At 48.7% G+C, this 50,828-nt stretch carries 44 protein-coding genes (1 of these 44 only partly in view); 22 read left to right on the top strand and 22 right to left on the bottom strand.

Going from position 1 to position 50,828, the window contains the following annotated elements; genetic code table 11:
- Positions 1-100 precede the first annotated feature (100 nt).
- The 3 genes from O3C58_03580 to O3C58_03570 all read right to left on the bottom strand — a co-directional run bounded on the left by O3C58_03580 (position 101) and on the right by O3C58_03570 (position 4,880).
- Positions 101-1,165, bottom strand: coding sequence for a glycosyltransferase family 9 protein (locus O3C58_03580; protein MDA0690943.1), 1,065 nt, complete (start codon positions 1,163-1,165; stop codon positions 101-103).
- A 122-nt stretch (positions 1,166-1,287) separates the two neighbouring features.
- Positions 1,288-2,424 carry a glycosyltransferase family 4 protein gene (locus O3C58_03575; protein ID MDA0690942.1) on the bottom strand — a complete coding sequence of 379 codons (1,137 nt, stop codon included), beginning with the start codon at positions 2,422-2,424 and terminating at the stop codon, positions 1,288-1,290.
- Positions 2,421-4,880: a glycosyltransferase family 39 protein gene (locus tag O3C58_03570; GenBank protein MDA0690941.1), complete on the bottom strand. Its 2,460-nt coding sequence runs from the start codon at positions 4,878-4,880 to the stop codon at positions 2,421-2,423. The genes O3C58_03575 and O3C58_03570 overlap by 4 nt, the downstream gene beginning before the upstream one ends.
- A gap of 434 nt (positions 4,881-5,314) precedes the next feature.
- On the opposite strand from O3C58_03570, the gene O3C58_03565 reads away from it, so the two are divergent.
- Positions 5,315-7,024 (top strand): glycosyltransferase family 39 protein, encoded by a 1,710-nt coding sequence (locus tag O3C58_03565; GenBank protein ID MDA0690940.1) that lies wholly within the window; start codon positions 5,315-5,317, stop codon positions 7,022-7,024.
- Positions 7,025-7,030: 6 nt separating this feature from the next.
- On the opposite strand, the gene O3C58_03560 is transcribed toward O3C58_03565, so the two are convergent.
- Both O3C58_03560 and O3C58_03555 read right to left on the bottom strand, forming a co-directional pair.
- Positions 7,031-8,509: a glycosyltransferase family 39 protein gene (locus O3C58_03560; protein MDA0690939.1), complete on the bottom strand. Its 1,479-nt coding sequence runs from the start codon at positions 8,507-8,509 to the stop codon at positions 7,031-7,033.
- A gap of 45 nt (positions 8,510-8,554) precedes the next feature.
- On the bottom strand, positions 8,555-8,827 hold the full coding sequence (locus O3C58_03555; GenBank protein MDA0690938.1) for a hypothetical protein: 273 nt from the start codon (positions 8,825-8,827) through the stop codon (positions 8,555-8,557).
- Positions 8,828-8,966: 139 nt separating this feature from the next.
- Between O3C58_03555 and O3C58_03550 the strand changes: the two genes are divergently transcribed.
- The 3 genes from O3C58_03550 to O3C58_03540 all read left to right on the top strand — a co-directional run bounded on the left by O3C58_03550 (position 8,967) and on the right by O3C58_03540 (position 12,046).
- Positions 8,967-10,781, top strand: coding sequence for a M20/M25/M40 family metallo-hydrolase (locus tag O3C58_03550; protein MDA0690937.1), 1,815 nt, complete (start codon positions 8,967-8,969; stop codon positions 10,779-10,781).
- 275 nt (positions 10,782-11,056) lie between these two features.
- Positions 11,057-11,815: an HD domain-containing protein gene (locus O3C58_03545; GenBank protein MDA0690936.1), complete on the top strand. Its 759-nt coding sequence runs from the start codon at positions 11,057-11,059 to the stop codon at positions 11,813-11,815.
- 27 nt (positions 11,816-11,842) lie between these two features.
- On the top strand, positions 11,843-12,046 hold the full coding sequence (locus O3C58_03540; GenBank protein MDA0690935.1) for a hypothetical protein: 204 nt from the start codon (positions 11,843-11,845) through the stop codon (positions 12,044-12,046).
- Between the two features lie 97 nt (positions 12,047-12,143).
- Here the strand turns inward: O3C58_03540 and O3C58_03535 are convergent, their stop codons facing one another.
- Positions 12,144-12,992: an HDOD domain-containing protein gene (locus tag O3C58_03535; protein MDA0690934.1), complete on the bottom strand. Its 849-nt coding sequence runs from the start codon at positions 12,990-12,992 to the stop codon at positions 12,144-12,146.
- Complete coding sequence (locus O3C58_03530; protein ID MDA0690933.1) at positions 12,973-14,082, bottom strand: sensor domain-containing diguanylate cyclase; 1,110 nt, start codon at positions 14,080-14,082, stop codon at positions 12,973-12,975. The genes O3C58_03535 and O3C58_03530 overlap by 20 nt, the downstream gene beginning before the upstream one ends.
- A 269-nt stretch (positions 14,083-14,351) precedes the next feature.
- Between O3C58_03530 and O3C58_03525 the strand changes: the two genes are divergently transcribed.
- The 11 genes from O3C58_03525 (at position 14,352) to O3C58_03475 (ending at position 26,304) form a co-directional block, all read left to right on the top strand.
- Positions 14,352-16,958 (top strand): tetratricopeptide repeat protein, encoded by a 2,607-nt coding sequence (locus tag O3C58_03525; GenBank protein MDA0690932.1) that lies wholly within the window; start codon positions 14,352-14,354, stop codon positions 16,956-16,958.
- A gap of 57 nt (positions 16,959-17,015) precedes the next feature.
- Entirely contained in the window at positions 17,016-17,459 is a 444-nt protein-coding gene (locus tag O3C58_03520) for a PAS domain-containing protein (GenBank protein ID MDA0690931.1), read from the top strand.
- Between the two features lie 33 nt (positions 17,460-17,492).
- Positions 17,493-18,302, top strand: coding sequence for an ATP-binding protein (locus tag O3C58_03515; GenBank protein MDA0690930.1), 810 nt, complete (start codon positions 17,493-17,495; stop codon positions 18,300-18,302).
- Complete coding sequence (locus O3C58_03510) at positions 18,289-19,662, top strand: sigma-54 dependent transcriptional regulator (protein MDA0690929.1); 1,374 nt, start codon at positions 18,289-18,291, stop codon at positions 19,660-19,662. The genes O3C58_03515 and O3C58_03510 overlap by 14 nt, the downstream gene beginning before the upstream one ends.
- Before the next feature lie 280 nt (positions 19,663-19,942).
- Positions 19,943-20,380: a flagellar basal body rod protein FlgC gene (flgC, locus tag O3C58_03505; protein ID MDA0690928.1), complete on the top strand. Its 438-nt coding sequence runs from the start codon at positions 19,943-19,945 to the stop codon at positions 20,378-20,380.
- Positions 20,381-20,415: 35 nt separating this feature from the next.
- Entirely contained in the window at positions 20,416-22,005 is a 1,590-nt protein-coding gene (gene fliF, locus O3C58_03500; GenBank protein MDA0690927.1) for a flagellar basal-body MS-ring/collar protein FliF, read from the top strand.
- Positions 22,006-22,022: 17 nt separating this feature from the next.
- Positions 22,023-23,033 (top strand): flagellar motor switch protein FliG, encoded by a 1,011-nt coding sequence (gene fliG, locus O3C58_03495; protein ID MDA0690926.1) that lies wholly within the window; start codon positions 22,023-22,025, stop codon positions 23,031-23,033.
- Positions 23,026-23,904, top strand: coding sequence for a FliH/SctL family protein (locus O3C58_03490; protein MDA0690925.1), 879 nt, complete (start codon positions 23,026-23,028; stop codon positions 23,902-23,904). Before fliG ends, O3C58_03490 begins: the two co-directional genes overlap by 8 nt.
- Positions 23,905-23,912: 8 nt before the next feature.
- Positions 23,913-25,235 carry a flagellar protein export ATPase FliI gene (gene fliI / locus O3C58_03485; GenBank protein MDA0690924.1) on the top strand — a complete coding sequence of 441 codons (1,323 nt, stop codon included), beginning with the start codon at positions 23,913-23,915 and terminating at the stop codon, positions 25,233-25,235.
- A 2-nt stretch (positions 25,236-25,237) separates the two neighbouring features.
- On the top strand, positions 25,238-25,672 hold the full coding sequence (gene fliJ / locus O3C58_03480; protein MDA0690923.1) for a flagellar export protein FliJ: 435 nt from the start codon (positions 25,238-25,240) through the stop codon (positions 25,670-25,672).
- Positions 25,669-26,304, top strand: coding sequence for a hypothetical protein (locus O3C58_03475; protein ID MDA0690922.1), 636 nt, complete (start codon positions 25,669-25,671; stop codon positions 26,302-26,304). Before fliJ ends, O3C58_03475 begins: the two co-directional genes overlap by 4 nt.
- A gap of 37 nt (positions 26,305-26,341) precedes the next feature.
- On the opposite strand, the gene O3C58_03470 is transcribed toward O3C58_03475, so the two are convergent.
- The 7 genes from O3C58_03470 to O3C58_03440 all read right to left on the bottom strand — a co-directional run bounded on the left by O3C58_03470 (position 26,342) and on the right by O3C58_03440 (position 35,031).
- Positions 26,342-27,010: a DUF502 domain-containing protein gene (locus tag O3C58_03470; protein MDA0690921.1), complete on the bottom strand. Its 669-nt coding sequence runs from the start codon at positions 27,008-27,010 to the stop codon at positions 26,342-26,344.
- Between the two features lie 197 nt (positions 27,011-27,207).
- Entirely contained in the window at positions 27,208-28,857 is a 1,650-nt protein-coding gene (locus O3C58_03465) for a tetratricopeptide repeat protein (GenBank protein MDA0690920.1), read from the bottom strand.
- Between the two features lie 10 nt (positions 28,858-28,867).
- A complete protein-coding gene (locus O3C58_03460; protein MDA0690919.1) occupies positions 28,868-30,325 on the bottom strand; it encodes an AAA family ATPase in 1,458 nt (485 codons plus the stop codon).
- Positions 30,326-30,333: 8 nt separating this feature from the next.
- Positions 30,334-31,950, bottom strand: coding sequence for a hypothetical protein (locus O3C58_03455; GenBank protein MDA0690918.1), 1,617 nt, complete (start codon positions 31,948-31,950; stop codon positions 30,334-30,336).
- 238 nt (positions 31,951-32,188) lie between these two features.
- A complete protein-coding gene (locus tag O3C58_03450; GenBank protein ID MDA0690917.1) occupies positions 32,189-33,334 on the bottom strand; it encodes a KamA family radical SAM protein in 1,146 nt (381 codons plus the stop codon).
- Between the two features lie 9 nt (positions 33,335-33,343).
- Complete coding sequence (locus tag O3C58_03445; protein MDA0690916.1) at positions 33,344-33,592, bottom strand: glutathione S-transferase N-terminal domain-containing protein; 249 nt, start codon at positions 33,590-33,592, stop codon at positions 33,344-33,346.
- A 29-nt stretch (positions 33,593-33,621) separates the two neighbouring features.
- Complete coding sequence (locus tag O3C58_03440) at positions 33,622-35,031, bottom strand: hypothetical protein (protein ID MDA0690915.1); 1,410 nt, start codon at positions 35,029-35,031, stop codon at positions 33,622-33,624.
- 207 nt (positions 35,032-35,238) lie between these two features.
- Between O3C58_03440 and O3C58_03435 the strand changes: the two genes are divergently transcribed.
- Positions 35,239-35,931 carry an LON peptidase substrate-binding domain-containing protein gene (locus tag O3C58_03435; protein ID MDA0690914.1) on the top strand — a complete coding sequence of 231 codons (693 nt, stop codon included), beginning with the start codon at positions 35,239-35,241 and terminating at the stop codon, positions 35,929-35,931.
- A gap of 112 nt (positions 35,932-36,043) precedes the next feature.
- On the opposite strand, the gene O3C58_03430 is transcribed toward O3C58_03435, so the two are convergent.
- Entirely contained in the window at positions 36,044-36,901 is an 858-nt protein-coding gene (locus O3C58_03430; GenBank protein ID MDA0690913.1) for a CDP-alcohol phosphatidyltransferase family protein, read from the bottom strand.
- Here O3C58_03430 and O3C58_03425 point away from each other — a divergent pair.
- Complete coding sequence (locus O3C58_03425; protein ID MDA0690912.1) at positions 36,896-37,126, top strand: hypothetical protein; 231 nt, start codon at positions 36,896-36,898, stop codon at positions 37,124-37,126. The two genes, O3C58_03430 and O3C58_03425, sit on opposite strands and share 6 nt — an antisense overlap.
- 26 nt (positions 37,127-37,152) lie before the next feature.
- Here the strand turns inward: O3C58_03425 and O3C58_03420 are convergent, their stop codons facing one another.
- Positions 37,153-38,868, bottom strand: coding sequence for a radical SAM protein (locus O3C58_03420; GenBank protein MDA0690911.1), 1,716 nt, complete (start codon positions 38,866-38,868; stop codon positions 37,153-37,155).
- Positions 38,869-38,967: 99 nt separating this feature from the next.
- Here O3C58_03420 and O3C58_03415 point away from each other — a divergent pair, with 99 nt between their 5' ends.
- Positions 38,968-40,068, top strand: a complete 1,101-nt coding sequence (locus O3C58_03415; GenBank protein ID MDA0690910.1) for a hypothetical protein — start codon at positions 38,968-38,970, stop codon at positions 40,066-40,068.
- A 9-nt stretch (positions 40,069-40,077) separates the two neighbouring features.
- Here the strand turns inward: O3C58_03415 and O3C58_03410 are convergent, their stop codons facing one another.
- Positions 40,078-40,632 (bottom strand): arylesterase, encoded by a 555-nt coding sequence (locus O3C58_03410; GenBank protein ID MDA0690909.1) that lies wholly within the window; start codon positions 40,630-40,632, stop codon positions 40,078-40,080.
- A gap of 179 nt (positions 40,633-40,811) precedes the next feature.
- Between O3C58_03410 and O3C58_03405 the strand changes: the two genes are divergently transcribed.
- From O3C58_03405 to O3C58_03390, 4 genes are read left to right on the top strand one after another with little or no spacing between them, the layout of a single operon-like run.
- Entirely contained in the window at positions 40,812-41,516 is a 705-nt protein-coding gene (locus O3C58_03405) for an ABC transporter ATP-binding protein (GenBank protein ID MDA0690908.1), read from the top strand.
- Positions 41,513-44,110, top strand: coding sequence for an FtsX-like permease family protein (locus O3C58_03400; protein MDA0690907.1), 2,598 nt, complete (start codon positions 41,513-41,515; stop codon positions 44,108-44,110). Before O3C58_03405 ends, O3C58_03400 begins: the two co-directional genes overlap by 4 nt.
- Positions 44,103-44,228 (top strand): hypothetical protein, encoded by a 126-nt coding sequence (locus tag O3C58_03395; protein MDA0690906.1) that lies wholly within the window; start codon positions 44,103-44,105, stop codon positions 44,226-44,228. Before O3C58_03400 ends, O3C58_03395 begins: the two co-directional genes overlap by 8 nt.
- 19 nt (positions 44,229-44,247) lie before the next feature.
- Positions 44,248-44,856: a DUF1566 domain-containing protein gene (locus O3C58_03390; protein MDA0690905.1), complete on the top strand. Its 609-nt coding sequence runs from the start codon at positions 44,248-44,250 to the stop codon at positions 44,854-44,856.
- A 67-nt stretch (positions 44,857-44,923) separates the two neighbouring features.
- Here the strand turns inward: O3C58_03390 and phoU are convergent, their stop codons facing one another.
- The 5 genes from phoU to O3C58_03365 form a co-directional block, all read right to left on the bottom strand.
- Positions 44,924-45,622, bottom strand: a complete 699-nt coding sequence (phoU, locus tag O3C58_03385; protein ID MDA0690904.1) for a phosphate signaling complex protein PhoU — start codon at positions 45,620-45,622, stop codon at positions 44,924-44,926.
- 18 nt (positions 45,623-45,640) lie between these two features.
- Positions 45,641-46,387 (bottom strand): phosphate ABC transporter ATP-binding protein PstB, encoded by a 747-nt coding sequence (gene pstB, locus O3C58_03380; protein MDA0690903.1) that lies wholly within the window; start codon positions 46,385-46,387, stop codon positions 45,641-45,643.
- Between the two features lie 135 nt (positions 46,388-46,522).
- Positions 46,523-48,148 carry a phosphate ABC transporter permease PstA gene (gene pstA, locus O3C58_03375; GenBank protein MDA0690902.1) on the bottom strand — a complete coding sequence of 542 codons (1,626 nt, stop codon included), beginning with the start codon at positions 48,146-48,148 and terminating at the stop codon, positions 46,523-46,525.
- Positions 48,148-50,412, bottom strand: coding sequence for an ABC transporter permease subunit (locus tag O3C58_03370; protein ID MDA0690901.1), 2,265 nt, complete (start codon positions 50,410-50,412; stop codon positions 48,148-48,150). The genes pstA and O3C58_03370 overlap by 1 nt, the downstream gene beginning before the upstream one ends.
- Before the next feature lie 4 nt (positions 50,413-50,416).
- Positions 50,417-50,828 carry the 3' portion of a phosphate ABC transporter substrate-binding protein PstS family protein gene (locus O3C58_03365; GenBank protein MDA0690900.1) on the bottom strand. It continues 587 nt past the right edge of the window, so the window shows 412 of its 999 coding nt (coding positions 588-999); the start codon falls outside the window, past its right edge — the gene reads right to left on this strand; its stop codon occupies positions 50,417-50,419.

The raw sequence follows: 50,828 nt of genomic DNA, 5'->3' as shown, positions 1-50,828 counted from the left end.
TCCGTATAACCTTTAAGGGTAGGTCGCCTGTCCTACTAAAACAAAAGACGCTTCTTTGAATTGGCGATTCGGCGCCGTTGTCAATTTTTAGAGATGCCCTTTAGTTTTTTGCCTCCGTGCTACCTTCAAGAATTTGGTCAACCCCGCAAAGCACATCTTCAACCGTGATGATTTGCATGCATTCCGCGTCTCCCTTATAGCATTCCTTTTTGCGGGTCACATGATTGCAGGGACTGCATTCCAGCGATTTATAAATCACGACATCCTTTTCACCGAGCGGTCGCCACACGCGTGGGTGAACCGAACCGTATAAGGCAACGACAGGGGTCCCGAGTGACGAGGAAAGGTGCATGTAGCCGCCATTATGGCAAACTGCAAATTCCGCACCCTCGGTAATGGCGGCCAACTCCTGAAGATCCGCCTGAATAAACGCAAAAGGCGTGTCCTCAATTCTATCGATCACGGCCTGAGCCTGATCTTCTTCCCCCGGCCCGCAGGTGATAACGATTTTGAGCCCATAGTCCGACGATAAACGATCCGCCAAACGGGCAAATTTTTCGTGTTGCCATTGATTGTAGATCTTGCGCGTTCCCGGATGAATGATGCAATAGGGGTCTTCGTTGCGAATCCCCTGTTCCTCAAGGATACGCCGGGCATTCTCCCGACTGGCGTCTGACAGGTGAATGGCGGGAGAGACCTCATCAAAAACAACTCCCAGCTTTTTTATCAAGGCCACTTGATAATCCACAGGAAACTTTGGCTTGAGGTCGTTGAACTCCAGTTTCACATTATAAAAAAACGAACGTTTGGCGTGCTTATGCCCCACTCGAAACGGCGCCTGCGTCAGAAAACACATGATCGCTCCCCGCGTTCCTTCATGCATGTCGATCGCCATGTCGTAACCATTTAAATACAGATCCCGATAAAACCGTATCTGTTGCCAGAGTGAGCCTTTATTAAAACAAAGAACCTCATCCACATCCGGGTGGTTCCGCACCAGATCATAGGATGGCTTCTCGACCAGGACCGTCAAATGCGAATCGGGGAAACACCGCTTCAGCGGACCATAGACGGAAGTGTTATAAATGACATCTCCGATGGACCGCAGTTTGATCAGCAGAATTTTGGGTTTGCGAGGAAGCTTTTCTTTATCAAATTGGAGCACGTATTTTTATTTCCAGAAATTTTTATAAATGAACGACCCGCCGCAAGCGGACGGGGACTCCGACAAAAATTTTCAGTTAAAAGCCGCAGCAAGCTACGGGGTATAAAACCCACTTGTGGAAATCAGTGTTTGGACTCAGCCATTGCCTTTTCCACCAGTTCCAGCAACTTGTTTTCCAACCCCTTGATATCATAATGAGCGATGCACCGCTCCCGTGCTTTTTTTCCTTTGGCAAAGGCTTCCTCTGGATGATCAAAAATGTGATCCACCGCCTCCGCCAGCTGTTGGACATTTCCCGGCTCCACCAGATACCCGCAGTCGCTCAACACGTCCGGGATATCGGAAACGCGGGTGGAAACGATGGGTTTGGCCATCGCCATAGCATCAAAAATTTTTGCCGGCATTTGTCCCACAGTATCGCTGGTCTTCCGCTGAGGAATGACAATAACATCTGCGGCGGCCAGATGTTCGGGAAGCTCCTTGAAAGGAATCATGGGTAGAATGACAAGTTTATTTTCCTCAACCAGTTTTTCATGCCGTCTGCCAAAACCTTCCTCCGCGCCGATGATGACCAGACACGCATCGGGACGGTCGAGTGTATGCATCGCCGCGATCAAATCATCCACCCCTTTATGTGGTCTTGGAGTCCCTAAAAACATCACCACTTTTTTACCCTGCAAACCCAGTTTTTCTTTGGCTCGATGCGTATCGAATTTATCCGGGTCCAGTACAGAAGTGTCACGACAATGATACAGCAAAGTCCCTGAAAACCGATTTTTAAGAAACCCATTGCTCACCGTTATCGCATCCGCAAATTTCACCAACTTCTCCATGAGCCAGGTATGAGGCAGGCCATTTGGATTAGAAAAATTCAAAAACCGCCCCACTTTGCCCCAGAAACCCGTGTGATAAAAAAACCCCACCTCCCAGTCATCAATATCCACCAGCAGTGGTTTTCCCGAAGTCCATTTTTTTAACAATCCGACGCCAAAACTGGTGGGCATCGGCTTGCAGGCAAACACAACATCGCCGTCAATCGCCCGCAGCATTTGGCGGATGGTCGAAATAAAAGCGGGATAGCGTTTCCAGGAGAAAACTTTAATCGGAAGATCCAGATCCTCGAGAGGATACCAGACCGTCCCCCGTTTTGCCGGGCCTATAAGCTCCACCTGATGGTGCCGGGCCAAAGCTCGCGCCAGAAGCGCCGCCCGTCCCAGGGAGTTATTCGAGAGATCAAAACATAAAAAGGATATTTTCACGAAGATCCCTTGGAACTCTGGTTGATCTCCAGCCTGCGAGGAAAAATGTTGAGGGTGCGGATATCTGTAAACAGCGGCCAACCCGCAGTCGGGGTGAGGATGATTGTTTCATCCAGAATGCGCCGGTAAAAAATCTCCCGCGCCTTAAGCGGTCCAACAGTCACCGTTTCTACATGCGGTCGGATACTTTTTCCTGGTTCAAAATCAAGTCTCACTTCGGCATTGCCATCAATGGTCCCAAAAGGAGGCGGCAACTGGTATTGGGCGCGAAGACGCAAACGGTCTCCCTCCCCTTCCAGATGCACATCGCCCTTGCCTTTCATCTCCTTCAGCGCCAATTGTTCAAGAGTCTCAAACTGAATAGTAGCCCTCGGAAACAGCCGCCCGATTTCAAACAGAATCAACTTTCCATTCAAAAACAATTCATACAAATTGATTTGCACATCATGAAAGGTCAACTCGAAATCATCCAAACGTATTTTGTTTGATACCGCGGAATCCGCCGTCAGGGTAATTTTTTTATAGCGTCCAAGATACAAATCCTCCGCATTGTCCGTGGGGACAATGGAAATCCTGGCATTTTCTATCTGCTTGATGCCATAAATCGGATAATGCGGCAGGGCTTCGATGAACCGCTTGCCCACCTGCTGAAGGTCAATGGCTCCTGCAATATCTTTAATCGGAGAAACATCTCTCTTGAAAACCAGCCCCCTCGCTCCATTGGGCAGTGGGTAGGTTTTAAACAGGGAAAACGTTTTACTGAGCGTTGGATCATCAAACAGGCGATCTCTTTTGGGATTGATCTGCCGGTTCCCCGATTCCCCTTCCTGACTGCTGTCTTTGGTGATGAAGTAATCCGTCAATTCGCCCTGATTGCGTTTCACACTCTTTACAGTAACGGGCAACCCTCGAATCAGTGCGGCGTCGCGGAAAGCCCCTCTATGAAACCAGGCGTGATTGGTGAGCGTACGCACGGTGATCATTTTCCCTGGAGGCGGGGCGGACTCTTGAACGATATCGTCGAGGATGGAGTTGATGTGCCAGTTTTCTTTAACGGGAAGACCTTTAAACCCGAAAAACGAACTTCCCAAACCCGGAGTTTTTAAATCTCCCGGCAGAAATCCCGCATAAATATAGGTGAACAGACTGACCACCACCACAAGCCCTAAGGCCCAATTCCGAACCCTGCGTTTGTTTATCTGGATAATAAGAAGGGCCGATAGCACCGATATCGCTGGCAGGCATGGCATCGTGTAGCGCACGCCTTTGTTGTTGATAAACGTGAACACCAAAAAGGGCAAAACAATCCATCCGCATAAAAGCCAGTTGAAATTTTTTCTATTAAACAGAAATGTAATGAACCCCACCACAAACAAAAGAAACAAGGGCAGTCCCATCTGCCGACCTGCCGCTTCCAGATAATAGCCCCAAATGGGAAGGTTCCATATCATATCCCCTTTTAGAACCATGTCAGGCAGTCCAAATTTGGAGATGCCTCGTGACATTTTCACGAGGTTGTGTGCGTACCAGGGAAAACAAACCAATAAAGAAATAAAGGTAAGAGTCAGGATGTTGATTATTTTTTTGGCGGAAATATTGACTGCGGGAAAGGATCGTACCAAAGCGAATACCAGGGCACATTCCAGAATCAGAACCCCTTCTCGTCCTTTTCCGAGAATGAAGATCACCAAAGGCAGGATCATGAGGGCAAAGATCATCCCCAGATAATACGCGGTTTTCTTAAGAACTTTACGCGGCCTGTCGGCCTCCGTATGGAACAGGCCAATCAGGATCGCCGGAAGCAAATAAAAGATAAACGTCCATTTGACCATCAGTCCCACGGCAAACGAACAACTGAACCAAAACGAAAACTTGCGGTTTTCAAAATTTTCCGAGCGCAGGAAAAGATAATAGGAAAGTGCCACCGAAGCCGTGAGCGCGGTGCCTATCGATAACTGCCGGGAAATGTAAGCCAGAAAGGGATAGCAGGCCATTAAAAATGCCGCCAGAAGCCCGGTCGAACGACCGTACAGTCTTTGACCGATTCCATAGGTCGAAAGAATAATAACGGCCATATAAAACGAGTTGACCATCACCGCATTGTCTTCAGAAAACCCCAGCCCGGCAAGAACAGGCAATAACGAAAGATGATAAAACGGCGGATAAAACGATTCGACGCTCAACAAATCCAGCCATACCCGATCTGCCCCTGATATGAACGCGCTCCAATAACCAAACGCGATGCGAAGGTGGGCCGCCGGATCCCAGGATAGCGGCCGCGCGTCCAGGAGAGTCCAGATCTGATTGCATCCGAACGTCCAAAGAATGAAGGTCAGGAGGATAAAATAATGCGATGGAAAACCGGAAGCCCGCTTTTCTTGCCTTGAGGATTCGCCGCCAGCATTATTAGCGGGTTTATTTTCAACAAAAATTTGTTTGTCAGACGGGTTGTCCATAGTGTTCCGTTTTCTTGTTCTCTCTGAAAATTTAAAGGCATCTCTAAAAATTGACTAAATGCTCCTAATCGTCAATTTAAGGAGATGGCTTTGTTTTAGTGGGACAGGCGACCTACCCTTAAATTTAAGGTAGGTCGCCCGTGCCACTGATATATGAAATCCTTGTACAATGTTCAATTTCCTGTAATAAAATAATTTTTAGAGGTGCCCTTAATTCATTAGAGGAAGGCAGGCTCTCTCTTTGACGCACACAAGGAGGACCCCTTGCGGAAAGAGTCACAAATCCATTTCTCGATCCGGTTGAAAGGGATTATAATTCACACGCTTGCATTTTTCATCTTAAAACCTTTTTTAGGGAACGACCCTCTTGGATCGTCTCTAAAGTCACCCAATCGAAGCACTCTGTTCCGATTTTTAATTATTACCTCAAATCCATGCCGACCTTTCTATCTTCATTGCAGACAAAATTTAAGAATACTATTTTCCTGGCGCTATTGACCGGCTTCTGTTTTTTTTCACTTTCCTACCAATTAGGAGAAGTTCCCCCCTACCATACGGACGAAACCTTTTACGTTATCTCCGCGAAAAACATGCTGCAGTCGGGTGATTACCTGACGCCTGTATTTCACGAAAAAAAGCGGTTTGCCAAACCCATTTTGTATTACTGGCAGGTGGCCCTTGCATACAAGGTATTCGGCGTCAGCCTGGTTTCCGCCCGTCTGTGGTCGGTGGTACTCGGAACCTTGTCCGCCGTGCTGGTTTTTCTACTGGGGCGCCGTTTGCTGTCAACCCAGGCGGCCAGGCTGGCCGCCTTGATCCTGCCATCCATATACCTGCATTTTCAAATTTCCCGTTGGGCCACAACGGATATGACGTTAAATTTTTTCATTCTTTGCGCGTTCTATTTTTTCATCAAAGCCTTCCAGGAGGAAGTCCACCGGACGCAAAATTATCTGCTCTTTTATTTTGCAATGGCACTGGGGTTTCTCACCAAAGGCCCCCTAGCCATCCTCATTCCAGCGCTCACGATCACCGCGTTGCTTTTTATTCGGGGAGATTGGAAACGACTCGGCGAAATGCGGCTGCTATCTGGATTGGTGATTTTGTTGATGGTGGACGTTCCGTGGTTTGCCGCCATGTTCGCGTTGCATGGCGACGAATTTGTGAACCACATTCTCGGTTCAGAACTTCGGGACCGTGTTGTTCATCAAACCCCTTTCAGCTTTTATTATCTGGGAGTTTTTGTCCGCTATTACCTGCCATGGTCCCTGTTCCTGATTTTTTCTCTTGCAGTGTTGACCCAAAATTTTAAAACCCGGATTTTGAGTTTTTTTGACAAAGATAACATCGCTCTTTTATTTCTTTTCCTCTGGATTTTGATCCCTCTCATACTGTTCACTGCCTTTAGAATCGAACACAGTCGCTATATGCTCCCGGCTTCTCCGGCAGTGGCTTTGATCCTGGGTCATTATTTCACCCGCCTTGCCAGCTCTGACCGGGGATTCAACCAGCCTCTGTTTAAAATCCCCTTTTATCTCACGCTAATTATTTATTTCCTGCTGACTTTCGCTGTCGCTGGGGGCGTGTTGATATTGCAATCCGAATCCAGCGTTCCGTTCCGAATCATGTTTCTTCCCCTGTTTCTGGCCGTGGGACCTGCCATCCTGCTCCTGATGTTTGTCGCCAGACGCCGGATGGCTTTGATCGTGACCCTGGCTGTTTTTCAAACACTCAGCCTGGCTCTCATTCATGGCGATGCGATTCCGTTTTTCAACCGCTATCCCATGAAAAAATTCGCGCAGGAAATTGCTCATACGGGAAGCGGCGAAGAGGTCATCGGGGTTTATAGGCTTGGCAGTCATCAGTCCCGGATGGAGGTGTTAGCAGGACAATATTCAAAATATATTTTCACCCCGGAAATGTTGCACGATTTTCTCAAGACCGATAAAAAAGTTTATCTGGTCATACGCGAAACCGAATGGCAGGATAACTTTACGAACCTCCCCTTGACCCGGCAATCCACCGACCAGATCTGGAAAAAAAGGCGGGTCGATAAAAAATATCTTACCGGGTTATGGGAAAAAGGCCTCGACTTCAACAAATCCGACCTTCTTGAAACGGTTGTTTTGTTTACCAATCAATGACAAGACTCACCGAATCAGAGGCACCTTCATTTCAGAAAAATCGTAGCGGACGTTTTTCCGGTTATTCAGAGAAGTAAAATAAGCGTATTTTCGGGTGGCGTGAATCAAATAAAATTGTTCGGGATAATCCTGCTGCAGTTTTTTAAACTCGTGTACCGAGGTCAACCAGGTGGAATCCGGCTGGTTTTCCACCCGGCTCATAAGTTTCAGGGGGTCCCCAAGCGGCTCGTCCATGAAACGATCCGAGTAAAACAGCAGGGCATTGCGAGGATTGTGTAGAGTAAGACGGTAATTGCCGAGTGTTTGATCCGCCGGCGTGTTTAAATTTATCACCGCCGCCAGTTGCCGGACATCGACACTGTTGGGGGACAAAGTGACCTTCATCTGCAAAGGAGTGGCGTTCACGAATAGCACCGTTGCCATGACAATGCTGACAATATAAGGCAAGGATTTTTCTCTGACATTTTCATCCAGCCAATCTCCCACGGTCTTGGCGGTCACAATCGCCAGTGCAGGAAATATCATGAACAGGTAACGCAGCGTCTGGTTTCTACTGCTGCTCATCACCAGAAAAGTAAACACGATCCAGATAAACAGCAGTTGAAAGCGAATATCTTTTTCCAGAAAAGATCGCTTGCCAAACTGAAACAAGCCGATGAGGGCAATGGGCAGCCAGGGCCAGTAGTTTTTCAGAAAATCGCGACAATAGCCAAAAAAATCCGAAAATGTAAATTCATCGCCAAACCCCCGGTTAAAAATCAGCAAGCCGAAATGGGTTTGCAAAAAGGAGTCGCCAAACGTGAGCCAGCTCATCAAGTGCCAGCTGAAACCCAGTAGCAGAGCCAAACCCACGCCCATTAAAAAATAGGCGCTGAACATTTCTTTCCAGCGGCCAGCCAGAGCCAGAGTGACCACGGCAATGGCCAGGGGAAACCCTCCGAGAACGCTTTTGGTCAGAATCGCCAGGGCGGACAGGAGTCCAAAAAGCAGATAATACCTTCTGTTTTCCAATCCCCTGGCAAAAAAATACATCGCCCCGGTAACGCAAAAAGCCAGGATGATATCGACCATGCCCCGGCGGGCGGAATCGACAAACATCCCAGGAAAAATCAATACAAAGGCGGAAAAAAAGGCGATCCAATGATTCTTGAAAAGCTGCAGGCACAAGGCATAGGTCAAATAAACAGTGGCCACACCAAATACAGCAGTGAAAAAAACTGCGGCGTATCCCGACACTCCAAAAACCTTGAAGGCCAAAGACGTCATCCAGAAAGGAAAAGGCGGATTGGCCAAATCCGGAACCCCATTGAAGGTCACCACCCACAAATTTCCAGACGCAATCATTTCTTTGGCTTTTTGGGCGTAATAGGTATCGTCGAAATTTGGCAGTCCCACATTCAACTGCCGACCTAAAAAAATCAAGGCCGAAGAATAGAGCAGAAATATGATCTGTAGCGTTTTATTTTTTAAAAAGAAGGAGGTCAAGAGTCTCTCTTGTTTGAGAAGCGTAAGAAATCTGGAAGGAAAATTCTAGAGATAGGAATTCAACCGCTGTTGGTCTTCCTTGCTTTGGTCCGGCAAAAAAAGAAACCCAAAGGTTTCCAGACGCCAAACCAGAACGTCCAATCCTTTCAACATATAAAACCAGTAGACAAGCGCCCCAACGAGGGATTTATGATTCATCCCGCTGCGGCAGAACAGAAAATCCCGCAATTGTTTGCGGGAATGGCGGATGAGTTGCCAATTTCCCCGTTCTTTAAATATCTGTATCAACTTGAACAGATTAATGAACCTGTCTACCATACGGTTTCCGTATTCGTAAAAATAAAAAAGAATGAATCATCCTTTAAAATCCGCTAAATTATGGACCTCAGCGGCTTATAATATATCATCCACCCAAAATAAGTAAAGATACGACCTTCAAAGGATAGGCCAACAAACGATGGACGCCAAAAAACTCTACGAAACAGCCAGCCAAAAAGTTCAGCCAAATTCCGACCTGGTGGACTGGCACCTGGAATTTCTCCGAAAAATGGTGAGCATCGACAGCCGGAGTTTCAACGTCAACGAATTTGCAGGAGACCGGACCACACCCACCGATATGAAAGAAATACTCGCCTGCGCCGAAGACTATTTGCGTCAGATCGGATTCCCCTGGATCAAAATCAATCAGCCGCCGCCTGAGTATCCAGACGCCACCCCGATTTTACTGGCGGAAATTCCGGCATCCCCCGACAAGCCCACTATTTTATTTTACGCGCATCTGGATAAACAACCTTACATGGATGACGGCCGATTCCAGAAATGGGAGGGCGTCCCGCCCACCGAATTGCGTTGGAACGAAAACCGGACCCGGGCTTATGGCCGGGGCGCGGCCGACGACCTGAGCGGGGTGGTGTCCATCGGCATGACCATCGACGCGCTTTTAAAATCGTCGCCGCATGCCCTCCCCTGCAATATCAAGGTGATCTATGAAACCGAGGAAGAATGCGGGTCGCATTCTCTGGCCGCACAGATCCGGCAGAACCAGGAATTTTTTTCGTCCGTCGATTGTGTGGTCATCACCGATGTCATCAACCCCGCCACCGGCATTCCGGCGCTGACCACATCGCTCCGTGGCATCATCCAACTGGAAGCCACACTCACTGGAAAAGACGAACATGGGGACGCGCAAACCGCCTTATATAAACTGCTAGCCACTCTGATCCATGACGACCATGCCCTGGCCGTGGACGCCATTGCCCAATCCGATCACCCCGAGACCGAGGAAGAAACACGCGGTTATGCAAACGTTCCGACATCCATCGAAATGCTTCGTGACGCCGCCGGCCTGTTGCCGGAGACAAGATTGACCGTCCCGGAAAAGAAAGAGGCCCTCATTCTGGCGCAACTGAGAAAATCCTGTGCCAACGTCCGTCCCGGCCACCGACTTGCCGGCTCCATCATCTTTGGCGCGGCAGGAGCGCGACTGACTTTTTCTTCCTGCAAGGATGACGGTGCGCTGAAAAATTCTTTGCAAAGCTTACTGACCCAATGGAATCCGTTTCATTTGAAATTGACCCTCAAGCAACTTTCTTCACAACCGGGAACCGCTGTCTTTGACCTTCTCCTTCAGTCAGCCGACAAAGACCCCCACTCTGGAATGCACGGCGGACCTTTCCCCGTACCCGAACTGCAACTGGCAAAAATGATCGGTAGGCTCGTCCACAACGATGGGTCGCTGCATAAAGATATTGCATCTTGCCTTGAAGCAAACAATGGCAGTATGAAAACCCAGTCCCTGCGGGTAGAGCACGATGGGACGTCCCGTCTTTTTGAAAACCCAACGGCCAAGGCCATCGTAGAAATACGGCTGGCTCCCGGCAATAATGACACCCAGGCGATAGAGCACCTGATAAATCATCTTAAAAAGCAGGTTACTTCCAGGTTCGAGCTGGGTTTAAAAGTCGATAAGGGAGCTTCCCCCTGGATGACGGAATGCAAACATCCCGTTTTCCCCTTGGTGTTGGAGTCGTTGGAAAAAGGATTCGGCCAACCCAGTTGTCTGTACGGTTGCGGAGGGTCTATTCCTTTTGTCGCCAAACTTCTGGACGCGTTGGGCGACGTTCAACCCATTTGCCTGGGGGCCTATGATGCAGACGCCCGTATGCACGAACCGGGTGAAAGCATGTCCCTGGTGGATTTACTGGGCTGTACCCGTTCCATCATTTACCTGATCGCTCACGCGGCAAACGTTTACCCCGCCACTAAAACCTGAGTTTTTCCCCATTTCGGATAAAAACCCTAAGTTTTTCGAAAAAAATACCTGCTTAGGTCTTCAACAAAAAAGGACCCAACCCATTGATCGACAAGGCTAAAACCCTTGCTTTTAAACCAGTTACAGTGCATCTATGGGTCAATTTTAACCAATCAAGCCAATTCCAGCAAGAAACAGCCTAAAATTAGCCTTTTCAATAGCTTGAAAAATTCACAACACATACCTTATAATATAAATCAGGTGAAGGAATATTACTTCCAGTTGAGGCGTGGCGAGTGAAAACTGCTTTAGAAAAAGAGGATGCGAATTTCAGGCCGATTAACACCAAATTCCTGCAGGGCGAATTCCAGGAAAGTTTTGACATTTTTTATAAAACCGAAGCCTTCGGAACCGCTAAGTTTGTCAAATTTGCCAGCGCCTCCCCCGAACATCAGGACAAAGTCCGAAAGTTGATCGAGGAAAAGGAAGGGACCGAGGATTTTTTCATCCAGGCCGACGATATGATGAAGTATTACAGTCAGGCTACGGTTCACCTTAGAAAAATGATTGACGACCCCAACCTATCCCTCAAGGAAAAAACATTAAAAATTTATGATGTGTCGAAAGATATCATGAAGGACTTTTTTGAGTTCAACGCTTCGCCCAAAATCCTTAAATCTTCGGAACAAGTGGTGGAACTGATGGATGAATGTCTGTCCAGCGCTGACGCCGATTTTCATGCCTTATTCACCATTACCTCGAAAGATTATTACACCTACACTCACAGCGTCAACGTCGGCCTGTACTGTCTGGGTTACGGGGTCAAAACCAAAATGGGGTCCAACGACATCCGGGATTTAGGTCTTGGCGGCATGCTCCACGATGTGGGAAAAACCCAAATCGATGCCGGCATCCTCAATAAAAACGGCAAACTGACTTTTGAAGAATTCGAGGCAATTAAAGCCCATGCACCGCTGGGGCAAGAGATCCTGGAAGGCATGAAGTGCCACACAGCTCATGTGATAGAAATGGCGGGCCAGCATCACGAGCAGTAAGGGGGAAACGGCTACCCCAAGGGTCTGGTGGGGGACGAAATTTCTCATTTCGCCAGAATCTGCAAGGTCACGGACGTCTACGATGCTCTGACCACGCGCCGGTCCTATAAAAAAGCGTTGCGCCCCTTTGATGCCCTCACCGTCATGGGCAAAGAAATGCAGGGTGAGTTCGACATGGAAATCCTGGGAAAATTTATAAAATTTATAAAATTTATGGGCCCCGACCTTTAAACCCGCCTCACAATATTTATCAGACAACGCTCCACTTTGCTCGCCTTCTGGTTGCGTCCATCTTCTGTCTCATCTTGATACCCTCAACTATTGAGGATCATCCTTCCTGGGCCTCGACCGCGAGATTCACGTTTTCACGAAATTGAGGCGTCCATTCCTCCAGCTCTGCTTCAGAAAAATTTAACAACGAAAAAAGCGTGTCCATGCCGGCAGGAGCCTCGTTCCCGATACCATCCGTAAAACCCCAGCTATTGGCCAGATTCCTGGCGACACAAACCGTCCCTGCCAGTGGATCCGTGATCTCATCTTCGCCTGACGCATAGTAAAATTTTTGCGCGTTGATTAATTCTTGCGGAAGACAAAAAGCTTCCGCCATCTTGACACCCAGATCCGCATGGGTGAACCCAAGCTCCCTTTTCTCGACCTCAAGCAAAGACATCTGTTCACACTCCGCCTGTCGAACCCACTCCTGCAAGGATTTTGAATGGTAGGCGGCAAGAGAAATTTTTCCAATTCCATGAATCAATCCCGCCGTGAAACAGACATCCGTTTCTATTTTTTTCAAACAGGCTCCCAGGCTTCCAGCCAGGACGGCGGTAACGGTCATGTGTAACCAAAGTTTGGAGTAGTCGAATGCAGGAGGAAAATTATCCTCCTGATAGCGCTCAAGGATCGGGGTCGTCAACACAATATTTCTTATCGCCCCCGGCCCCAGGAGTCCTCCCGCCTGTTGCAGGGATGAAACCTTACCCCCATATCCATAAAGCGGCGTGTTGGCCACTTGCAAAACTCTAAGGGCAATGGCAGGATCGTATTGGATTTTTTGCAGAATCGTGTAGTCCATCGCCGAGGTCTTGCTCAATTCATCCAATAAACTGAGGATCTGTCCGGGAAGCGAAGGCAGCCCCTCCATTACCAGGAATTCATCAGCCTTTGAAGATGTCATCTGCATGTCCCATTACGGTTCTGTTCCTTCCAGATTCTTTTGCCTGGTAAAGCGCCTCATCCGCAACCCGAATCAGATGCGTATGATCGGCAGTCGTCTCTTTATCAAATTCCGCGATCCCGCAACTGATGGTAACGGAATGAACCCTGCCGTCATTTTTGAAACGGCATTTTTCCACTTCCTCACGGATTCTTTCCGCAATGACCCATGCCCCGGCGCCATTGGTTTCGGGAAGAATCAGGACAAACTCCTCCCCTCCGTAACGGGCCGCCACATCGTATGAACGGCACAACCCTTTTATAATTCCGGCGATGCCCCTTAGCACATCGTCTCCCTCCTGATGCCCAAAGGTATCGTTGACGCCTTTAAAATAATCCACATCCATTATCAACAGGGAAAGAGGCGAGTTGTATCGTCGGCATCTGAGAATTTCGCTTTGCAACACCGCTTGAAATTGCTGACGGTTGTTCAATCCCGTGAGCCCGTCGGTGATCGATAACCTCTCAGCTTTTTCATAAGACTGCGCATTACTGATCGAAACCGAAATCACTTCGGACATGTTTAGAAAATAATCCAGGTCCGTCACGTTGAGACGCCCTCTTTCGTTGTCGTTCAAATTGAGGACACCAATGATCTCATTTTCAATCATCAGCGGAATGGTGATAAAGAAGTTGTACTTGAACAAAGGGTTTCTCACCCCCTTGAAGAATCTGGATTTAGCATGATCCTGCTCCAGGATATAAGTTCCTGAATCGATCGCCTCGCTCATAACTTCAGAATCTTTCAGACGCAGGTTGAGTGTCTCTTTCAGGTCAGGATGGTTGTGGCAGGCCAGAGTCAGGATTCTTCTACTTTTGTCAAAAAGAAACAGGGAAAAATAACGTATGAAAAGAATATAAGGCAGTTTATCCGCTAAAACTTTATTGATTTCCTCCAGACTCATTAAACTGATGCTCTTCTGCAAATAAATCAGATGATCCATATGCAAAAGGGATTGCCCCAGCATTTCATTTTGCTTTTTCAGCAAATTGCAGATCACACCCAATTCTTGCTTTTTTAATTTTTCAAACTGGCTTTTTTCTATGAGCACAGGAAGTAAAACAGTTGACGATTAGCGGGTCATAAAATTGTTCCTTTACACAGCTTATGCAAAAACCTTGTCAAAATAATGACGCCGGCTTAATAAAGGACTCCAAACCCTGATTTTTTAATTGCTTCCAGCGGTTCACCGCTCGCTCCCCTATTATTCAATAAAACAATGCGTTTCACAAGAATAGAAAATCTACAATTTTCGAAACTTCAACCCAATATCAAACCCATAAAAAGTTGGACTAGGGTGGTATGGAAATTGCTTTTATAATGAGTAGCCATAATTTGCAACCTGATGCCATGAACTCAAGCAATAATACATTTCGTCGTCTGATTCAAACAACCCTTTTCGCCTTTCTTCTTAGTTTGGCGCTGAGCGCGCCTGCCTTATCAAAAAATCCCCCGCCTGAGTATCAGAAGAACCTCATTGTCAATAAAGTGCACATAGGCCCACACCCCCAATACACGCGCATCCTGGTAGATTTGAGCCAGCCCGGTTCCTATAAGGTAGATGCGGATTTTTTAGGAAAACGAGTTACCCTGACACTAAAAAATGTTCAATTGAATCCTGACCTTCAGACTCGGTCGATCCAGGATCGCAATATAGAAAAAATAGAGATTCACCCTGAACAGCAAAACCTGGAAATTGTTCTGCATCTCAGACGATCCAATACCCGCTTTTTTCATTATCTGGATAGGGCCAAGTCTCAAATCGTCATCGATTTAAACAGCGAGAAAAAACCCATTCTGCAAACTCAAATAGGAGAACGCAAGCCCGGCTCCGAACCCGAGGCCCTCGCCAGGACTGAAGTCCTTTTGCACGGGAAAGAAAAAATCTCCGATGCCAGAAGAAATTCCAAGCCTTCCAAAAGAACCCGGATCGAAGGAATGAACTCAGGAAAGATCAGGCAAACCAATCGTCTGGATATTGAAAACAAGTTAAAGAATGGCTGGGATGAGTATCAATCCGCCTTAAAAGAGTTCCAGGAAAAAGACTATGCCAAGGCCATTGAATCCTTTGAAAAATTTATTCCGACTTTTCCCGACAGCAAATACCTTGCCCATATTTATTATCTTATGGCGGAAGCGCATTTTCAAATCGCTTTCCGGCAACCTCACCCGATCTACGAACAGGCGCTGGCCGCGTACAAAGAGGCCACCAGACGCTTTCCAAAATCCAGGTTTACCGAACACGCCCAGGACAAAATCGCATTTATTTATTCCGAGCTGGGCTACACCCTGGAAGCAAAAACGTTGTATGAGGAAAGTTTAAAAGAAAAACCCGAAAGCCCGTACTCATCCGCACGAAAAAACAACGTAGCACTCATGATGCTGAAAGAAGGCAAACTGGAAGAAGCCTACACCGGTTTCAAGAGGTTGCTGGAGAACAACCCGAAGAATATTGCCGCCCGGTCGGCTATTTTTGAAATCGCCAACAACTTTTATCAACAAAAAAACTATAATCGGGCGCTTGATGTCTATCAAGATGGCGCCGCCCGCTGGCCCACCCAGCTCAATGAGGAACCGGAAACCAATTACAACATGGGAGATATTTATTTCCGGCAAAAACAATACACCCCGGCGCGGGACCATTTATACGACCTGATCAACCTGGCTCCCGACCATGAACATGCTCATAGAGCTCTGAATATGATTGGTGATTCCTATTTACTTGAAGAAAGGCATAATGATGCACTTGCCGTCTTCGACGAATCCGCCAAAAGAAATTCCGGAAGCAGTGAATCCTTATATGGGAAAATCCGGATGGCTGACATTGGAGTCATTAACCCCAAGCTGAAAGTTACGGATATAGTTTACAATACCGATCCTTATTACCAACCTTTCAAAGCCTACGATGAGGTTTTGCAGGAAGCCAATGATGTTGAAATATTGGCTGAGGTCACTTTGAGCCGAGGCATCGCATTTCTTAAAGAACAAAATTATTTATGGGCCATAGAGGAATTCAAAAAACTGTTGCCTCTCGGCCCCGACTCCAGATTTTATAATAAATCCCAGACATATATTCAACAGGCCCTGGTTTATTCCGTCGATAAATACGCCCGGCAGGGAGGCGTCTTGCCGATTCTTTACTCTTACAGTGATTTCTCCAGCTTATCCCTTGGCGAGGTGAAAAATCTGAAAACGGTGATGCAAATTGGGGAAGCGTATCAATCCATCGGCATGTTCCCGCAAGCGCTTCGGTTTTACGAGCGGGTCAAAAAATTGGACGCCAAAAATATTTATCGCGACCGCATCTTCCTCAACCTGGGACAAATTCACCTGGAACAAAGCAACTTTAAAGAAGCGGAACTGGTCGCTCAATCATTTTTAAAAAATTATCCCCAGAGCCCGCAGGTTCCCGAGGCTCTAAAGCTCCTGGCCAGTTCGCATAGCGGCAGAAAACAATACAACAAAGCCTTGCATGTGTATAAAGAGCTCTTGACTAAACAGGGTGGAAATATTTCCGAAACCCACACCCTGTTGGCCGAAACTTACCAAAATGAGGACAACCTTCCTTCCGCCATTGACGAATACCGTCAGGCTATCAAAACGTTTGACCGCACGGCCAAGATCATTCCCAATACCATACGCAAAGCTTACTACAGCCTGGGGTTTGCGCTTTTCCAGAACAAAAAATATGCCGAGGCTGCTAAAGCCCTGGAATCGGCCCGGCGATTATTTCCAGAACAGCCGCACACCGACTGGGCAGACTACCTTCTGGTAGAAAGTTATAATAATTTAAAAAATCCTTCCAAAGCCACCGCCACCCTGAACACTCTGATTGAATCAAAAGATACCAATGATCTTTTGAAGCAAGTCGCAGAATCGAAACTTAAAGTCCTCGATTGGGAAAAAGAATTTAAAGAACCTCTCTAAATCATTTATAATGTTTTAGTGATTAGATTCAACCCTCACCCGTGGTCCAAATAGTACATGAACGAACCCCTCCAGGGAAAAACCCCGAAAGAAGAATTCGAAATCCTCAGCCAGGCGTTTCAAGCGTTCAATGACGCGACCCAACAGCTTCAGGATTCCTACGATGACCTGAAGGAGCGAGTCAAAAGACTCGATCTGGAGCTGGCCAAGAAGAACGAAGAACTTGAAAAAAACCTCACCGAAAAAGAAGAAGTCAAAAATTACCTGAACAATATCCTGGAAAGCCTGACCACAGGCGTAATTGTATTGGACAAAAAGGCAAACATAACGACATTCAATAAAACGGCAAGCTGGATCACAGGACTCTCTCCTGAGATGTGCCTTGGCAAACCTCTCCCTGACCTGTTCCACGATGAGCTGTTTGAAAACATGGTGTCACGACTGGTCAAAACAGGGGGGAACCTCTTGAGCGTGGATCGGGAAATCACCACGGCAAACTGAAGCAAGGTTCACGTCCAGGCTTCTGCCTCTCCAGTGCTGGACCCTGACGATGCGCAAATTGGAACGCTTCTCATCATAAAAGACATGACCCATATCCGGCACCTGGAAGTCGAAGCGCAAAGAAACCAGCGATTGCGAGCCATGGGAGAAATGGCCGCAGGAATCGCCCATGAAATTAGAAACCCTCTCGGAAGCATCGAACTGTTTGCTTCCCTGCTGAAGAAGGACGTAGAGACGGACGAGGAAAAATCCACGCTTGTGGAGCATATCCGTGCCGGAGTCAAGAATATGGACCGGATCATTTCCACCCTGTTGCTATACGCCAAGTCTCCCCGCCCCTCCCAGCAAAAATGCGACATTCACCAATTGCTCACCACCTTGCTGACAGGTTCCTCGGACACAATCATCCCCGACAATATAAAAATTGTGCGCAATTTTGGAGAAAGTGATGCGTTGATCAACGGCGACCGGGAGCTTTTGAAGCAGGTTTTCAGCAACCTCATCCGCAACGCGATTCAGGCCATGCCCGATGGAGGAGAACTTTGCCTGACCACAGAACAGGTCAGCGCCTCTTCCAACCGGTCCGCACCTGGAAACGATCACCGTCAATTTATCACCATCACGGTGTCCGACACCGGCGAAGGCATCCCTCAAGACCATCTGGCAAAAATCTTCAACCCCTTTTTCACCACAAAAGATAAAGGAACCGGGCTGGGTTTGTCCATTTCTCACAATATAATTAAAGCCCATCAGGGTACGATCGACGCCGAAAGCGAAAAAAGCAGACAAACCTCTTTCATCGTAAAACTACCTTGTTGGGATGACGAATTTGATGAAAAATAATTCCGATAAAAAAATTCTCGTCGTTGACGACGAAAGCGAAATGCGGGTAGCGCTGGAGACGACTTTGAAGCGGGAGGGTTACCAGCCGGTTTCCGTCCAGGACGGAAAAGCCGCCTGGGAAAAAATTGAACATGAGTCGTTCGACCTGATAATTTCTGACGTCAAAATGCCAAGGATGGACGGAGTGGAACTTCTACGTGCCGTCAAACAGCACTCCCCTAAAACCATCGTTATCATGATGACCGCTTATGGAGATATAGACAACGCTGTGGAGACCATGAAGGTAGGCGCTTTCGATTACCTTCTGAAACCCTTCTCAGCGGAAATCCTGATTTCAACCGTGAACCGGGCCTTTTTAAAGGAACCAGAGACTACCGCCCGGCAGCCAGCGCCTACGCCTCCCGAAAAAACCGTTTCCGAACGGAAAATCATTACCTGTAACGAGGAAATGAAAAGACTGCTGAAATTTGCCGAAAACATCGCCTACAGCAAATCCACCGTGCTGATCATTGGAGAAACCGGTACCGGCAAAGAATTGTTTGCCCGCCTTATTCACCAACACAGTCCCAGGGCAGACAGGCCTTTCGTACCTATCAACTGCGCGGCGCTTCCCGAAGGGCTTTTGGAAACAGAAATGTTCGGCCATGAAAAAGGCGCTTTCACCGGAGCCGATAACCGCAAGGAAGGGAAATTTGAACTCGCCCACAAGGGGACCCTGCTACTCGACGAAGTCACTGAAATGTCCCTGCCCCTGCAAGCCAAACTTCTTCGTGTCCTGCAGGAGCATGAAATCGATAAAGTGGGCGGGAAAGAAGCCATTCCTGTCGATGTCCGGGTGATTGCCACCTCCAATCGCGACATAAAAAAACGGATCAAGGAAAACCAGTTCCGGGAAGATCTGTACTACCGGTTAAACGTTATTCCCCTCCGGCTGATTCCACTGCGCGAACGCAAAGAAGATATCCCTCTGCTGGCAGAGCATTTTCTGCAATTGCATTGCAGGGAAATGCATAAAACCGTCCCGTCGATAGACGAAGCCACTCTCACGCTTTTGAAAAAATACAACTGGCCGGGGAATATCCGCGAATTGGGAAACATCCTGGAACGTGCCGCACTGGTCTGTAACGAGGATACGTTACTGCCCGCGCATCTGTTTTTCGAGGAAGATTCCGAAATGGATGGAGAAACCGGATCGAAACTGCTTTCAAATTTTCAGGGCACCATTTACGATATGGAAAAGGCCTTGATTCTGCAAACTCTGGAAGAGGTCAGTGGCAATAAAACCCGTGCGGCGGAATCTCTCGGCATCAGTATTCGTACCCTGCGCAACAAACTGACCGAGTATCAGAAAAGTAGCTGACCTACACCCGGTGGCCCTATTTTTTCCCATTTCGTCAAATCCATGACAGTTTTTTCCCATGACCCTGGAGGCTCTGTACAACACCGCGCGCCAGATTTTCAAATATTCTGAAAAAACTCATTGATAAATTAGAGTTTAAAGTTTTCCCTCAACCCATTTTTTAAAACGTAACAAACCTGCACTTGGTATGAAAATTGCTTAATATTTCATACAGATTTCATCAGCAAAGCCATAACATATTGAATTCTTCACCTCATTAACATATTGGAAGGAATCGGCTATGGATTTTTTGACAGCAATGCAGATCAGTTCCTCCGGACTGAACGTTCAGCGGCAACGCATGGAAGCCATTTCCAGCAACCTGGCCAATGTAGAAACCACCCGCACCCCTGAAGGGGGTCCGTACCGGAAAAAGAGCGTGGTGGTCAGCGCCCTGCCGTTGGAGAATAGTTTTGGTGAAGTTTTGAAAAATGAATTGGGAGATACGCTGAATCAAGTCCTGGTCACTCAGGTGGTTCGTGACCAAACGGAACCCAGGACCGTTTTCAATCCGAATCATCCAGACGCGAACAAGGAGGGCTATGTCGCCATGCCAAACATTGACTTGATCAGCGAAATGGTGGATATGGTCACTACAACACGTTCTTTTGAAGCCAACGTCACCGCCATGAACGCCGCAAAATCCATGGCGCTCCGCGCGATAGAACTTGGAAGATAAGACTTAACCTGTCCACGACATAACCTGAAATATTCATGGAAAAATTTTCCACATTTATCAAGCAGCTCACCGACCGATTTTCTGCTCTTCCCCAAGGACAGAAATTTGCTGTTTTTGCATTGGTGGCCACCGGTTTCGCCTCCCTGTTCGCCATGTCCCTGTGGGTGCAGACTCCTGACTACCAGCTTCTTTACGCTAAACTGAGCCCTCAGGATGCCGCCCAAATTGTGGAGCGGCTGAAGACAGAAAAAATTCCTTACGAACTTTCCGCAGGCGGGCAAACCATTCGGGTCCCGTCCAAAGACATGCATGAAATCCGCCTCAAGCTGGCCGGCGAAGGCCTGCCTGAAGGGGGAGAAGTGGGCATGGAAATTTTTGAGGACAGCACTCTGTGGATGACGGAATTCATGCAGAAACTCAACTATCAACGCGCCATCCAGGGTGAATTGAGCCGCACCATCAAGACCCTGGATGCCGTGGAACAGGCGCGAGTCCATTTGGTAATTCCCAAAGACACCTTGTTCCTTAAAGAAAAACCGCGTGGGAAAGCCTCCGTCACCATCAAGGTCAAGGCTGGAAAAACAGTGACCAGAGATCAGGCGCAGGGAATCGTCCATCTTGTTGCCGCCAGCGTAGAAGGAATCAGCGCACAGGATGTCGTGGTCGTCGATCTGAAAGGAAATATTTTATCCGGGGACCAGCAAGGTTCCAGCGGCGCCGTCCGCACCACCACCAATCATCAGCACAAGATGCTGGTTGAAAAACAAATTCAGGACACCATCGTTCGCATGCTGGAAAATGCCTTGGGAGAAGGCAAGGTCATTGCCCGCGTGAATGCCGACCTCGACTTTGAAGTGGTGGAGAGGACGGAAGAAATTTTTGATCCGGATTCCCAGGTGGTTCGAAGCGAACAAATCGTGACCGAAGCGACCCTGGGGGCGCTGCCTCCGGGAGGTGTCCCTGGAGCCCAAAGTCTAGTCCCTGGCGGAACAGGTGGAGGTGCTGCGGGAAGCCAAGGGGCAAAACGCGACAAGGAAAATCAAACCTTCAATTATGAAATCAACAAAATTGTCAGGCAGATCTCCAAGCCCATCGGCACCGTAAAGAAATTGTCCGTCGCCGTACTCATTGATGGAAACGTCACGGGGGAACCTGCCCAATACCAGCCCAGGACCCCAGAAGAAATGGCAAAATACCTGCCCATTGTCAAATCCGCCATCGGCTACGATGAAAAACGCGGGGACCAGATCCAGCTGGAAAACGTTCAGTTCGACCGGAGCTTTGAACAGGATGAGGAAAGCAGACTCGCCAAGTCCGAAACCGCAGATCTGGCGTTCAAGGTCGCTAAATACGTTTTAGGGGCTCTTTTCGTTCTCTTATTTTTCACAAGAGTCATCCGTCCCATTATCAACTGGATGACGACTTCCCTTGAGGTGGTTCCAGAGCATGGCCAATTAACGACCACTGAAATGGCCGCTGTCGAGGAAGAGAAAAAAAGCCTGGGCAATGTCCTCAATGAGTCCGCAGAAATCCGGCAAGCGGTCGCAGAATTCGCCGGTAATGATCCCAAGTTTACCGCCAGCATCATTCGCAAATGGCTCAAAGATAAAAGCCCGGCATCCTAATATATTAAGGCACTCTCATGGCTAGACAATTCACCGGCCCCGAAAAAGCCGCCATTCTCCTGATGTCCCTGGGAGAAGAAAACGCCGTTCCCATTCTGGAAAATATGGATGAACGGGAAATCCAGATGATTGGTAACTACATATCTTCCCTCGGAGATGTGGACATGCCATCCATGGATGCCGTCACCAAAGAATTTTATGACAGCGTGGATGCCGGCACCGGAGGGCTTGGAATCGCCAGGATGGATTTTTTAAAGTCCGCTTTGATGAAAGCCCTCGACCCGGCGAAAGCGATGGAAATTCTCAATAATATAACCACCCCTGGCGACGAAATGGGCGGCGGCCTGGAAACAGTGCGCATGCTGGAACCCCGAACCATAGCCGCTTTTTTAGTCAACGAGCATCCACAAACGGCGGCGATCATAATAGCCCATTTGGACACTCCAATGGCAAGTCAAACCATCCGCGAACTGCCGGAAGAAAATCGCATGGAAATCGTCCACCGTCTGGCATCGCTTGAGCGGGTCTCTCCGAGCATTCTCCGTGAACTGGATGAAGCGCTACAAAATGAATTTCGAGCCTCGGGTGCGGTTTCCGGAAGCAAACTGGGGGGGCTGGAAAGCGCCGCTCACATCATGGGAGCGCTGGATCGGGCCACGGAAACCTCCATTCTGTCCGCCATGGACGAAGTTGACCCGGACATGGCCAATGAAATCCGTAATCTCCGGTTCACCTATGAGGATATTCTAAAAATCGACGACCAGGGCATTCAATTGATCTTGAAAGAAGTCAATAATGAGGATTTGCTGATTTCTCTAAAAACCGCCAGCGATGCGCTCAAGGATAAATGGTTAAATAATATGTCGGAGCGGGCGGCTTTGATGATACGAGAAGATCTCGAATCCATGGGGCCCACGAAGATCAGCGAGGTGGAAAAAACCCAGTCAAAGATCGTCGGCGTGTGCAAAAAACTGGAAGAAGAAGGCAAAATATCTGTCGGCGGAGGCTCAGGCGAGGAACTTGTATAAAAACTCTAAAAATTTTACCCGTAGCTACCTTCCTTCCGAAGAAAAGGAAACATCTTCTGCCCCTTCAGGGGATCATGCCAAGAAGTTTGAACTTCACGAACTGATTCCAAAAAATAAGAAAACACCAAAAGACTTTATTTACGATTCTAAAGAAGCCACCAATTTTGATGCTCAAAATGTCGATCGAGCCAGGCAGGGTGTTATTGAAGTTGTCCGGGACGCCCTCAATAAGGTGAAAATTCAAGCGGTAGAAATCCGCGAAACGGCTGAAAAGGAAGCTCGTGAAAAAGGACATGCTGAAGGATTCCAGAAAGGCGAACTGGATGCCAGGGAAGAATTTAAACCTGTTCTGGAAACCACCGAAAATATCATCCAGGAGCTGAGCGAGTTTCGTAAAAAGATGTATCCCAAAATGGAACGGGAGATGATCGAAATGGTGGTCGCGCTGGTAAAAAAAGTCATTCACTTTGAACTGTCCACAAAAGAGGACAGCGTTCAGGAGATGATTCGACTGGCGGTACAAGCGGTGTTGGACAAGGAATCCATGACCATCAAGATAAATCCTGCGGATAAAGAACACGCCGAAAATTTTTGCCCGGAGCTACAGCATTTGTTTGGCGAAATCAAAAATATTTCCTTTGAATCCAACACTGGCATTGAGCGCGGCGGTTGCATCATTGAAACCAATTTTGGCACGGTGGATGCCCGAATGGACAAGCTCGGCGAACAAATCGATAAAATTCTGCACCTCGCTCCTCCTGCCCCAGAGGAAGTTAAAACAGAAGTCAAAACAGAAAATAAATCAGAAGACCCATTGGAAAATAATACAGAAAACAACTCCGAGGACAACTCAATGGATTCCCCGTCCTAAAAACCGTTATGGAAGAAACCATTGATCTGAAAAAATACCAGTCCTTCATTGAAAACACTTCTTTCGTCAGGAAAACCGGAAGGGTCGATCGCATCATAGGGCTTATTCTGGAGGGGAACGGTCCGGCTGCATCGGTGGGAAGCATCTGCACCATTTACCCTGGGAACAACCGGCCTCCGGTAGAAGCGCAGGTCGTGGGATTTCGCGACAACCACACCTTGCTCATGCCGCTAGGTGAACTCATTGGTGTCCAGCCGGGAAGTATCATCGAATCGGCGGACGAATACCCCACCGTCAATGTGAGCCCTAAATTAATCGGGCGTATCATCGATGGGAATGGACGCCCCTTGGACGGTAAAGGTCCCATTCCCCCCAATATGGAATACCCTTTGATGGGAGTGCCCTTAAACCCTCTCCATAGAAGCCGGATTCAGGAGCCTCTGGACGTCGGCATTCGCTCGATTAACGGACTGCTCACCTGCGCCAAGGGACAGAGAATTGGTATTTTAGCGGGCACAGGGGTGGGAAAGTCGGTATTGATGGGAATGATTGCCAGAAATACCAGCGCTGAAATAAACGTCATCGCCTTGATTGGTGAACGGGGACGGGAAGTGAAAGAATTTATCGAAGAAAACCTGGGGCCCGAAGGGCTGGCAAAGTCAGTAGTGGTGGCCGCCGCTTCCGACCAGCCGCCATTGGTCCGCCTCCGGGGCGCTTACATTGCCACGACCATCGCCGAATTTTTTCGGGATCAGGGCAATGACGTTATGCTGATGATGGACTCCGTGACCCGGTTTGCCATGGCCCAAAGGGAAATTGGGCTTTCTGTCGGCGAACCGCCCATGACGCGAGGGTACACACCCTCTGTATTTTCCATGTTGCCCAAACTTCTGGAAAGGGCGGGAACCAGCACCGGGAAGGGGACAATAACCGGTCTTTACACGGTGCTGGTAGAGGGGGACGACTTGAATGAACCGATTTCCGATGCGGTGCGGGCCATTCTCGACGGACATATTGTTCTCAGCCGCGAACTAGCCTCACATAATCATTACCCCGCCATAGACATCTTAAACAGCATCAGCCGCTTGATGATAGAGGTGGTTTCCAAGCAACATCACGACCTCACCATGAAATTCAACGATATTCTCGCCACCTACCGCGAGGCGGAGGATCTTATAAATATTGGCGCGTATACACGGGGAAGCAATGCTAAAATTGACCTGGCCATTGCCAAGGTCGATCAAATGAACCAGTTTCTGCGCCAGGGGATTGATGAAAAAGTTGATTTAACCCAGAGCATTGCTCAATTACAGGCGATTGTGGAGAACTGATCTTGAAATTCCGATTCGAAACTGTCCTCAAAATTCATAAAGAGCGAGAAAACCTGCTGAAAAAAGAACTGGGAGTGATCAACACCCACATGCAAAATCAGAGGGACCGTTTGCAGTTCATGGAAGGGATCGCGGAAGAGAGAAAAAAGGACCTGAACCAAACATCGAATCAAGGCATGAATATCGATCAGATGATTTTATATAACAATTTTTTCGACGGAGTGAAGCGGGAAAAGGCGCGACAGGAAAAGGTGATCTCCGAAATCAGTGAAAAATTAAATCTGAAAAAAAATGATCTGATCCAATCCATGATGAAACGGCGCACGATGGAAATTCTCAAGGAAAGGGAACAAGCGGCTTTTAAAAAGAAGCAACAAAAAACCGAGATCGCGTTGAATAACGAAACCGGCACCAACATGTGGCGGCTCAATTCATGATGACAAAATATAAGACTCTTAAATTAAACCTTGTTTTTTTGAGCCTGGCCCTGTTTTTTTTGCTTGCTGTCGGCGGCGCTGGACTGTTCGAAAACCTGGTATCCCCTGCTTTCGCTCAGAAAGAGGCCACAGACTCGCAAACAGAATTGCCGACGGATAAAACCGGGGAGCAGGAAACCACCCCGGAAAAAGTTTCCCTGCCCGGTCCTGTCCCTGGCGTCAATCCGGAAACGTTTCGCATGATCGAAATGATTGAGAAAAAAAACCGGGATCTTAAACAACGGGAAGCTGAAATCGCATTGAAGGAGCAACGGCTGCAAACTCTGGAACAGAAGATTGGCCAGGATCTAAAAAAAATTAACGACGCCATCACCAGAAGCCAGGAACAAATCGGCATCCAGAAAAACCTGATCAAGAAAAATGTTGACGGGCTTATAAAAGCTTATTCCTCCATGAAGCCTCAGGAAGCGGCGACTCTCCTTGAAGCCCTCAATGAAGACCTCGCCATTCAGATTCTTGCGGGAATGAAAAGCAAGATCGCAGGCAAGGTTTTCAGCAAGCTGGATGTCACAGTGGCCAAGAATATCAGCGAAAAATTAGCCGGTCAGAGAAAAATCCCACCCCAAAAATGACCCTGCTGAAAAAGAAAATAATCCGGCGAAAGTTTTTTTAGGCACTTTCCGCGATTTCATCCTTCTTCTTCACCTTTGGTTGGTCTTGATCGGACTTCACCATGCCAAAGGAAATGATCATTTTCAACCCCTCCTCGACGGACATCTCCAAAAAAATCAGATCTTTTTTCGCCACCATTAAAAGAAACCCCGTCGTAGGATTTGGGGACGTGGGAACAAAAACGTTGAGAGCCTCTTCGTAACTCTTTTCGTAAATTTCCCCTTTAGTTTTCCCACTCACAATTCCAAGAGCTTTTAAGGGTGGCCGTGGATAGGTCAGCAAAACCATTTTTTGAAATGAAGCCGTCTCAGTCTCTGAAATCGTATGCACCACTTTTTTGATACTGGTATAAATCACCCGAACAAACGGAATGTTGTGCAAAACGCGCTCACTGAGAGCCAGAATTTTTTTCCCGAAAAAATTGGTGCCAATCAAGCCCACCATAACTATGAATAACACCAGAAGTATAAAACCCGCCCCGGGGAAATGATACTCTTCCATCCATTTAAGCCCGGTCGGACCAAACACTCGGGTGAGGACAGGGTCCATCGCCTTGTCTACATTTCTTATAACAAAGGCCAGCACCAGGTAAGTCAGAGCGGCGGGAACCGTCACCAACAGTCCGGCAATCAAATTTTTCTTAATCGCTTTTCTTAGTTTTTTCATAAATCCGGTTGAGAAATAAACACTGCTTCAGACAGGGACTCTGGTATAAAAAAGATACCGGCCCTCCTGTTAAAATAACTTTCCCTTAAGGATACATCATTTACGATCAACGTTGGTAGGCTTTACCCTGTCAAGAGGCTATAAGCTATACAGGAATGCGTCGGGAGACTTGAAAATGTCTGTAAAAAGCGATCCCTCTACTGTGGCTTCAGGGTTTCCACATGCGTTTTCACCTGGATAACGAGGGCAGGGTAACTGATGCGCCCCAGTTCGATAAACCGCCGGTAATAGTGCAGGGCCGGGGTGATCTCTTTATTCTCTTCATAAAGCACAGCCAGGTTATAATTGGTGCCGGGGTGATCCGGGTCCATGGCAAGAGCCCTGTTTAATACCGCCCTGGCCTTTTCCAAGTCCTTCTGCTTTTTATAGATAATCGCAAGATTGTTGAACGCTTCTAAATTGCTGGGATTGAGGTCGATTGCCTTCAGGTAGTTCCTGACTCCTTCTGCATAATTTTTTTGCATGAAATAGACAACGCCGATGTTGTTGTAAGCCTTGGCATAATTGGGGTCGAGGAAGATCGCCCTGAGAAATTCATCAAGCGCCTTATCGTACTCTCTCAATTCTTTATAAATGACCCCTTTGTTGTTGTAAGTATCAGGGTTGTTTGGGTCCAGTTTTTCTGCTTTTACGTAATTATCCAGAGCTTTTTGCCAGTCTTTGGCCTGTTGGAAAAAGATGGCTCGGTTGAAATAAAAATCGCTGTTTTGAAAAACGTTGTCTTGAATTGACGGGTCGGTTCTGATTATTTCAGGTGTCAACACGGGAGAAGGTAAAGAAGCAACTTGCCGTTTATCTTTTTGTACTTCAATGTTCAGGTTGGGGCGTTTCTCCACTTTCTCGACGGAAACTATTGCAGGTATCGTGGGACTGAGCGACGATTGGATTTCCTCCAGGAACGGTTCTTTCGCAGCTTTGGATGAAATTTCTGGTTTTTGTGCAATTTCCGGTTGCGGGATTTTTTCCTCAACGGGTTTCGGTGCCGAAGGCACTTCGGGAACCTCCGCCTTTCCCTTCAAAACCGGAGGCATCTCGACCAACGGTTGCGCTAGAGGCTCTGGCGGAGAAACTCTGACCGCCTCTTCTCCGGCAGATTTTAAAGGAGTTTCCGGTATTTTCGCAATTTCAGGTTGCGGTTTTTCCCCCTCTACGGCGTTCAGCGCCGGGAGAACCTCAGGAACCACCGCCCCTTCACCCAACCCTGTTGCTGGAGCCTCAGGAGGCACAACGGTCGCAACTTTTTTCTCCGTTAACTTCACAGGGGTCTTGGGAGCCTCAGAAATTTCGGGTTTCAATACGGGAGAAGGTGAAGAAACCACCGTTTCCTTTTTTTTCTTTGGAGGGTAGGAAGGCAGAATCTTTTTAGTAACGGTTTCGATTTTCTCTTGAGAATGGGGCGCCTCAGGAGGGGCCGCCTTTTTCTCCAGAACGGGCGGCTCTTTCACCACCTGCTTTTGTGCAGGCGCCGGAGCCTGCAAACTTTTCTCATTGAGACTTTTGAGAGGGACACTGGATGGAGCTTTGGCTTCCTCCGGCAAAGAGGGTGCCCTGAAATCGGATGTTTTGGAAATTTGCCGCTTATTAAAATCAAACACACCGGTGGCAATCAGATACACTAAAATTGCGGTTGGAAGAATGATTAACAGACCGATTCGAAAAACCAACCAGAGGCCGGGATGTTTCAAATGATCTCTTTTCCCTACCAGGTTGACTTCCTGGCTGGGGTCCCATCGAGGGACAGATTTTTCTTTAACGGCCTTTTTAAGGCTGTCAGCGATCAGACTCACGGTGGACTCCTTAAGGGGACTTGGAAACGGATAAAAGAATCGGATTCCGCCCTGAAAATTTTAACGCGTCCACATGAATCCTGGCCGACGGGGCTTCTTTATAGGGTCCGACATAGACCATATACCAGGCCTGATCTCCCGTCACCGCCTTTTTCCAATAGGCCTTATAACCTTCTTCTCTGAGTTTTCGCACTTCTTCTTTGGCTTCAGACACTTCCTGTAAAGAATAAAGCTGAATCCGGTAGTTCCCGACCTCTTCCGTTCCATCGGTTTGGGTCGGTTCCAGCGCTGGAGTTTTCTCAGAATCTGCCGCTTTATTTCCAAGCACCCCCTGTTGATCCCTCGCCGCCATTGGAGCCTCGCTCTCCAAATCCGAAGAACCCCTCCTGAGAGGTATTTCCTTTTTGGACAGAGATTGCGCCATCCCAAGTTTGGTTTTGAGATGTCTGAATTCGGATCTCCAGTCGATTCCCATCTGGGCAAAAACAAAAAATGCCAGGCCGGCAAGAAAAAATAAAGCGGATACAATCACCGGCAAACGAAACCGGATAAAATGTTCACGGTAATAATTCTTCTCGTCTTCTCCCAAAAGGCTCTTGATTCCCTGATTGACCTGAGGCCGATCAATAATATCCACCTGATCGTTGTATCCGCTGAGAAGCGCGCGGTCGCACACCAGGTTGATCAACCGGGGGTAACCCTGGGAGTATTTAAAAATTTCCTTGACCGCCGACGACTTGAAGGACACACGGGAACCCGCTCCGGCCACTAACAACCGATGGTTGATGTAGCGAACCGTTTCTTCCGGCGACAGGGGCCTGATTTCATATCGTATGGATATGCGCTGATTGAGTTGCTTCAATTCTGGAGACTTTAATTTGTCATTCAGTTCCAGTTGTCCCACAAAAATAATTTGCAGGAGCTTCTCTTTTTCCGTTTCCAAATTCGATAAAATCCGCAGTTGTTCCATCACATCCAGAGGCAGATTCTGGGCTTCGTCAATAATCAAAACCGTAGAGCCTCCGGCCCGGTGCTGTTCCAGGAGGAAGGTGTTCAAAGCATCGAGCAGTTCCTTTTTAGAAGCACGGTTGACCCAGTTCATATCGACTTCTTCGCTGAAATCCACCTCCAGGGAAGGATTCCCAGAAACCATTTTTTCAGAAAACACCGATATTGGCTTTACTTCCAGGTCGTGAACACAGGTTCTCAACAAATCCATGTCCGAAAGCATGGGGTTGAGAATGAGAGCCACCTGAATATTATTATCGAGCCTGTCCAGCAAACAACGGCAAAGGGTGGTTTTACCCGTCCCCACATCGCCGACGATAGCCATAAAACCTTCCCGTTGGCTGATCCCATAGAGCATATGGTCGAGGGCTCCCTGATGGTGTTTGCTCAAAAAGAGAAACCTGGGGTCCGGGGTCAGACTGAAGGGCTTTTCATTAAATCGATAAAAGTTTTCGTACATGACCTGATTTACTTTCCTTCCAAAGAGGTTTTCATTTTATGCGACTGCCGGGTCACCCCGAATCGCTGCAATCGTTTCTCCTCAATGCGTAAGCGATCATCAATCGCATCCCCAACCATGATCTGGGGGGTTAAAAGTATCAGCAGTTCAGATTTTTCATAAGTCGTCAAATCTTCGTGAAACATTTCCCCGAAGAGGGGAATCTGTTCCAGGGCAGTAGACGTTTCTCTGGGTTCTTTCACCCTTCCCAGCAACCCGCCGATAACAACGGTCTGGCCATTGCGTGCCATCACAACATTGTTGGATTCCCGAATATCGACAACCGGCACTCGGTTCAATCCGTCGGGGGAAACTCTCTCACCCGCTTTTTTGCTGACGTTGGCATGGACACTCATGATCACGTTGCCATTGACGTTTATCTGCGGAACGACATCGAGGACGACGCCCAGAGTGATCGGCCGTGAAATATAGGCGGCCTCGCCTTCGGCGATAGACTGCGCTGGGCTCGGGACAAAAATCGTATCTTCGGTTCCCACGCGAATGACCGCCCGTTGATTGTTCAAAGCGGTAATCTGGGGACTGGCCAGGACACTAACATCTCCTTGCAAAGCGAGCGCTTCCAGCATTTCATCCACCCGCTCCTCATGATTTCCATATAAGTATCCGCGAGAATCAGATGCAGGGCCTGCTTTTAGCTCGGACGCATTGAGTGAAGTTAACTGGTTCCAATCAATTCCCCGAGGAAATTCATCCTTGAGCGCCACCTTTATGATTCGGGCCTGAATGAGTACCTGGCGCTGAACAGAACCTTCCACCTCTTCCAAAAACTCTGCCACTTGCAGCAAAACCTCAGGGAAGGCTTTTACGACCAGCACCCCGGCCTGTTTGTTAACTGAAAACCAGGCTCTGCCTGCAGATTGCTCGCCCATCGGCGGCGAAGTTTCGAACGTTTTTTCAGGTCGCTCGTCAGCAACCATTTTCTGTAGTCCCAGGGCAATCTCTTGCCACAGGTCGGTTTCTTCCGAGGAAATAACCTGGCTGGAAGCACGCACTCCCAGTTGCCGGGCCTCATAGGTTCCAGACCCCAAAGAAGCCTGCAAATTGCCCAAACTTTCCCGTTTGGAAATAAGATAGTTCAAACGAAATATCCGGGTCTGCATTTCCAGCGGAACCACCCGAATAAACTTTTCATCCACTTCATACATTAAATTCAAAGGAAGAAGCACATGATCCAGCATTTCCTTCAAGGTCACCTCTTTAAGGTTCAAGGTCACTTTTTTGGAGATGACAGGGTCGATCATGATGTTTTGATCGATCTCCCTGGAAATGGAGAACAAGATGGTTTTGACATCCGCCTCTTCAGCGGACAACGAAAATCGCGGTCCTTTGTCGCGCGGCTTTTTGGGAACCAGCTCCGTTTGAGAAAGCGTTAATTCCAGCAGAACCTTATCCTCTTTGGCTTTGAGTGGTCGGGAGGATGGCGCTGGCTGAACTTCCACCAGGTTTTCAAGACGAGGCTCGGCATTTTCTTCCCGTAGCCCCTCCTGCGAAGCACAGGAAGCAATCAATACGGAAAAAAGGACGACCCAGTGTTTTAGATTGACTGGACAGGATTGGAAGCCCATGAATCTCATTGAATTAATAGAAATTATAATAAAGTTATCTGAATTTAATATAACGCGAAACCGGGTGTAAGTCCAATAAATTATTGATTTTACAGAGGTAACCCCCTTCGCGTCCGGCTGGGGTTTAGCAAGTGCCTGGGGGGATTTCACCCGTCATTTTTAGACGGACCGCACTGGACATAAATCCACAGGATTTAAGTAACCTACTATATTTAAATGAGTTACTTAAAGTATGAGATCAGATGGATAGCTGGCAGACATCGGCGGGGGATTCCGTTTTCTGGGAATCGGAAGATGCCGTTTCTTTTTTTGCGGTCTTTTGCGTGGGTTGGGGGTAGCGGAACACTTTGCCTTCGTAGTTTTTTACAACCAGTTCCTTTTCATTGTGTTCCAAAACCATATCGGGAAGCAGTCTCACCTTGCCGCCACCGCCTGGGGTGTCGATGACGAAATAGGGAACGCCCATTCCTGAGATGTGCCCCTGCAAGTCTTTAATGATGTCCAGACCTTTTTCCACAGTGGTGCGAAAGTGGTCGGTTCCAAGGGTCATATCGGCCTGATAGATATAATAGGGCTTGACCCTGATTTTTAACAGCTTCAACATGAGTTCCCGCATCACTGCGGAATTGTCGTTGACGCCTTCCAGAAGAACCGTCTGACTGCCGAGAGGAATCCCGATATCGGCCAGCATGTTGCAGGCCTTCTCCACTTCCGGGGTGATCTCATCGGGATGGTTGAAGTGCATGTTGAAATAAAGCGGATGGTATTTTTTGAGAATGGAACATAAATTTTCTGTGATTCGCTGTGGCAACGTGCCGGGAACCCGGGTGCCGATGCGCAGGATTTCCAAATGCGGAATCGAGCGCAGTTCGCCCAAAATCCTGTCCAGCTCTTTATCGGGAACCAGTAGAGGATCACCACCAGACAGGATCACATCCCGAATTTCGGGGTGATTGCGAATGTATTCGATCCCTTGACGCAGGGTTTCTCGGGTGACAATTCCGGGCATCCCGATTTTGCGCTTGCGTGTGCAAAATCGGCAAATGATGGGGCAATGGTTGTTAATCATCAACAAAACCCGGTCCGGGTACCTGTGCACCAGTTCCGGAACCGGCATATCCCCTTCTTCATTCAAAGGGTCCGATTCCAGCAATTCCTCTTCGCTGATAAAGTCATCCAACTCCTCCAATGTGGGCACCACCTGTTTCCACAAAGGGTCGTTTTGTTCCTTGATTTGGTCAAGGAAATAGGAATTGATCCGAATCGGAAAAACATTGGCTACCTTCCTGAGTTTTTCTTTGTATTCCTCCGATCCATCAATAGGAAAAGGCAGGTCTTCGACCTTAACAACACTATTGCTCAGGAGTTTTTGCCACTGTTCCATGTTGACCCTTTATTTTTGTGGTGATTTGACCGAATAAGTTTGCTTCAAATAGTCGATGATTTCATACTCGTCGTCAAAAGTTTTCTCGCCATCAATGAGCACAGGAACCGTGTACTGACCGGAAACCTGGTAGACTTCCTGCCGCTGGAATTGAGGCCAGGGAACATCTATTTTTTCGTACTGCAGCTTCAGTTCCTCAAGAACTGTTCTGACCATGGCGCAATAACCACAGCCATCAATGTTGTATAGTTTAATCATTTGCAACTCAATGGGAATCCCTTCTTTGCCTATTTTTTTACCGCACAAGGAACCATGATTGCTTCCGTCATACCATGAATTTTCTTCTTATTATGCGGACACAAGGTAGCAAGAATTCCACCCAGATGCGATTTTCCCTTCACCACGAAATAATACGGGGTCAGGCGAACCCGGCTTTTCATTTCCACCATCTCGCCGGTCTCTGGCCTGTAATAAGAACTCACGACTGTTTTTCCCTTGTGAAACACCTGCAACACTGAAGGATTGCGCGGAAATTCCGCCAATCGGCTTTCCAGCGTTTCCTGCCATTCCGCACTGGAGACATCGTGACCGACAACCACTCCCCGGCTTCCCCAGGAATCGGGAGAAAACCCGGACGGTTTGACTACAAATTCTCTTTCCTTCTGACTCAGGGAAAACAGTTCCTGCCAGCCCTGAACCGGGGCTTGCCTGACAGTCAACCCAGGAATGACGCCGTGAGGCGGCATGTCACGATTGTCGAGAACCCATGTTTTGGGAATTAGATGAGATAGGGTGGCAAAGGTTTCAGATCCAAAAGCATTTTTCCACAAAGCAGTCAGCACCGGATGATGAAACAATGCCATACTGAGCTTTTCTTCCAAAAAAGGCTTCACAGGAGGCGTTATTTTGACCCTGCCCTTTTTATTGCTGTACAAAAAAAGCTCGGACTTGGGGATATTTTGCAGATCGAACAGCTCATAAAAACGGTAGGCGACATCCAGGCGGACGTCATCGTCCCCATCCTGGACAAACAACCCGTTTTCCTTAAAAATGACCTCGCCGGGATGCACCGTATAAACCGGAAATCCTTTCTCTTTGAGACGATCCGCAAGGTAGACCATTTCCCGACGGTAGTCTTCCGCCTCATCCGAAACGATGATCCCCAAAGTAGCATTCGGCACTCCCGAAACATCTGCAACCATTTTATAAAATAATTCAGCAATGCCTCCGTTTTCCTGGCCAATGATGCTTTCCCCATCTTTCTGGTAAAGGGACATCAGGCGGGCTGTCAAACCAAATCCTCCCGGCACGGAATCGAGTTCCGTCACAGAAAATCCAGCCTCCGTCACAATCAGATCAGGTCGAATGATCCCCGGAAGGTCCTTCTTGAACCGTTTCATCCGCCCATAATCCACCAGATGCGGCGGCTTTCCAAAATCAAGGTATTCGGCTATCCATACCGGAAGTTTCCCCCTGGCGCTGTCGAGATAAAATTGGTTGAGAACCGTATAAAATTTGAGGAGATGGTCGCCCAGCTGGTTGATAAAACCCAATTCCTCAGCCGAAAGAAGGTAAGGTTCGGTGGAAATCCGCCAGGTATTTTCCCCAGGGCTTCCATTTCCGTCTGCCGAATACAAGCCGTCCAGGGAAAGAGAGACCTTAATTTCAGAATAAATGTCTGCTTGAGTGGTTGTCATTCGGATTCAACTGTAAAATTAAGTGGGAGAACTCAAAAATATCCTAAAATCAAGGGTCTACATAAATTTAGATGCAATTCGCCCGATAAAGTTTTATCTTGAGCGGCCGGGTCAGGCTCATGATGACACAAGCCTTGGATTTTAAAAAATCCGTGAAGACTTTAATACTACTATTAATGCCGGAATGAATTAAGAACAATTTTAACCATGGAAACCGAAAATAACTCGACAGAGCACAAGGACCTTATTCCCCTGTTTCCTCTGCCTGCAACTGTATTTTATCCAAATACCCGTTTACCGCTGCATATTTTTGAGCCCCGCTACCGTCAGATGATTGCCGATGCCCTGGAAGGCAAACAAAAAATCGGCATGGTTCTCCTGCAACCGGGATGGGAGGAAAGTTATTATGCCGCACCCCCCATTGCTTCCGTAGGTTGTGTCGGAGAAATCGAAAACCACGTGCTCCTGGAAGAAGGAAAATACAATATGGTCCTCAAGGGACTGAATCGGTTTCGGATCGTGCAGGAGTTTGATGGGAAACTCTATCGCCGGGCAAAAATTGAACCCCTGCAAGAAATCAACGACCAGGTTCTGGATGCCTCCAACAATCCGGCAAAGGAAAAATTGATAGAACATTGCTATCGATACCTGCGCCTGCTGCCCTCTGGGGAAAGATTTAAAAAAGACCTGCAATTGGATGACTGCAAAACCCTGAGCCATCTGGTCGACCAATTGGCTTACCGGTTGAACCTGACCGTGGAGCAAAAACAAAAACTACTTGAAGAACAGAACGTCCTCCGCCGGGTCGATGCCATTCATTCGGCAATAAAAATTAAAGTCGACTTGATGAACCTCTCCAGAATGCAAATAAGGCCGGACACCGATTTCAATCTGAATTGAATCCCACCAGTGAGTTTTACTCCCCGCAACTTGCTACGGCTTTAAAAAAAATCCTTGTCGGAGTCCTCGTCCGCTTGTAGCAGGGTTGCCCATTACTCTGCCAAAGTTTTGGTCATGAAGTTTTAAACGGGTGATGCCTGATTTTCCAGAACTGAATAGCCAGCAGATAAGCGTTTCCCAGGATGAGAACCACCCATAACCCCGTCTCCAACCGATCCAGCAAGGAAAACACCACAAGGATCATATTATTGGTGCATAAGCACAACGGACTGACCCAGGCCAAAAACCGCTTGTCCAGATACCAGTTTTTTTGATCGCCCGCCTTCTTTGTAACCTCCGCCAGTTTCTGACTGACCCCGTCCAGCATTTCGACAGAACGATCCTGCCACCCGTAAAGCCACACATGCAGGCGTTGCATCCCTAAGCCGGGGTCGGGAGATTCCCCGCGGGAATCCGCCTGTCGATCCTCATCCGTAATGTCCTCCCGCACCCGGTTCATCTTATAAGCCCCCACCATCGAGGTATAATTGACCAGATAAAACACAAAATACGAACAATGCAATAGACCACTCAAGAGGGAAAAAATGCCGAGGGTCCAGAAAAACGGGTCCTGTGTCTCCTGCACCAAACGAAAGGTGATCGCCGCATAAACCGCAAACGTCACCACAAAGTCGGTGAGCGAATCGAAAAACCGCCCCAATCGGGACACTTCGCCGCGAATCCTGGCCAGGTTGCCATCTACATTGTCGAGGAAAATTTTTACATAGAGAAAAGCCGCCGCCCAGATCAATCCATACTTGAAGTCCGACAGATAAAACCCCGCCGCCAGAAGCCCCATCAGCAAGGACAGAAAAGTGATCTGATTGGCGGTAACGGGTAAGGGATATAAAACGCGGATCACCCGGCGGTTGAAAAAACACCAGACCTCGTTCAGATCGAAAAACCGATCATCGGGAGGCAACTTATGCATTTTTTCAATATTGAAAGAAGTCTTATTCAAAATCTCGCCGGCCAGCCTGAGTGCTGGGTCGTGTGTTTACGGGCGACCAACGAAGCGCTGGACCCAATATTAACGTTCGATAAGTTTGTAGTCGACCGGTCTCCGCTTTGCAAGGAGATCATTTGCCCGCCATCGCGAGCAAAGAACGCCCATACGGGCTATAAAAACAATGAAAAGAATATTGCAACCTGTTAGCCCCGCTTTTCCTCCCGCTTAACGGGTCAACAAATCCCGCAGATTTTGCAGGTGGCGGTTTCGCAGACAGGAGTGTGTTTTTGCCGCAGTCCTCTCTGGTAATCCTGCCAGAGAAATTTATTGAAATATCCGTGATCGACGATGTCCCAGGGCAGGCAATCATCGCGTTCAAATTGACGGTAAACGGCCGCATCCACACGTTCACGGAATTGATTCAAGGCGGCCTTGGAATCGTGGTTGTGCGCCAGGTAATACTTGAAGAAATCCACAAGACGGCGGTCGCCACGCGAAAGATAGGTTTGCAGATAAGCCTCATTAGGCGAACCAAAGCTCGTCTTGAGATGAGGGATTTTCCCCAGCGCCTTGCGAACTTTAAGAAATTTTTTCTTCAGGCTTGCCACCCGTTCCATCGGGTGCCATTGAAACGGCGTGCCCGGCTTGGGAACCAGAGGGCTGAGACCGATGGTCACATTGCCGATGTTACCGCGCTTGCTACAAGCGCTCACATAGGCGGCCATGACGTTTTGCACCAAGGTGATGAAATCGTCAATATCCTGATCTTCTTCGCCCGGCAAACCGATAATGGAATAAATTTTTAAATGCAGAATTCCTTTCTCCGTCAGGAACCGGCATTTTTCAATGATGAATTCATCTGTGGCGGCTTTATTGATCACATCGCGCATGCGCTCTGAGGGGCCATCGACCGCCACCGTCAACGTTTTCTGCCCGCTTTGGAGAATCAAGTCCACCAGTTCGTCATTCAGCGTTTCCATCCGCAGTGAGGAAAAGGAAAGCTTTTTTCCCTGCTCTGTGATCTTCTTGGCGAGAGAGATCAAATCGGGATGATCGGTCACGGAAGGCCCCACTAAGCCAATTGTCGAGGCCACACTTCCGGCTTTTTCCAGAGCATTCTCCAACGATCGGTAAGTGAGGTTCAAGTCGGGCAACCGGGGCGGACGATAAATAAAACCCGCCGTACAGAAGCGACAGGCCCAGATGCATCCACGAGTCACTTCCATCAGGGCCATATCCTTGAAGGTCGATACCTCATTGTGGATTTCGGAATGGGTGCACAACTCCTCGGTTTTTTCCGTCCAATGCCTCTCAATCCGTGCAGGCACCGACGAATCAGTTAAAAACCCGGCAAATTCGCCACTTTCGTACTGCGGCTGATAAAACTGGGGAACATAAATTCCAGGCTGACGCGCGGCCTCCAAGAGCAATTCGCGGGAATCCTGCCATTCATTATCTACATAAAGTTTAAAAAATTGTTGCGCAAGACCTTCACCCTCGCCGATAAAAAAGACATCGACAATATCGGCCAACGGTTCGGGATTGATAAAAACTGCCGATCCTCCAGCCAGGATCAGGGGATGGCGAGACCCTCTCTGCTCGCGCTCCAGCGGGATGTTAAAATATTTCAACAGGGCGGCGGTATGCAGATAATCCGGCTCAAAGGAGATCGAGAAGGCGATCATGTCGAACTCTTCGGGCTTAAAACCCCATTCATGCGACAGCAATTCCTGCGGTTTCAGGCTTTCAATCTCCGGGCGCCAGCCGACAGGCAGACTGAAGCGATCGCAATCGACGCCGTCGATCTGGTTTAAAAGGGCGTGGACCCTCTGAAACCCCAGGTTGGCCAACGCGACATCCGTAGTGCTCGGATACACCAGAAGCACCTTCAAGGGTCGCACCACTGGATTATTTTCTATAGAATGAGAGATACTCTGGGTCGCAGTCATCGACACCTTTAACCATTTACATTTTTATTATGAATCATGCAGAATATGATACCTCAGTTTTACAAATTGATCCACGATGCCTTTAAAATAAAGTGACTTATGGACAACACCCCCCACTCAGATCCAGAACAAAGGATGCAGGGCTACCTGCAAAAAATCGCCACCGGGCCCAAAATGAGCAAAGACCTGACCCGTGAAGAGGCTGAGGATGGGCTTTTATCTATCTTGAACGGTTCCGTCTCACAGATACGAGCGGGGATATTTCTCATCGCCGCGCGCATGAAACTGGAAACCGTGGAAGAAAATATCGGCTATTGGCAGGCCCTCGATAAAACCACGATCAAACACGAGATTCCCTTTGAAAAAATCCTGCAAATTGCCGATCCGTTCGATGGCTTCAACCGCGTGCCTTATTTCGGTTTTTTCACTGTGCCCGTTCTGGCGGCAATGGGGTTGCCCGCTTACGGGCATTCGACCCACTCCCTGCCGCCAAAATTCGGCATCACCTTTGAAGATCTTCTCGGCAACCATTATGGCGTGTCCTTCAGCGACAGCGGTGAAAAACGAATCACTCTGCTAAAAAAATACCGGTTTGCATTTCTCAGCACTCGGCACACAAATCCTGCACTTGAAGGTTTGCGCGACATGCGCCGGGAAATCGTCAAACGCCCGATGCTGGCCACGCTGGAAAAAATGCTGATGCCCGTAAAATCCAAGCCGGGTGGCAACTTCCTGGCCAGCGGATATTTTCATAAAGGTTATGAAATTTCCATGCTGGCGGTGGCGCGATTGAGCGGATTCGACAAAACTATTTTAGGAAACGGTGTGGAAGGCACTACATTTTTTGGAGTCCACAAAGATGCGCGCGTGTTTATTGATTCGGGAGATAAAGAGCCGATTGAGAAGAAACTGGTTTTAGAAAACCTGCTGAAGCCTGAGACTTGCGATCTTGTTAAAGGGACTTTTCAGGATCTTAAAAAAGAAACCTCCACCCTGGAATTTTTATCCGAGTGGGGAGAAACAGCTCTCAAAAATAATCAGGGTCCGGCGGCTCCACTCATCGCCTGTCACGCCGGGACGCTCTGTTATCTATTGGGAATGTTCAAGAGCCTACAAGAAGGATACGATGCCGCTCGCAACGTGTTGCAGGGCGGCACTTGTTATACGCGGTTGATGAAATTCCTTGCAGAAATCAAGTGACCCAACAGCCTACTTAGAAGAGACCGAAGAGAGCATGGGTTCGAGATGTTTCCATACGGTTGCGGTCACGATTTTATATCCGGAACTGAGAGGATGAATTCCGTCAGCCTGCGTGTATTCTCGCTTCGCCGCCACCCCTTCCAAAAGAAACGGCAATAGCGGAATTTCAAATTCCCGCGACAGCCTGGAATACACGTCCACAAACTCCTGAGAATATTTTTCCCCAAAATTGGGCGGAATTTTCATACCGGCTAACAGCACCCGGGCATTGTGTTCCTGGCAAATCTCGATGATCATTTTCAAATTGGAATACATTTCAGGGATGGCCAGCCCGCGCAGACCGTCGTTGGCGCCCAGAGCAAGAATCACGATACTGGGCTTGTGCTTGAGCAGCCAGGAAATGCGCCGGACACCGCCGGCTGTGGTATCGCCACTCACCCCGGCATTGACGACTCGATGCGGATACCCCTTCTCCTGCAAAATCACTTGCAGACGCGAAGGATAACTCCCCTGCTGCTGCACACCATGACCTGCGGTCAAACTGTCACCAAACGCCAAAATCACGGGAGGGGTCTCTCCTTCCACTATTAAAGGGGTGAAAACAAGGAACAAAAAAAACAGGCCGCTCGTTATGAGTCCGCGCCATCTAAAAATCGGTTGCAACCCAAAACAGGGGGTATAGTCGGTCATAGTTTTATATTAGAATAAATAGAACCCAATATAAACTCAAAAGGAAATTCGCGGTGATCCAAATCAGTCAATTAAGAAAGAGCCTCTATGGTGGCGGGCATCGGGTAGACATTTTAAACGGCATTGATCTTACGATACCCAGCGGACAATTCGTCTCCGTGATCGGTGCTTCGGGAAGTGGCAAAACCACCTTGCTCAGCCTGATAGCCGGACTCGATGCGCCCACCAGCGGAAAAATAGTGATCGACGATCAGGATATCACAAAACTGAACGAAGATGCACTAGCCGCCCTGCGCGCCCGGCGCTTCGGTTTTATTTTCCAGAATTTCCATCTCATCCCCACACTGACGGCTCTCGAAAACGTGGTCCTGGCCGGAGAATTGAACGGGACTCCAAGCCCTAAAAAAAAATCACAAGACCTTTTGGGCATGGTCGGGCTGGAAGAGCGGATGCACCATTACCCCGCACAGATGTCCGGCGGCGAACAACAGCGGCTTTGTCTGGCGAGGGCGTTCATCAACGAACCGGAAATCATTCTGGCGGACGAACCCACCGGCAATCTGGATTCCAAAAACAGCGAACATATTTTAGGATTGCTTTTGGAGTTGCACCGGGTGAAACAGACGACCATTATCTTGGTCACGCATGAACCCGGTATTGCCGCCAAAACCCAACGCATCCTGACCATGGCCGACGGGATTCTCATTACAGACACGAAACCTGCCGCCGCATCAGCTTCCCGGTCTCCCGCACAATGAGTAGCGCTGGCAAGCAACAAGGTCAGCTCAACCCTGCGCAAATAGCAACCTTGGTAATGGCTGAGTTTCGCGGCGCCTGGAAACGCTTTATTTTTTTCATCATTTGCATTGCCATCGGCGTCGGCGCGGTGATGACCATCAAAAGCCTGGCCAATATCCTGAACAACGCCGTCAACAGGGAATCCAAAAGCCTGCTGGCAGCGGACATCGCCATCCAGGGAAGCTGGGAGCAGACTGCAAAAGATCGGGAATTTCAGAAACAGGCCCTGCCCCCTGATACGGATTTTGTTTTTATCAAAGAACTGCATGGCATGGCCCGCTATAAGAAATCAGGAAATACGGACGGCAATGATTCCGGTTCGCTGATCGTTGAACTGAAATCGATTCCGCTGGCTCCACCTCATTATCCTCTGTACGGAGAATTGCAAACCGCCCCTCAGCAACCGATTGCCGATTCCCTTGCCGATCATGGCGCCATCGTCGAACCCTCGTTTTTGATGCGCACCCACCTCAAAGTAGGCGACACCTTCAGCCTTGGAAAAACTAAGATTCGCATCATCGCAACGGTTATGGCCGAACCGGATCGAATATCCCGCGCTTTCAGCATCGGTCCACGCGTGTTCGTATCGCAGGCGACGCTCGATGCCACCGAATTGATCCAGCCTGGAAGCCGGGTCAAACATCGCACCCTGATCCGCCTTCCCGAGTCCTTGCCGCCGGACACAGCCGTCGATATCTTGAAGGCCGGTCTTGAGGACAAATCCCTGCGGTTTCGCACATACAAGGACATGCAATCGTCGCTCACCGACTCCATCGAACGCATGGGCCAGTATCTCGGGGCCCTGGGGGTCATCGCCCTGATCATGGGCGGCATCGGCGTGGCCATGATCATCCGCACCTTCATGGCGCAAAAACTGGACACCATCGCCATCCTCAATTGTATGGGCGCTTCATCGCGAACCATTTTGAAAGTTTACTTATTACAATCTCTGCTCTTAGGGTTGATTGGAAGTTTGCTGGGCGTGAGCCTCGGTTACGCCGCCTTGTATCTGTTGCCTGAGAAACTCGCGGGTTTATTGAACATCGAATTTCAGCCGGGTTTTTACTGGTTACCTGCGGCGCAGTCATTGTGCCTGGGGATGCTGACCACTCTATTATTCTGCGCGTGGCCGTTGATCCTGGCGGTCAAGACGCGACCGCTCAGACTGTTTCGCCGCAACTTCGAAGAGGAGGAAATCGCACAGGGGAGCCGACGCGAACGCTGGACAGCTGGAATCACGATGATGACAGGATTGGCGCTGATCATTTTCTGGCAGGCGGAGTCGGTGAAACGCGGCGCAATATTTCTTCTCGCTCTGATCCTCGCGACGTTGATCCTGAGAGCGGTTGCACTCGGTTTATTAAAAATCCTGCGCAAAGTCCCGCCGCCCCAATCCATGACGCGCCGTTATGGGCTTTCCAATCTCTACCGCCCTAACAATCAGGCGGCTTCCATCATCACTTGTCTGGGGTTGGGCATCATGCTGGTGCTCACCGTTCGCCTGGTGCAGATGGACATGCTCTCGATGTTAAAATCCAATACCGAAATCAATCCGCCCAATTATTTTTACATCGACATCCAGTCGGATCAAACCGAACGCTTTACAAAAATTCTCGATCAAACCGCCCCCGAAGCCGAACGCGAATTGATTCCCTTGATTCGCTCGCGCTTGTACAGCGCCAATGGTAAAAAAACCGCCGACTGGCAATATAAGAACCGGAGCGAGGAAGAATGGTTCATCACCCGCAGTTTCGTGCTCACCCACATGAGCGGTCCGCCGCCAAAGGACAACAAGATCGTCGAAGGTAAATGGTGGAGCGAAAAAGAGGCTTCCATTCCCCAGGTTTCCGTTGAGGAGGACGCGGCCCAAAGGCTGGGGCTCACCATAGGGTCTGAACTCACCATAGAGATTCAAGGCATCCCGATCAGCGCCCCCGTCACCAGTATCCGCAAGGTGAACTGGCGCAACATGCGCACCAATTTTTATATGATATTTTCACCCGGTGCTCTGGATGGCGCGCCGATCACCTATGTCGCCACGGTAAATGTTTCGGAAGAAAAGGAACTTGCGCTTCAGCAGGCGGTGGTCGATCAATTGCCCAACGTCACGGCTTTAAGCACACGCGATATCGTCAACACCGTGGAATCGGTGGTCGGCAAATTAAAAACCCTGGTCGATTTCATGTCCGGGTTCAGCATATTGTCCGGGCTGATCATCCTTTCCGGATCGATCGCCTCCACCAAGTATCGACGGCTGAAAGAATCGGCCATTCTTAAAATTCTTGGAGCCCGCCGCCAGGCAGTGGCCAGCATCCTTGGAATCGAGTACGCAATTTTAGGCATTGTTTCCGGAATCATGGGTGCCGGGTTGTCCTGCCTGCTGGCATGGGGAGTCATGAAATACCTGGTCAAATCTGAGTGGCACCTCTATCCCTCCGTCCTGTTGTGGACGGTAGCTCTGAGCGTTCTGCTCACCACCGGGACCGGCATCCTGAGCAGTCTGGATGTCTTAAAAAACAAACCTTTTAAGACCCTTCGGCAAGCCGATGGCTGATTGGAATTTAAAAACCATTCAATCCGGGGCAATTCTCTTCACCCTGGGCCGGGCCGGGTGTAATATACTGGGATTTCCGGGACAAAAAATGGCCCGGACAAAACTCGACAACGAATAGGCGGCCCATGTCGCCCCCCATGTCAATGAACTCAAATGAAGTAAAACAAAAAATATTGAGACTCGGTAACATGGCGTTGCCGTTTATTTTCCTGGCTCTGTTTTTTCCCAACACCAGTTTAGCAGGTGTTATGGATATCGGCCCAAGAGCTGCCTATGAGGCGCCCACCTATGTCCCACCCCCGCCGCCGGAGTCAAAGATTCATTTGATCGATAATGGCGATGGGACACTAAGCGACGCGGACTCGAAATTGATATGGACGCACAAGGACAGTTACGCGCATTTGGGGAAATGTTTGAACTGGCATCAGGCGGTGGAGTATGTCAAGAATCTAAAAACGGGTGGACACGAAGATTGGCGACTGCCTGCTATTTTTGAGCTGGCCAAAATTTATGACAACACCAAGGAAAATAACATCAGCATGGATCATGACCCTGAAAATCCACTGGCTCTGGATGAAAAGTTCGCCGATGGCGCCGCTTACTGGTACTGGTCTTCGGATTACCACAAAACCAACCTGGAGGAATGTTGCACCCGAACTTTTTATTTCGTCACCGGAATGGCCCACACGCGCCGACTCACTATGTGCAAAAAGGGAGGCGTCCGCGCCGTCCGAAACACGAAATAAAATTACCTTCAAGCCCATCAACCAAATCCACCGTCAGCCAAGCCGTCTTCACTTGGCCTTTAAGGAATTATTCTTTAGAAAATTTGGTCGTCCTTTCCGTTAATTTATTGAAGTGTCGGATGATTTCGCCTTCCACCATATAAATGACATCCTCGGCGATGTTGGTCGCGTGATCGGCCACCCGCTCCAGATAACGGGAGGCGGAAAGTAGCTGGATCAAGCTGTTCAAATGCTCGGGGTTTTTTTTTATCTCGGCTTCAATCAGGGTAAAAACCTCCCGGTTCATCGCATCGACTTCATCGTCCGCCTGGCACACCTGCCGCGCAAGTTTCACGTCCTGATTGACCAGAGCATCCAGACTGCCCTTGAGCATGATTTGTGTTTTTTCGGCCATGTCCTGAAAATCGAAAGGAATATCCAACTTACTGTGCGTGGACAGATAAACCGCCCGCTCAGCGATGTTCACCGCCAGATCCCCGATTCTTTCCAGATCGTTATTGATTTTAAGGATGGAAATGATCAGCCGCAAGTCGTTGGCGACGGGCTGATGAAGTGCCAGGATCTTGAGACATTCCTCTTCAACAACCACTTCCATCTGATCAATTTCAAAATCGGAATCAATGACTTTTAAAGCCAGGACAGAGTCTCTTTGCGTCAGAGATCTCGCCGCTCGCTGAACGCTGGCCTCTACACTCGCCCCCAAAGACAGAATCTTTTCCTTGAGGTTTTCAATTTCCTTTTCCAGATGTTTGGGATGTCTTGCCATAATCATCGTCCTCTTTATTTATCCGAATCGTCCGGTAATATAATCTTCAGTTTCTTTTTTCTTCGGTTTGGTGAACATGCGGTCGGTGAGCCCAAACTCCATCAAATTCCCCAACAGCATGAACCCTGTAAAATCGGCGATTCGAGACGCCTGCTGCATGTTGTGGGTCACAATAACAATCGTATACTTCTCTTTCAGCTCGAAGGCTAACTCTTCGATCTTTGCTGTCGACAAAGGGTCCAGAGCGGAGCAGGGTTCATCCATCAAAAGAACCTCCGGTTCCACCGCTATGGCGCGGGCAATGCACAGACGCTGTTGTTGCCCGCCGGATAAAGCCAGGGCGCTTTCGTTCAGACGGTCTTTAACCTCATCCCACAAGGCCACCGATTTGAGACTTTTCTCAACAATTTCCGGCAACTTGGATTTGTCTTTGAGCCCGTGGATTCTTGGACCATACGCGACATTTTCAAAAATGGTTTTTGGAAACGGATTGAATTTTTGAAAAACCATACCCACTCGCTTGCGCAACAGGCTCACGTCTTCGGACTGTCGGTGAAGATCCAAACCTCCGATCCGAATGACTCCCTCCATTCTTGCGCCCTCCACCAGATCGTTCATGCGGTTGAGACAACGCAAAAGAGTCGATTTGCCGCAGCCGGAAGGACCGATAAAGGCGGTGACCTTATTTTTCGGGATGATCATGGAAACATCATTAAGCGCCCACTTTTCACCATAGTAGAAATTCAGATTTTCGATCTCCACCATTGGATGTTCCAAACCGGGCAATCGGGGCTTCCCGATTACCGTCCTTCCTTCAGTATCAATATTTTCAGAATTGGCGTTCGAGTCTTTCATGATTTCTTTTAGTTTTATTAAAGACATATTTTTCCGATTCCCTCATTATACACCGGATACCGCCAGATTTTTTCTCAGACGGTTGCGCAGTAAAATGGCTGAAAAATTTAGCAGTAAAATGATCACAATCAGCAATAACGTGGTGGTGAATACCATCGGGCGGGCCGCATCTACATTTGGCGACTGAAACCCGACATCGTAAATATGAAACCCCAGATGCATGAACTTTCGTTCCAGGTGGATAAATGGCCAGAGGCCATCCACGGGAAGGGAGGGAGCCAGTTTCACCACGCCGGTGACCATGAGCGGCGCCACTTCCCCCGCCGCACGGGCCATCGCCAGGATCAATCCCGTGAGGATCGAAGGCATGACGGCGGGCAACACCACGCGCCAGGTCGTTTCAAACTTAGTCGCCCCCAGGGCCAAAGACGCTTCCCGAATTCCGTTTGAAACCGAGGCCAAACCCTCTTCCGTCGAAACGATCACAACCGGAACCGTCAGCAGGGCCATGGTCAAAGAGGCCCATAAAATGCCCCCCGTACCGAAGGTGGGTGTGGGTAGAGATTCGGAAAAGAAAAAACTGTCGATGGACCCACCCAAAAAATAGATAAAAAATCCGACTCCAAACACTCCAAAAACAATGGACGGAACCCCTGCCAGATTATTCACGGCAATGCGCACCGCGCTGACCATGGGACCCTGCTTTGCATATTCCCGCAAATAAAACGCCGCCAGCACACCCAGTGGAGTGGCTATCAAACTCATGACCAGGACCATCATAACTGTCCCAAAAATTGCCGGAAACACGCCTCCCTCGGTATTCGCCTCCCTGGGCTCATCGAGCACAAACTCCCACATCTTCGAGCTAAAAAATTCTATATTATCCAGCCATCCAAACGTATTCGGAGCATAAACACGGATGACCAGTGAAAGTGGAATGACCTTTTCGATGCCGCCCGCGGTCTTAAAAACAACTTCGGCCGTTTGGCTTTTTCTCAATTGATTTAAAGTGGCTTCCAGTTCCTGGTATTGTTCTTGAAACTCTTTTTCTTTGGCCTTCAGGTGATCTACTTTTTTCCCACTGGTGACCCCTTTTAACGCCAGGATTTTCAAGTCGAGACGGTTTTGTTCCAGGGAATGGTTGATGGCGCCGATATCCTTCCGGGCTACCTTCTTGATCTTTTTGTAAATATTCGTGGCAGCGGGCAGAAGCTCCCGAATCGCGGTCATGCCTTTTTCCGGTCCCGCAGCGATAATTTTACCCTGGTCCCGTACTTCCTTAATGTACCCGTAAAAATTGCCCCATTCCCTTCTTTCCACCACCACCGAATCATCAGATTTTTGCGTGGATTGAATCGCATCTTCGTCGATCCACAAAAAATCCGCCCCGCCAATATCACGATTTCCCTGCTTGACCTGAATCCTGTGTTTTGGAAGTGCTTCTGGATTATCCGGCTTGGGGATGGCTTCGCGCCCGGTCACCTCTCCTAAAATGGTGCGCCCGTCCTGCAAATAAAAGCTGACCGTTTCGCGTGGCCAGAAAAATTGTGCGGCGTTGAAAAAAATAGCGAACAACAAACCCGCCACCAAAATCAAGGAGAAAGCCAGGCCCGCGCCCGACAACCAGATAAACACATCGCCTTTTCGCCAGACTTTTTTGAAGGCAGTCATCATAGGACGCGATACCTCTTTCTCAATCGCAATCGCACCAATTCCGCAACCGTATTGATTAAAAATGTCAGGACAAACAGCAAAAACGCCGCCAGAAATAGAAGTCTGAAAAGAGTTCCGCCCTCTGGCGCTTCCGGTAGCTCCACGGCAATGTTGGCGGACAAGGCCCGAAACCCGTTAAACATGCTCCATTCCATGATGGGAGTATTCCCTGTGGCCATGAGCACGATCATGGTTTCCCCGACTGCACGTCCAAAACCGATCATCACCGCTGAAAATATCCCAGGGCTGGCTGTCGGAAGAATCACCTGCAATGCTGTTTGCCAGGGCGTGGCACCCAATGCAAGGGAGGAGGCTCGCAAATGTTCGGGAACATTGGATAGTGAGTCTTCAGTGATGGTGAATATGATGGGAATGACGGCAAACCCCATCGCCAGCCCCACCACCAGTGCGTTTCTCTGGTCATAGGTCACACTAAAAACTTCGTTCAGCCAGGTGTGGTAATCTCCAAACAAAAATTGCGCCTCTACGACTTGACCGATGTAAAAGGACAGCAGGCCACCGAAAAAAGTTAATGGAACCAGCAAAGTAATTTCCCGCCCGATGGGGATTTTACTTTTGAGCTTGTCTGACACTTCATAAAACAAAAGAGCCACCAGAACGATTCCCGCGACCACAACCGGCATGAGGATGACCCCAGGCAATAACCGCTCCACTTCGGGCGCGATCAATAAGGCGGCGAAAAAACCCAGCACCACGCTCGGCAGCGCCGCCATGAGTTCGATGGTCGGCTTCACGATGCCCTTGAGCCGGCGATGCATGAATTGCGACGTATAAAAAGCCCCTAAAATGGCAAGCGGGACCGCAAACAACATGGCGTATAGAGTTCCCTTTAACGTACCGAAGATCAGGGGAACCAGGCTTAATTTTGATTCAAAGGCATCCGACCCCCCCGTTGATTGCCACACATACTCGGGATCTTCATAGCCTTCATACCAAATTTTTCCAAAAATAGATTTGAGCGTGATTTGCGGATACGGGTTGTTCAGGGTCCAGTTAAAAATAGTTCCCTCTGAACCCACCGCTAAAATGCCATCCGCTTTGCGAGACAATGCCAACGCTATAAAAGGCGACCCTGTTGGGTTCGGGAGAGTCAATTGGGTTTCGCCGGTGGTCCCGTAATGGACCCGGATTTCATTTCCCGTTCCTGTTAGAAAACCTTTGGTTCTCAGCGATGAGGCGAATAATGTCGTCGGTTCCGAGTGTGGGTCAAAATCATAAATCTTACGTAAGCGGGTCTTTTCGCCTTTAACCTTCAACCATTGCAAGGAGCTGACTCCCCCCTCGGAATCCCCTACGATCAACGTGTAATCGCCTAAAATAAAATTCATGTCGGTGACCGCCACATCAGAGCCGCGAGTCGCCGCCATAGTTTCGATTGTGCTTGCGTCATCCTCTTCCATGCTGGCTCGAAGGATCTGCCCTGATGTTGTTCCAACAAAAAGAGCATCCTCTATCGAGTGGAAAACCATCGCGGAAATTTCCCCCTTAACCGGAAAGGCCAGAGATTCCAGTGTGGTTTCCTTTTTCGTTGTTCCCATCATGGTCCGGCGCTCTTCGATTCTTGCCACAGCAATTTTCCCGGAACCTGCAACCGCCGCAATGGAATAGCCATTTTCAGATCGGACATGCACCAGTTGTTCGATGGGTTGTCCGTCTTCTCGTATCAACAGGGGCTCAAGAGGCTTTAGCCCTGGTTCAACAGTACGGGAGTCCCCTGAATAAATAGTTTCAAATTCCACCTGCACCGGCAATACGCTTCCATCGGAAAGCCCTAAAACCAAAAACCCGTCAACGGAAGAAGAAACCGCCGTCACCCGGGCATTGGATAATTCGGAAAGTGAAATGGCAGGAAGCGGTTTTTTATTTTCCAGAGAATAAAAATGAATCCCCGATTCGTTGACGATGTAGGCCACTTCCCGGTACTCATCGACACCCACAGCCTGAGGGGCAGATTTCTCCTGCGTGGCCAGAGTTCCCTCCAGCACAATGGTGGGCGGCGTGAACAGGGGATAAAATTCCGCAACGATGACAAAAAGGATGGCGAGAATGCAACCTATAATGGTCCATCCTCCCAGGGTCACAAGATACCTCGCCAGACGATCCGCAAAGAGACGTTTCTTGAGTCCCCCTCTCAAAAATAAACCCCGGTCCGCAGTATCAGACAACGGACCAGGGTCGATGGTGATTTCCTTACTGTTCATTATTTTAGTTGGTCATTCCTGCTGAGCCTGCGATCACTTTCAGATCTTCTTCAGCGACTGCGTTGGCAATGGGGAAATACCCGCCTTTAACAACCACTTCCTGACCTTCTTTCGAAAGAACCATTTTCAGGAACTCGAGGGTCAAAGGGTCCAGAGGTTTTCCAGGGGCTTTATTCACATAGACATAAAGGAACCGGGCCAGCGGATAGTCTCCAGCGAGGGCATTTGCCGCTGTGGGTTCAACATAGCGGGAACCCTTTTCGGCCAATGGTAATGCCCGGACACCAGCGGTTTTATAGCCGATGCCGCTATAGCCCATCGCGAACCGGTCAACACTCACGCTTTGCACGACAGACGCGGAGCCGGGTTGTTCTTTCACTTCATCCCGGTAATCGCCTTTTTTGAGAACCAGTTCC

Source organism: Nitrospinota bacterium, from assembly GCA_027619975.1.
Classification (GTDB): Bacteria; Nitrospinota; Nitrospinia; order Nitrospinales; family VA-1; genus JADFGI01.
The sequence above is the reverse complement of the archived record's forward strand: the minus strand, read 5'-3'. Positions and strand labels throughout refer to the sequence as shown.

What these genes read in the sequence shown, in the direction of transcription:
- O3C58_03570 (MDA0690941.1), bottom strand. Translation starts at nt 4,880, where the DNA reads ATGGACAACCCGTCTGACAAACAAATTTTTGTTGAAAATAAACCCGCT.
- O3C58_03565 (MDA0690940.1), top strand. Translation starts at nt 5,315, where the DNA reads ATGCCGACCTTTCTATCTTCATTGCAGACAAAATTTAAGAATACTATT.
- O3C58_03555 (MDA0690938.1), bottom strand. Translation starts at nt 8,827, where the DNA reads ATGGTAGACAGGTTCATTAATCTGTTCAAGTTGATACAGATATTTAAA.
- O3C58_03550 (MDA0690937.1), top strand. Translation starts at nt 8,967, where the DNA reads ATGGACGCCAAAAAACTCTACGAAACAGCCAGCCAAAAAGTTCAGCCA.
- O3C58_03535 (MDA0690934.1), bottom strand. Translation starts at nt 12,992, where the DNA reads ATGACATCTTCAAAGGCTGATGAATTCCTGGTAATGGAGGGGCTGCCT.
- O3C58_03525 (MDA0690932.1), top strand. Translation starts at nt 14,352, where the DNA reads ATGAGTAGCCATAATTTGCAACCTGATGCCATGAACTCAAGCAATAAT.
- O3C58_03520 (MDA0690931.1), top strand. Translation starts at nt 17,016, where the DNA reads ATGAACGAACCCCTCCAGGGAAAAACCCCGAAAGAAGAATTCGAAATC.
- flgC (MDA0690928.1), top strand. Translation starts at nt 19,943, where the DNA reads ATGGATTTTTTGACAGCAATGCAGATCAGTTCCTCCGGACTGAACGTT.
- fliF (MDA0690927.1), top strand. Translation starts at nt 20,416, where the DNA reads ATGGAAAAATTTTCCACATTTATCAAGCAGCTCACCGACCGATTTTCT.
- fliG (MDA0690926.1), top strand. Translation starts at nt 22,023, where the DNA reads ATGGCTAGACAATTCACCGGCCCCGAAAAAGCCGCCATTCTCCTGATG.
- fliI (MDA0690924.1), top strand. Translation starts at nt 23,913, where the DNA reads ATGGAAGAAACCATTGATCTGAAAAAATACCAGTCCTTCATTGAAAAC.
- O3C58_03475 (MDA0690922.1), top strand. Translation starts at nt 25,669, where the DNA reads ATGATGACAAAATATAAGACTCTTAAATTAAACCTTGTTTTTTTGAGC.
- O3C58_03470 (MDA0690921.1), bottom strand. Translation starts at nt 27,010, where the DNA reads ATGAAAAAACTAAGAAAAGCGATTAAGAAAAATTTGATTGCCGGACTG.
- O3C58_03460 (MDA0690919.1), bottom strand. Translation starts at nt 30,325, where the DNA reads ATGTACGAAAACTTTTATCGATTTAATGAAAAGCCCTTCAGTCTGACC.
- O3C58_03455 (MDA0690918.1), bottom strand. Translation starts at nt 31,950, where the DNA reads ATGGGCTTCCAATCCTGTCCAGTCAATCTAAAACACTGGGTCGTCCTT.
- O3C58_03450 (MDA0690917.1), bottom strand. Translation starts at nt 33,334, where the DNA reads ATGGAACAGTGGCAAAAACTCCTGAGCAATAGTGTTGTTAAGGTCGAA.
- O3C58_03445 (MDA0690916.1), bottom strand. Translation starts at nt 33,592, where the DNA reads ATGATTAAACTATACAACATTGATGGCTGTGGTTATTGCGCCATGGTC.
- O3C58_03440 (MDA0690915.1), bottom strand. Translation starts at nt 35,031, where the DNA reads ATGACAACCACTCAAGCAGACATTTATTCTGAAATTAAGGTCTCTCTT.
- O3C58_03435 (MDA0690914.1), top strand. Translation starts at nt 35,239, where the DNA reads ATGGAAACCGAAAATAACTCGACAGAGCACAAGGACCTTATTCCCCTG.
- O3C58_03425 (MDA0690912.1), top strand. Translation starts at nt 36,896, where the DNA reads ATGCATTTTTTCAATATTGAAAGAAGTCTTATTCAAAATCTCGCCGGC.
- O3C58_03430 (MDA0690913.1), bottom strand. Translation starts at nt 36,901, where the DNA reads ATGCATAAGTTGCCTCCCGATGATCGGTTTTTCGATCTGAACGAGGTC.
- O3C58_03420 (MDA0690911.1), bottom strand. Translation starts at nt 38,868, where the DNA reads ATGACTGCGACCCAGAGTATCTCTCATTCTATAGAAAATAATCCAGTG.
- O3C58_03415 (MDA0690910.1), top strand. Translation starts at nt 38,968, where the DNA reads ATGGACAACACCCCCCACTCAGATCCAGAACAAAGGATGCAGGGCTAC.
- O3C58_03400 (MDA0690907.1), top strand. Translation starts at nt 41,513, where the DNA reads ATGAGTAGCGCTGGCAAGCAACAAGGTCAGCTCAACCCTGCGCAAATA.
- O3C58_03395 (MDA0690906.1), top strand. Translation starts at nt 44,103, where the DNA reads ATGGCTGATTGGAATTTAAAAACCATTCAATCCGGGGCAATTCTCTTC.
- O3C58_03390 (MDA0690905.1), top strand. Translation starts at nt 44,248, where the DNA reads ATGTCAATGAACTCAAATGAAGTAAAACAAAAAATATTGAGACTCGGT.
- phoU (MDA0690904.1), bottom strand. Translation starts at nt 45,622, where the DNA reads ATGGCAAGACATCCCAAACATCTGGAAAAGGAAATTGAAAACCTCAAG.
- pstB (MDA0690903.1), bottom strand. Translation starts at nt 46,387, where the DNA reads ATGGTGGAGATCGAAAATCTGAATTTCTACTATGGTGAAAAGTGGGCG.
- pstA (MDA0690902.1), bottom strand. Translation starts at nt 48,148, where the DNA reads ATGACTGCCTTCAAAAAAGTCTGGCGAAAAGGCGATGTGTTTATCTGG.
- O3C58_03370 (MDA0690901.1), bottom strand. Translation starts at nt 50,412, where the DNA reads ATGAACAGTAAGGAAATCACCATCGACCCTGGTCCGTTGTCTGATACT.